A 57,671-nucleotide genomic window follows, 5' to 3' on the forward strand; every position below is an offset into this window, starting at 1 on the left:
TCCAGGGCTTCCTCCCCCCGGCCCCAGGACAGCTCGCCCACCCCCGGACCTGCCAGGAGCCCGTCATCACGGGTGAGCAGTACTGCCTCGTGCCCGGCCCCGGGACACCTCCGAGGGACTCGGCGGACAGCTCGTCGAGGCCGACCTGACCGTAGCCCTTCCTGGCTGAACCGCACTGTTCCGTCGGACCGGTGGCCTCCGCTTGTCCGGCTGTGGCAGCACACGCACCTCACGGCCCCGGGTCCGGTCACCTGCGCCCTTGACCGGAGCACATGATCAAGTCGGGGCCGCCCACACGTCCTGCGCAGTGCCAGGTCAGCGACCCACGTTCGAGCCCCCCTTCGGGCCGGAACCGTGAACGGCAGGCTCAGAGCTTCCCGGCCGTCTTGAGCGCCAGGTAGGCGTCCGCGACCGCCGGCGCGAGATCCTCGGGCGGTGCCTCGACCACCGTGACGTTCCGGTGCGCCTTGAGCCGGGCCACCGTGTGCTGTCGTTCCGCCTCGTACCGGGATGCCGAGGCCGCCTGATACACGGCCTCCACGCTGCCCCGCTTGCGGGCCATCTCCTCGATCCGGGGGTCGCCGACAGCAGCCACGATCACCGTGTGCCGGAGAGCGAGCCGGGGGAGCACCGGCAGCAGACCGGACTCGACAGCTCCGGTGTCCAGACCGGTGAAGAGCACGATCAGCGAGCGCCGGGGGGCACCGGCCAGCGTCGCCGCGGCCAGCGCCCCGGTGTCCGTCTCGATCAACGCCGGCTCCAGCGGAGCCATCGCCCGCACCACGGCCGGCAGGACCTCCGCCCCGGTACGTCCCCGTACCCGGGCCCGCACCTGACGGTCGTACGCGAGCAGGTCCACCCGGTCGCCGGCCTGCGAGGCGAGCGCGGTCAGCAGCAGCGCGGCGTCCATCGACGCGTCGAGCCGCGGCACATCACCGACCCGGCCGGCGGAGGTGCGCCCGGTGTCGAGCACCAGAAGCAGGTGACGGTCGCGCTCCGGCCGCCAGGTGCGGACGGCCACAGTGGTCTGCCGGGCAGTGGCCCGCCAGTCGATGGAACGGACATCGTCGCCCGGCACGTACTCCCGGAGACTGTCGAACTCGGTGCCCTCGCCACGGGTGAGGACCGAGGTCCGGCCGTCCAGCTCGCGCAGCCGCGCCAGCTTCGAGGGGAGATGCTTGCGGCTGCCGAAGCGCGGCAGCACCCGGACCGTCCAGGGAACCTCGTGGCTGCCCTGGCGGGCGGCCAGCCCCAGCGGCCCGTACGCGCGGACGGTGACCCGTACCGCCTCGTGGTCACCGCGACGGGTGGGACACAGAGTGGTGGTGACCCGGGTGCGCTCACCCCCGGGCACCCTGACGCGGTGCCGGGAGGCATCGAACGCCGTGCCCGGCTGCCAGCTGCTCGGAGGCCAGGCGTCGCGGAGATCGGCGACCAGCAGGCGGCCCGACGGGTTGCTGACGGTCAGTTCGACCGGCGCCTCCTCGTGGAGACGGACCGTGGTCGTGCCGCTGCGGGAGAACCGCAGCGTCCGCACCGGGGCCGCCAGCGCGAGGTCGAGAACAACCGCCGCGAGCAGGACCAGGGCGACGGTGAGCACGCCGTGCCAGCCGGGCAGCAGCGCGACGACAAGAGCTCCCAGCGCGGCGAGGAGAGCGGTGCGTCCGGTGAGTGCCATGAACGCCGGCTCTCAGCGGGGGACGGGAACGTGGGCCAGGATGCCGCTGATCACACTGTCCGCGGAGACGCCTTCCATCTCCGCCTCGGGCCGCAACCGGACCCGGTGCCGGAGCGTGGAAGGCGCCAGCGCCTTCACATCGTCCGGGGTGACGAAGTCCCGGCCGGAGAGCCAGGCCCAGGCTCGCGCGGTGCTGAGCAGGGCCTTCGCGCCGCGCGGGGAGGCCCCCAGCGAAAGCGAGGGGGATTCCCGGGTGGCGCGGCACACGTCCACCACATAGCCGGTGATCTCAGGGCTCACCGCGACCTTGGAGACGGCTTCCCGCGCGGCCTCCAGCTCGGCGGGCCCGGCCACGGGGCGGATCCCCGCAGCGGCCAGATCGCCGGGATTGAAGCCCTCGGCATGCCGCCGGAGCACGTCGAGCTCCTGCTCGCGGGAGGGCAGTGGCAGGTTCAGCTTGAGCAGGAACCGGTCCAGCTGGGCCTCGGGCAGCGGGTAGGTGCCCTCGTACTCGACCGGGTTCTGGGTGGCGGCGACCAGGAAGGGTTCGGGAAGTGGCCGGGCACTGCCCTCGACCGACACCTGATGCTCCTCCATGGCTTCCAGCAGGGAAGCCTGGGTCTTCGGCGGGGTGCGGTTGATCTCGTCGGCGAGCAGCAGGTTCGTGAACACCGGGCCCTGCTGGAAGGAGAACTGCGCGGTCCGCGTGTCGTAGATCAGCGAGCCGGTGATGTCGCTCGGCATCAGGTCAGGGGTGAACTGAACCCGCTTGGTGTCCAGGTTGAGCGAGGCGGCCAGGGCCCGGACCAGGAGCGTCTTGGCCACGCCCGGCACCCCTTCCAGCAGCACGTGGCCGCGGCAGAGCAGGGCGACGACCAGGCCGGTGACGGCGGCGTCCAGGCCGACGACAGCCTTGCCGATCTCGCCGCGCAGGGCCTCCAGGGCGGCGTGCGAGCTTCTGGCGGTGGGAGCGGTCACGAGCTGCTGTCCTTGTCTCGGAGGGGGAACGGGCCGGAGTCCGGGGAGTCCGGCAGGTTCCGGAGGCCGGTCTCTGCGGGTGATGCGGTGGGCGGGGGGCCGGCGGGTCGGAGGTGCAGCTCCAGGGCGTCGAGGCGGTCGGCGAGCCCGACGAGCGCGGTGTCGTCCGCGGGCGGTGGCCCGAAGAGGAGCGCGCGGACGTCGGTGGTGCTCCCGCCGGTCCGGGCGGCCACCGCGGCGGGCAGCACCTCGGGGTCGTGTGCGGCCTGCGCCAGACCCACCAGAGAGGCGAGACGGTCCCGGCTCGCGGTGCGCAGTGCTTCCGCGGCGCGGTCCCGGGCGCCGGCCCGGTGGTAGAGCCGGGCCCGGCCCTCGGTGGTCTCGGCGGCCCGCACGGTCACCGGAAGCCGTTCAGTGACCACGGGGCCGAGCCGCCGGGCCCGCCACAGGGCGGCGAGCACCGTGGCGATGACCAGCTGGAGCGCCCCCCATTTCCAACCGGGATCGAGGAGCTCGACGAAACTCTGTTCGTCCTCCGGCGCGGGCATGTCCTCCAGCGAGGGCAGGTACCAGCTCAGCTGTGAGCGCGTGCCGAGGAGCTGGAGAGCCAGGGAGGCGTTGCCGTGGTCGGCGAGGTTCTCGTTGTGGAGCAGGGTCGGGCTGCCGAGCAGCACGGTGTCGCCGTCACCGGCCGGGAGGGTCACCAAGGTCGGCAGACCGCCGGCCGGGTAGCAGGCCGTTCCGGTGTCCGGCAGCTGGTAGCGGAAGCCGCCCAGCTCGGCGCTGCCCGCCCGCCGGGCGTCCTCGGCCTCGCAGCCCGGTTCGCGCACTTCCGGCTCCACCGGGCTTTCCAGCCGGGCGGCCGGCGCGAACACATCGAGGGTCGCCTGGCCGGGAGTGACCAGCACGGTACGGCCGCCGCTGTCCGCAGTGGCCTCGTACAGGGCTTCCCGCTGGCCCGGAGTGAGGGCCTCCGGGAGGGCGACGAGCAGGGTCGTGTCGGGTCCGGCCGAAGCGGCGGCCTCCTCGACCCCGGTGGCCAGGGTGGTTTCCACCCCCCGGTCCGCGAGAAGCTCGGTGACGGCCCGGCTGCCGAGCGGAGTGGCCGCGTCCGGGTGCAGCCAGCCGTTCTCACCGCTGCGCAGCAGGGCGATCACGAAGCCGGCGAGGACGACGGCCACGGCTGCGAGGAGCAGACCACGGCTGCGCAGCCAGACGTCCCGGGCGCCGGGTGAGACGGCGCTGCTGTCGGAGCTCCCGGAAGAGGCCCCGGAAGAGGTCCCGGCGGTACTGTCCGCGCCGGCGGGTGCGGTGGTGTCCGGGCCGGTACCGGCGGGCGCGGTCACCGTGGGGCTCCCTGGGTTGCGTACGCGGGGTCCGGCCTGCTGCGCCGGGTCTGCTCGTCGAGATCACGCAGCCGATGGTGATCGGCCGCGGTGGCGTGCCGGCCGCCGTAGGTGACGGCGTCGAAGGTGCGAGCGGCGGCGCGCAGCCCGTCGGCCAGCGCGGGCAGGGACCGGGCGGCTTCGGTGGCCGCCTCATCGGCGGTGCGGCCAGGGCTGGGGTCCAGCAGGGTCCGCTCCTCCAGTCCGCGGACCAGGGCCCGCATACGTTCCTGTACGGCCTGGTCCCAGCGGCCGGCAGCAGCGTGCTCGTCGGCGTTTGCCCGGTGTCCGGCGGCGCTGCGTGGCTGCTCGGTGAAGATCCGTTCCTTCCCGCCGCGCCGTGCGGAGCGGGTGGAGCCCAGCCGCATGCGGAGCGCGATGAGCAGGCCGAGGACCGCGGCGACGATGAGGAGCAGCCCGAGCCAGCCCCCGGGGACCAGCACGACTGCGGAATCGAGCAGTTCGAGGACCCGGTCCCAGACCCAGTCGAAGATCCTGCGGAACAGCCCTGGCTCGTGCTGGGTGTACAGCTCCCGGGACAGTTCGCGCTCGGCTTCCTCCTGGGCGGGCCCCCGGTCGATGACGACCGGGGGCCCGGTGTCGTCCTGCACCAGGAGGACCGGGTCAGGTGGCGCCGGCAGCGGCTCCGCCACGGCGTCAGTATCCCGTGCGGGGCTCATCGATCCCGGCGGCCCGGGCGAGCTCGAGGTCGAGGGCCTCCCGCCTGATCCGCTGGTCCATGTAGAGGAGCGCGGTCACCCCGGCGCTGATGGGAAGGGTGATGGTGGAGGAGATGATCGAGCCGATGCCGATGATCGTCAGGTAGGACCAGCTCATGGAAGCCATGGTGGGGCCGAACATGCCGCCGTCGTCGGCCACCAGTCCGGCGATCACGCCGGCCGGGAACTCGATGATGCCGGCCACGATCACGACCAGCACCATGATCAGCAGCTGGATACCGAAGATGCGCCACCAGGAGCCGCCCACGAGCTTCCAGGAGCGTCCCATCGCGGCGAAGACTCCCTGGCGCTCGAGCATCAGGGCGGGCGCGGCGAGTGAGAACCGCACCCACACCCAGATCGCGAGCGGGATGCCGATCAGGAAGCCGACAGCGAGCAGAGCACCATTGCCGGTGGCGGCGCCGAGTATCGGTGGCAGTGCGAAGGCCGCGACGCCGACGAGCGGGACCAGCAGCACGAGACCGAGAAGCCGTAGCAGGCGGCCCTGCGAGTCGTTCCATGCCTCGCCGATGGTGACGCTGTGGCCGAGCACGGCCCGGCTGACGACGATGGTGAGCATTGCGGTGGCCAGGACGGTGCCGAGCAGGGTGATGATGCCGGTGACCGAGCCGAAGGCGAAGAGATCGCCCATGGCCGCCCGGAGTTCGGCGTTGGTCGGCTCCGGGTTGTTCTCCAGGGCCGCCATGCCGGAGCTGTCGCTGAGCCAGTAACGCATGGCGAGCAGTGAGATCACCTGAGTGACGACGGCGACGCCGAGGGAGATGCCCAGGACGGTGCGCCAGTGGGCGCGGGCGGTGGACACCGCGCCGTCCAGGATCTCGCCGACGGCCAGCGGCCGGAGCGGGATGACTCCCGGCTTCGCCGCATACGCCCCCCGTCCCCAGCCGGGCTGAGCGCCTCCCCAGCCGGGCTGCCCGCCGCTCCAGCCGGGCTGACCGTACTGGCCGGGCTGCCCGTACTGGCCGGGCTGACCGTACTGACCCGGCTGACCGTACTGACCCGGCTGACCGTACTGGCCTCCGCCGCTCCAGCCGGGCGGACCGGGCTGAGCCGGGTCACCACCGGGGGGCGGCGCGCTCCAGCCCTGCGGTGCCCGGTCCTGCGGAGCTCCGGCGTCCGGGGGAGCGTCCTTGTCCAGACGGGGGCGTTCGGGCGAGCCCGAGGCGTTCGGGTCGTTCTCCGGCTGGGGTGACCCGGGCGAGGCCCAGCCCGGTGAGTCGCTCATTCTCGCTCCTTCACGGCATCCTGGGGCCCATCGTGCCACGGCCCTGTCTTCTTCGTGTTCGGTGTGACGTCTGTGCCGACCGCGGGCGGAGAGGCAGACTGTTCGAATGGTTGATCAGAGTCTCCCAGCGTTGCGCTGGGCCGAATCTCCTGACGGCCCGGAAGTGGTGCTGCTCGATCAGACGCTGCTGCCGGCCCAGGAAGTGGAACTGGAGTGCCGGGACGTCCCCGCGCTGGTGGATGCCATCCGTCGGCTGGCAGTTCGCGGAGCACCGGTACTGGGTCTTGCGGGGGCCTACGGCGTTGCGCTGGCCGCGGCCCGCGGCGCGGACGTGGAGGAGGCGGCCCGGCAGCTGTCCGGTGCCCGCCCGACCGCGGTGAACCTGGGCTACGGCGTGCGTCGGGCCCTGGCCGCCTACCGGGCGGGCGGCGGCAACGCCGGGCCGGGAGCACGGGCAGCCCTGGACGAGGCGCGGGCTCTGCACCGGGAGGACGCACGGGCCAGCGAGCTGATGGCCGGGCACGGTGCCCGGCTGCTCGCCGATCTGCTGCCGCAGGCCGACGGCCACCGCCTCCTTACCCACTGCAACACCGGAACCCTGGTCTCGGGCGGCGGGGGCACCGCGCTGGCCGTGGTCCGGGCCGTGCACCGGGCCGGGGCGCTGCGCCGGCTGTGGGTGGACGAGACCCGGCCACTGCTGCAGGGCTCCCGGCTGACCGCTTACGAGGCCGCCCGGGAGGGGATGCCGCATACGCTGCTGCCGGACAGCGCCGCCGGTTCGCTGTTCGCGGCCGGGGAGGTGGACGCGGTCCTGATCGGGGCCGACAGGATCACCGCGGACGGATCGGTGGCGAACAAGGTGGGCAGCTACCCATTGGCGGTGCTGGCAGCACACCACCGGGTACCGTTCATCGTGGTGGCACCGGTGAGTACGGTCGATCCCGACACCCCGGACGCCTCGGGTATCGAGATCGAGCAGCGTGCGGCCCGGGAAGTGACAGAGTGGGCTCCCGGGGCGCCGGTGGCTCCGGAGGGGACACGGGTGTACAACCCGGCCTTCGATGTGACGCCCCCCGCCCTGCTGACGGCGGTGGTCACGGAACACGGAGTGGCCTCACCGGTGGACCGCGCAAGTCTCGCGCAGTTGTGTTCCAGGTCACGTTTGTCGGAGTCACGATCAGGTAATGGGATGATGAAGGCATGAAGGGACGCGTTCTCGTCGTCGATGACGACACCGCTCTGGCGGAAATGCTCGGCATCGTGCTGCGCGGCGAAGGCTTCGAGCCCTCGTTCGTCGCGGACGGTGACAAGGCGCTGGCTGCCTTCCGGGAGATCAAACCGGATCTCGTACTGCTTGATCTGATGCTGCCCGGCCGCGACGGCATCGATGTGTGCCGGCTGATCCGGGGGGAGTCCGGCGTACCGATCGTGATGCTCACCGCGAAGAGCGACACGGTGGACGTGGTGGTCGGCCTCGAGTCGGGTGCGGACGACTACATCGTGAAGCCGTTCAAGCCGAAGGAGCTCGTCGCCCGGGTCCGGGCACGGCTGCGCCGCTCCGAGGAGCCGGCGCCGGAGCAGCTGGCCATCGGTGACCTGGTCATCGATGTGGCGGGGCACTCCGTGAAGCGCGGCGGTCAGGCGATCTCACTGACTCCGCTGGAGTTCGACCTGCTGGTCGCGCTCGCCCGCAAGCCGTGGCAGGTCTTCACCCGTGAGGTGCTTCTGGAGCAGGTGTGGGGGTATCGCCACGCCGCTGACACCCGGCTGGTCAACGTGCACGTGCAGCGGCTGCGCTCCAAGGTGGAGAAGGACCCGGAGCGCCCGGAGATCGTGGTGACGGTCCGCGGCGTCGGGTACAAAGCAGGATCCGGCTGACGTGACCGAGCGGTCCTGGCGGAGCCCCCGGCTGCTGCCCGAAGGGGCGACGGGCAGCCGGGCCCAGCCCGCCATCCGGATATTCGGCCGCTGGTCCCGTGGCCCGCTGCTGCCGGTGCTGCGGCTCTGGCGGCGCAACCTGCAGCTGCGGGTGGTGGCCAGCACGCTGTTGCTGTCCTTCGCGGTGGTGCTGGTGCTGGGTGTGGTGGTCATCGGGCAGGTGCGCAACGGTCTGCTGGAGGCCAAGCTGCAGACTGCCCAGAGTCAGGCCGAGGGTGGCTTCGCGGTGGCCGCGGACCGGGCCGCCGTCGGGAACGACCCGGATGCGGTGGACAGTCTGACGGCGGACCCGAGCGTGTGGCTGACGGCCATGGTGGAGCAGCTGGCCAGTGGTGGCCAGGGGGTCTATTCGGTGGTCGCGCTCAGCTCCCAGCTTTCCGCGCCCTCACTCGGCGGCGACGGGGCAGTCGTGCCGCGCGGTCCTCGGGCCTCGCCGAACATCAGGCCCGAGGAGAGCATCTCCCGGGAGCTGCGGGAGGCCGTCGATCTCGATCCGGCGACCCACCGGCAGTACGGCACGGTCGTGCGGCCGGACGGCAGCTCCGAGGCCGCGCTCATCGTGGGCAAGCGGCTCAGTGACACCCACGGCAACCACTACCAGCTGTACTACCTCTTCCCGTTCACCCAGGAGGAGAAGTCTCTCAGCCTGGTCAAGGGCACCATCGCGACGGCCGGGGTGTTCCTGGTGGTGCTCCTGGGGGCCATTGCCTGGCTCGTCGTGCGGCAGGTCGTCACTCCGGTACGGATGGCGGCCCGGATCGCCGAGCGGCTGGCGGCAGGCCGGCTCCAGGAGCGGATGAAGGTGAGCGGGGAGGACGACATCGCCCGGCTGGGCGAGTCCTTCAACAAGATGGCCCGCAATCTCCAGCTGAAGATTCAGCAGCTGGAGGAGCTGTCCCGGATGCAGCGGCGGTTCGTGTCCGATGTCTCGCACGAGCTGCGGACCCCGCTGACCACGGTCCGGATGGCGGCCGACGTCATCCACGAGGCCCGGGACGAGTTCGATCCCGTCACCGCGCGCTCCGCGGAGCTGCTGCTCAGCCAGCTCGACCGGTTCGAGTCGTTGCTCGCCGATCTGCTGGAGATCAGCAGGTTCGATGCCGGGGCCGCGGCACTGGAGGCCGAGGCCACGGATCTGCGCGATGTGGTGCACCGCGTCATGGAGGGTGCCGAGCCGCTCGCCGAGCGCAAGGGGAGCCGCCTGCTGGTCCGCGGGGGAGAGCGGCCGGTGATCGCGGAGGCCGACCCGCGGCGTATCGAGCGGGTGCTGCGGAACCTCGTCGTCAATGCCATCGAGCACGGCGAGGGCCGGGACATCGTGGTGCGGCTGGCTGCCGCCCCGGGAGAGCACGGGGCGGTCGCGGTCGCCGTCCGGGACCACGGCATAGGGCTCGGGCCCGGCGAGGCCGAGCGGGTCTTCAACCGCTTCTGGCGCGCCGACCCGGCACGGGCCAGGACCACCGGTGGCACCGGGCTCGGGCTGTCCATCGCGGTCGAGGACGCCCGTCTGCACGGTGGTCGGCTGGAGGCGTGGGGGGAGCCGGGCGGCGGTGCCCAATTCCGGCTGACTCTGCCCCCCGCGGTCGGCACCCCGTTGTGGGACTCCCCGATCCCGCTGCAGCCGGAGGACGCGCGCAGCGGGCCCCGGCCCGGCCCTGCCCTTCCGGCCCGGCCCACCCCCGCCATGGCAGCCGGATCCGGTCCGTCGGAAGAGGACAGTCATGCGCAGCACTGACCGACCCCGCCGCGGGGTGCGGCACGCCGGCCGGGCGGGCCTGGCCGCACTCGCCCTCCTCCTGGCGGGCTGTGCGTCGATGCCGGCCGACGGGGATGCCCGGCGGGTCGACTCGGCGCAGCGCGCCGAGGGGGATTCGCAGATCCGGGTGTTCGGGGTCAGCCCTCAGGAAGAGGCACCGCCGCAGGAGATCGTCCGGGGCTTCCTGGAAGCCATCATCAGCGACGAGGCCGATTTCCAGACGGCCCGGGAGTACCTCACGCCGACCGCGCAGGGCTTCTGGGATCCGTTCGCCGGCACCACCGTGCTCGCGGAGGGGCCCACCTTCGCGGCGCTGGCCGGTGATCCGGAAGTGCAGGCGGAAGAAGGCCTGACGTACCAGGTCAGCGGGGTGCGGATGGCCCAGGTCGACCGGGATCACGGCTACGCCCCCGACTCCGGCGACTACCAGGAGCCGTTCACGCTGCGGCAGGTCGACGACGAGTGGCGCATCGACACGCTTCCCGACGGGCTGGTGGTGGGCGAGGCCGACTTCCGTCGCATCTACCGTTCGGTGAACACGTTCTACTACGCGGAGCCGGGCCCCGTACCCGTCACGCCGCGCGAGGCGCACGACGTCTTGGTCCCCGACCCGATCTACCTGCGTCAACGAGTGGACCTGGTCGGCGAGACGGTGGCCGCGCTGATCGCCGGTCCGAGTGACTGGCTGGCTCCCGTCACCCGGTCCGAGTTCCCGGCCGGGGCCCGTCCGGCCGGGGAACCGGCGGCCATTGACGACGCCGGGGTGCTCACGGTCCGGCTGAGCGGGGTATCGGTGGACACCACCACCGCGCGTTGTGAACGGATGGCTGCCCAGGTCCTGCACACCGTGAACGAACTCGGGTCCATCGAGCTGAACGAGGTGCGGCTGGCGACACCGGGCGGCCGGCAGCTGTGCGCGCAGACCCACCAGGAGAGCCGGTCGCGGGCTCCGGGACTCCTCGACGGCGAGCAGAGCCGGCAGTACTTCCTCGACGAGGACGCCCGGCTGGTCTCGGTCCGCGAGGACGGCGAGGAGGCACGGCCGGTGTCCGGGGCGCTGGGGCAGGGCGAGGCGGTGCTCCGGTCGGCCGCGGTCAGCCGTGACGAGCAGCTGGCCGCCGGTGTGACGGTGGACGGCCGGATGCTGTTGGTGAACTCGCTGGCCGGGCCCGAGCCGCTGTCGGAGCCGGTGTACGTCAGTGCGGAGGAGGAGCCGGCTGCCGGACTCAGCGCCCCGTCCTGGGACGGCCTCGGCGACCTCTGGTTCACCGACCGGGACCCCGACCGGCCGCGGCTGCTGCGCAGCCTGGGCGGCATCGCCGTCCCGCGGGAGGTCGAGGTCCGGGGGCTGAAGCCGGGGCAGCGGATCGAGTCGCTGCGGGTGGCCCCCGACGGGGTGCGGATCGCGATGCTGGTCAGCCGCGGAGAGAACACCACCCTGCAGCTGGGCCGTATCGAGCGCACCGGCCCGGAGCCGGAGGTCTCGGTCGACCAGTTGCGGGCCGTGGCTCCGCAGCTGGAGGAGGTGATGGCCGCCTCCTGGGCCGGCGGCAGCCGGCTGGTGGTGGTCGGCCGTCCGGTCGACGGCGTGGAGCGGATGCAGTACGTGTCGACGGACGGTTCCGCCGTCAACACGCCGAGCCTGCAAGGGCTGAGTGACGTGATCGGAGTGGCTGCCTCGGAGAAGGAGGAGCAGCCCTTGCTCGCCGAGGCGAAGGACGGCATCGCCCGGCTGCAGCACGATGCGAACTGGAAGATCCTCAGCCAGGGAGGCTCGGGACCTTTCTACCCCGGCTGAGCCCGTGCTCTTCCGGTCCGGGTCTGGTCACTTCCAGCTGGAAGTGACCAGACCCGGACCGGAAGAGCGCAGGGTCGGACCGGAAATGGCCGAATGCGACCGGGTGGCGCCTGCCCGGGCGGGGTGGCAGTGGTGCCGGGCCCTGGTGCGGTGAGGGTGGGGGCATGCGGAACTGGTGGCGGGAGATCTGCTCACTGCTGCTGCCCGCTGCCTGCGCGGGCTGCGGCAGCCCTGGTGACGTGCTGTGTGCCCGGTGCGGCGCAGCGCTGAGCAGTGGGCGGGCCCGCAGGGTCCGGCCGAGGCCGGAGCCGCCCGGGTTGCCGCCCGTGCACGCCTGCGCCGAGTACGCCGACCAGGTCCGGGCAGTGCTTCTCGCGCACAAGGAGAGAGGTGTCCTGCCGCTGGCCGCTCCCCTGGGGCAGGCGCTGTTCCCGGCGGTGCTGGCGGCCGCCGGCCCCGCCACGGGGGTGCTGCAGCTGGTCCCGGTGCCGTCGGGCCGGGCAGCGGCAGGACGTCGAGGGCACGATCCCGTCCGCCGGATCGCCCACGCCGCGGCGGTGGGGCTGCGCGGGGCCGGGCGGATGGCCCGGGTGCTTCCCGCTCTGCGCCGGCGCCGTCGGGTGAGTGACCAGGCGGGTCTGAGCGCCGGGGAGCGGTTCCGCAATGTCAGCGGGGCGTTCGTCGCGGACCGGGCCGAATGGCCCCTGGTCGGCCCGGTCGTGGTGATCGATGATCTGATCACAACAGGAGCTTCGCTGGCGGAGGCGGTAAGGGCACTGCGGGCGGCACGGTACGGGGTCCGGGGTGCCGCGGTCATCGCAGCTCCCCGGGAGACGGAAGGGTGGTGTACGTGGTGGTAGGGGTGCCAGGCGTCGGCTGATGGAGGTACTTTCGAAGGAAGGGCATCAGTAACCAGTGGAATCACCCCATACAACCCCCCATGTAGCGATTATGTGACTTTGTTCGGCATCTCTTTCTCAGGGGTGTCGTTCCTCCCGACCTGGGGGAGGAGGAGGTGAAAGTCGCAACCCGATGCGTCGGGGGACCGGCAAAGGCCGGCCCGCCGGCCCCTTGCACCAAAGGGATGCACTCCGCCGTCCGGCGGAGTGATCCGGGAACGGAGTTCTGCGTGGACATCGTCGTCAAAGGCCGCAAGACAGAGGTGCCGGAGCGCTTCCGGAAGCACGTGGCCGAGAAGCTGAAGCTCGACAAGATCCAGCGGATCGACGGCAAGGTCATCCGCGTCGACGTGGAGGTGTCCAGAGAACCCAACCCCCGGCAGGCCGAGCGGTCCGACCGCGTCGAGATCACCCTGCGGCACCGCGGCCCGGTGATCCGGGCGGAAGCCGCCGCCGCCGATCCGTACGGGGCGTTGGACCTCGCGGTCGAAAAGCTCGAGTCCAGCCTTCGGAGGCAGCACGACAAGCGGAAGTCGCGCCGGGGCAAGGGGCGTATCCCGGCCAGCGAGGTTTCCCTCGTGGTGCCCGACGCGGCGCAGCTGAACGGGAACGGCGAGTTGTCTCCCGGTCCCGCCGCCGAGGACTCCGCGGCCGGCAGCAGGGTGGGCCCGCTGGAGGTCGAGGGTGAGGGGCCGCTCGTCGTACGGGAGAAGACGCACACCGCCGCTCCCATGTCGCTGGACCAGGCGCTTTACGAGATGGAGCTGGTCGGCCACGACTTCTATCTGTACGTGGACAGCGAGACGAAGCAGCCCAGTGTGGTCTACCGCAGGCACGCCTACGACTACGGCGTGATTCACCTTGAGGCGGACCCGCTCGCCGAGGGGGCACCGCAGGGCGCGGGCGGGGCACTGGGCGGCTGAAACCGCCCGGAGCGCTTCCCCGCGCGGGTAACGTCCTTGGCCGGATCATGGATCCGGTCAAGGACGTTGTCATGGAATCATGAGGCGTGGCCGACCGCAGTCCTGTGCCCCTCCGGCCCGGCCGGGACCGGCCGTCAGGGGGAGGAACGATGATGGACAGCTTCGGACCCGCGATGTCCCGGGGAGCGCCGGGCGGCGACGACCGGGTGCCCTGCCGGGGGCGGGCGGAGCCGATCCGGGTGCTGGTGGTGGACGATCACGTGCTCTTCCGCCGCGGTCTGGAGATTGTCCTCGCCCAGGAGGCGGACATCGAGGTGGTCGGCGAGGCAGGAGACGGCGCGGAGGCCGTGGAGAAGGCCGCGGACCTGCTGCCCGACATCGTCCTGATGGACGTGCGGATGCCCCGGCGCGGCGGTATCGAGGCATGCACCTCGCTCAAGGAGGTCGCGCCGAGCGCGCGCATCATCATGCTGACCATCAGCGACGAGGAGGCCGACCTCTACGAGGCGATCAAAGCCGGGGCCACCGGCTATCTCCTGAAGGAGATCTCCACCGACGAGGTGACGGCCGCCATCCGGGCCGTGGCGGACGGGCAGTCCCAGATCAGCCCGTCCATGGCGGCGAAGCTGCTGACCGAGTTCAAGTCGATGATCCAGCGCACCGACGACCGACGGCTGGTGCCCGCGCCCCGGCTGACCCACCGCGAGCTGGAGGTACTGAAGCTGGTGGCCACGGGCAAGAACAACCGGGACATCGCCAAGGACCTCTACATCAGCGAGAACACCGTGAAGAACCACGTGCGCAACATCCTGGAGAAGCTCCAGCTGCACTCCCGGATGGAAGCGGTGGTCTACGCGATGCGGGAGAAGATCCTCGACCTGGGGGCCGGCTGACGGTGCCACCCGGCACCGTCAGCCGGCCCCGCGCGCCCGGGGACGCGGCTACCCGCGCCCTGGGCCCCGCTTGACCGCCTGGACCAGCTCCTCGTGGGTCTCCAACGGGAAGACCTGCTCCACCCGCACCTCGGTGCAGCCGACCCAGCCGGCTGCCTCGTGCAGTGCCTCGGCCATCGCCGGCACTGCTGCGGACGCTTTCCGGAGGTCTCCCTCGAAGGTGGTGCGCCGGGCCACCAGGGTGCTGCCCTCCCGGGCCGGGTCCACCCGGCCGAGCAGCCGGCCGCCGGAGAGCAGCGGCATCGCGAAGTAGCCGAAGCGGCGCCGCGCGCGGGGGGTGTACGCCTCCAGCCGGTGGCTCATGCCGAAGATCCGCTCGGTGCGGGCCCGGTCCCAGATGAGGGAGTCGAACGGGGAGAGCAAGGTGGTGCGGTGCCTGCCACGCGGGGGAGCGGCCAGCGCGGCGGGGTCGGCCCAGGCCGGCTTCCCCCAGCCCTCGACCTCCACCGGGACGAGGCCGGTCCCGGCGATGACCTCCTCCACCTGAGTGGCCTTGAGCCGGTGGTAGTCGGCGAGGTCGGCCCGGGTGGCGACCCCCAGCGCGGCCCCGGCCTGGGTGACGAGCTGCCGGGTGCACTCGGCGTCGCTCAGGTCGTCGTGCAGCAGGGCGCTCGGCACAGCCCGCTCCGCGAGGTCGTAGACCCGCTTCCAGCCGCGCCGCTCGGCGCACACCACCTCACCGGTGTCCAGCAGCCACTCGACCGCGACCTTTGTCTCCGACCAGTCCCACCAGAGGCCGCCCTTCTTCGCTCCGCCCAGCTCCGTGGCGGTCAGCGGGCCTTCGGCGGCCAGCCGCTCCCGCACCGCGGCGCACGCCCGGCCGGAGTCCGCCAGGACGTGCCAGCGGTGGCCCCTGGCCCGCCGGGCGCGGCGGCGGAAGGCGAACAGCGGCCACTCCTCGACGGGCAGTACGCAGGCCGCGTGCGACCAGTACTCGAACGCCCGCCCGCCCGACCAGTACGCGGACTCCACCGCCGCCCGGCCCACCGCGCCGAGCCGGGCGTACGGTACGAGCTCGTGGGACCGGGCCAGCACCGAGATCGTGTCGAGCTGCACCGCTCCCAGCCGCCGGAGGATCCCCGGGACCCCGGCCGGGCGGTCCGCTGCTCCCAGCAGCCCTTGGGCACGCAGGGCCAGACGGCGGGCCTCATCGGCGGACAGCGCCAACTCTGCGACATTCATGACGGCGATCGTAGGGCTGACCACTGACAGTGCCATCCGGCCTCGCATACGATGGCCGGTGCGGTGGGGCCCGCCCCGACGGGATGCCGCACCCGCGCAACCCGACCGTGCCAGGCCCGACCGGCAAGGAGACCAGCCCTCGTGTCCGTCTTCAACAAGCTCATGCGTGCAGGCGAAGGAAAAATCCTGCGCCGACTGCACCGCGTCGCCAACCAGGTGAATTCGATTGAAGAGGACTTCCTGGATCTGACCGACGCGGAACTGCGTGCGCTCACCGACGAGTACCGCGAGCGCCTCGCGGAGGGGGAGTCTCTCGACGACCTGCTGCCCGAAGCCTTCGCGACGGTCCGTGAGGCCGCCAAGCGGGTGCTCGGCCAGCGGCACTACGACGTGCAGCTGATGGGTGGCGCGGCCCTGCACATGGGGTACGTGGCGGAGATGAAGACCGGCGAGGGCAAGACTCTCGTCAGCACGCTCCCCATCTACCTGAACGCGCTGTCCGGCAAGGGCGTGCACCTGATCACGACCAACGACTACCTCGCCCAGCGTGACTCCGAGTGGATGGGCCGGGTGCACCGCTTCCTGGGCCTGGAGGTCGGCTGCATCACCGGTGGCATGCCGCCGGCCCAGCGCCGTGAGCAGTACCGCTGCGACATCACCTACGGCACCAACAACGAGTTCGGTTTCGACTACCTGCGCGACAACATGGCGTGGTCGAAGGACGAGCTGGTGCAGCGCGGACACAACTTCGCGGTGGTCGATGAGGTCGACTCCATCCTCATCGACGAGGCCCGCACCCCGCTGATCATCTCCGGCCCCGCCGACCAGGCGACCAAGTGGTATGCCGACTTCGCCAAGCTGGTCAAGCGCCTGGAGAAGGGCGAGGCCGCCGTGCCGACCAAGCAGCAGCCGGAGACCGGCGACTACGACATCGACGAGAAGAAGCGCACCGTCGCGATCCATGACGCCGGCGTGAGCAAGGTCGAGGACTGGCTGGGCATCGACAATCTCTACGAGTCGGTGAACACCCCGCTCGTCGGATACCTCAACAACGCGATCAAGGCCAAGGAGCTCTACAAGAAGGACAAGGACTACGTCGTGATCGACGGCGAGGTGGTGATCGTCGACGAGCACACCGGGCGCATCCTGGCCGGCCGCCGCTACAACGAGGGCATGCACCAGGCGATCGAGGCGAAGGAAGGGGTGAAGATCAAGGACGAGAACCAGACGCTCGCCAAGATCACCCTGCAGAACTACTTCCGCCTGTACGGCCGGCTCTCCGGCATGACCGGTACCGCCATGACCGAGGCCGCCGAGTTCCACCAGATCTACAAGCTCGGTGTGGTGCCGATCCCCACGCACCGGCCGCTGGCCCGCGTGGACCGGTCCGATCTCATCTTCCGCACCGAGGTTGCCAAGTTCAACGCGGTCGTCGAGGACATCGTCGAGAAGCACGAGCGGGGTCAGCCGGTCCTGGTCGGCACCACCTCGGTGGAGAAATCGGAGTACCTCTCCCAGCAGCTGAACAAGCGCGGGGTGCGGCACGAGGTGCTGAACGCCAAGAACCACGAGCGTGAGGCGTCGATCGTCGCCGCGGCCGGGCGCAAGAGCGCGGTCACCGTCGCCACCAACATGGCCGGCCGCGGCACCGACATCAAGCTCGGCGGGAACCCCGAGGAGATCGCCGAGGACGAGCTGCGGGCCAAGGGCCTCGACCCGGTCGAGCACGTGGAGGACTGGGCTGCCGCTCTGCCCTCGGCGCTGGAGCGTGCCGAGAAGGCTGTGGAGAGCGAGTTCCAGGAGGTCAAGGACCTCGGCGGGCTGTACGTGCTGGGTACCGAGCGCCATGAGTCGCGCCGGATCGACAACCAGCTGCGCGGCCGCTCCGGCCGGCAGGGCGACCCGGGCGCGACCAGGTTCTATCTGTCGCTGGGTGACGACCTGATGCGGCTGTTCAAGGCGCAGATGGTCGAGCGCGTGATGTCGATGGCCAGCGTCCCCGACGATGTCCCGATCGAGAACAAGATGGTCACCCGCGCCATCGCGTCCGCCCAGGGGCAGGTCGAACAGCAGAACTTCGAGATCCGCAAGAACGTCCTGAAGTACGACGAGGTCCTGAACCGGCAGCGTGAGGTCATCTACGGTGAGCGCCGCCGGGTGCTGGAGGGCGAGGACCTGCACGAGCAGATCCGGTTCTTCATGAACGACACCATCGACGCCTACGTGCAGGCCGAGACGGTGGAGGGCTTCGCCGAGGAGTGGGACATGGAGCGCCTGTGGGGCGCTTTCCGGCAGCTCTACCCGGTCGAGGTGACCGTGGAGCAGCTGGAGGAGGAGGTCGGCGGCGACCGGATGGGCCTGACGCCGGAGTTCATCGCGGAGGCCATCAAGGCGGACGTCGGCAGGCAGTACGACGCCCGGGAGGCCGAGCTCGGCCCCGATGTCATGCGGGAGCTGGAGCGCCGCGTGGTGCTGTCCGTGCTGGACCGCAAGTGGCGCGAGCACCTCTACGAGATGGACTACCTCCAGGAGGGCATCGGTCTGCGCGCGATGGCGCAGCGGGACCCGGTGGTGGAGTTCCAGCGCGAGGGCTTCGACATGTTCACCGCCATGATGGAGGGCATCAAGGAAGAGTCCGTCGGCTACCTGTTCAACCTGGAGGTGCAGGTCGACCGCAAGGTCGAGGAGGTCGAGGTCGAGGAGGGGGCCGAACGGCCGCAGCTGACGAAGCAGCCGCAGGACGCGGCGCCGGCAGGGGCGGGCGGACGGCCCGAGATCCACGCCAAGGGCCTGGATGCTCCCCAGCGCGCGGACCGGCTGCGGTTCTCCGCGCCGACGGTGGACGGTGAGGGCGGGGTCGTCGAGGGCGAGCTGGCCGGCTCCGACGGCGGGACCGGTACCCGCTCGGGGGCGGGCGCTTCCGGGATGAGCCGTGCGGAGCGCCGCAAGGCCGCGCAGAAGGGCGGCCGTCGCCGCAAGAAGTGAGGCAGCGGTGGCCCCCGGGCCCGGCCGGCGCATGCCGGCCGGGCCCGGGGTGCGTTCAGCGGGGGGACTGCGGCGCGACATCGAGCTCCACCGCGCAGCAGCGCCATCGTCCCTCCGGGCCGCGTTCGAGCCGGAAGGCGACCGCGCGCATGCGCCCCCCGGCGAGGATGCGGGCGAAAGCCTCGATGACGCCCGGATCCGGCCGGCATGCTCCGACCCGGTGCAGGACGGGGGCGGTGCGGTCGGGGCCGGTCGGACGCAGCGGGGCGAGCGGTGCCAGCCGGCCGAGCTGCTCGTACGCCCGTTCCCGGGCGTGCCCGAGAAGGGCGTGCACGGGTTTCTGGCCGCTGAGCACCAGCATGAGCTGCTGGGCGAACCACGCCTGCGGCCTCGCGGGGTCGAACCGGACGGTGCCCCGGTTTCTCGCTCCGGCGGTGCCGGGACGCCGGGGGTCCTGGCGGCGTGGTGGTGCGGTGTTGCGCGTTCCGCGCTGACCGGTTGTTCTCATGGCGCTGTCCCCGAGTAGGTCCTACTGACTAGTAACAAGCGCGGATTGTAGTCACCCGATCACTCACCGGCAAGACCGGCGCGGCGTATCCTGGCGGGCATGCGTGTCTACCTCCCCCTCACCCTGACCGGGCTCGAAGAGCTGCACCGGAGGGGGGAAACCGGATCGGCTCCGCTCAGCGCCTGTGCTGTCCCGCCCGCCCTGCGGGGACAGGGCGGTCCGGGCGATGAGGAGGAGCTGGAGTACGCGGCGCTCGGTCTGGCCGCCGGAATGTCGCTGCGGCTGCTCGTGGCCGAGCCGGAGGCCGTCCCCCGCCGGGTGGTCCTGGCCGCCGACGTCGCGGAGTCCGACGTGGCCGCCGACTCCGGCCGGGGCCCGGACGCCCATGCGGCAGGTGAGGTGCTCGTCACCCGGCCGGTGCCTCTGGCGAGGGTCGCGGCGGTGCACGTGGACGCCCCCGAGGCGGAGCCGGACATCACCGCGGCGGCGGATGCCCTGGAGGCTGCCGACCGGGGTGATGAGGACGCCCGGTTCGTGGTCGACCGGGCCACCGACCACGAGCTGCTGTGGTACGCCGTCCAGGAGATCGGGGAGCTTCTCCGGTGAGCCCCCGGCCCGGCGCGGACCGAGCCGCAAGGGCCCCGGTGTCCGGGCCGCAGGCTACGGTCCCGGCCATGGACACGCGCTCGGGGCACATCGTCTGGGACTGGAACGGCACCCTGCTGCACGACACCGACGTGGTGCTGGAGGCGACCAACGCCTCCTGTGCCGAGATCGGGCTGCCGCCGCTCACACTGGAGCAGTACCGGGAGCTCTACTGCGTTCCCGTACCGCGCTTCTACGGGAAACTGCTGGGACGGCAGCCGTCCGCCGAGGAATGGGAAGCGATGGACGCTGCCTTCCGGCGGCACTACGGGGCAGGGGCCGACCGCGCCGCGCTCGCCGAGGGAGCCGCGGAGCTGCTGCTCTCGTGGAAGACCGGGGGCGGCACCCAGTCGGTGTGCTCGCTCGCCCCGCACGAGCGGCTGGTCCCGTGGCTCGGCAGGCTGGGCCTCGACGGTCACTTCGAGCGGGTCGACGGTGACACCGGGGTGACCGGTCCGCTGCGCGGCAAGGCCCGGCAGATGGCCCGTCATCTGGCCGCGATGCCGCACGTGGACCGGCTCCGTACCGTCGTCATCGGCGACGCGGCGGACGACGCCGCCGCGGCGGCCCACGCGGGCGCGAAGGCGGTCCTCTACACCGGGGGATCCCACAGCCGTCAAGGCCTGAAACGAGTCGGGGTCCCGGTGGTCGACAGTCTCGCCGACGCCGTCGAGGCCGCCGCGGAGCTGGTGGCCCGAGCCGGCCCCCGGCCTCCGGCCCGCACCCCTGAAGACCCTGTCTGACCAGGTGTTTCGGTGTGCCCGGAGGAGGAGTGCCCGGCCCCGGGCGCATGCACCGCAGGGGGAACGGCGATAGGGTGGCCCGGTGATCCGTGTGCAGTCGCCGAGGCAGCGTCGCCTCTGTGCGGTGCTCCTGCCGGAGGCCGCGGCCTGCCGCTGATCACACCTGCCCAGGGGCCCGCGCACGACGGAACACGCGCTGCCCGACCCTTCCCGACGTCACGCAACGGCGCGCGACAGGAGCCAAGAGGACATGCACCGCAAGCTGGACGAAGACAAGGCCGAGCTGCTCGCCCAGGCCGCTCACGTGGCGGACCAGGGTTCGGCCGGGAGTCAGCCCTCGCACGGGATGGACGCGGCCACACTCGAGACGTACCTCCAGCGCTACTACCTGTACGTGGCCCCCGAGGACATCGTCGGCCGGGACCCGGTCGACGTGTACGGCGCGGCTCTCGCGCACTACCGGCTGGCCGGCAACCGGCCGCAGGGCACCGCGAACGTCCGCGTCTACACCCCGACCGTCGACGAGATGGGCTGGACGTGCAGCCACACAGTCGTCGAAGTCGTCACCGACGACATGCCCTTCCTGGTCGACTCCGTGACCAACGAGCTGTCCCGGAAGGAACGCGGCATCCACATCGTCATCCACCCGCAGGTGATCGTCCGCCGGGACGTCACGGGGCGGCTGCTGGAGGTCCTGGACGCCGGACGGGACCCGTACGGCGAGTCCGCGACCACGCACGACCCCGCCGACCTCCCGCCGGACGCCCTCACCGAATCCTGGATCCACGTCGAGATCGACCGGGAGACCGACCGGGCCGACCACGAGCGGATCGAGGCGGACCTGCGCCGGGTGCTCACCGACGTCCGGGAGTCCGTCGAGGACTGGCACAAGATGCGGGGTGCGGCTCTGCGGATCGCCGACGAACTGTCCAGCAACCCCACCCGCGACGCCGCACGTGACCAGGAGACCGAGGAGGCCCGGGAGCTGCTGCGCTGGCTGGCCGCGGACCACTTCACCTTCCTCGGATACCGCGAGTACCGGCTGACCCGGGAGGACAACGGCGGGGAGCGCGACCAGCTCACCGCGGTCCCGGGCAGCGGCCTGGGCATTCTGCGCTCCGATCCCACCCACTACCCCTACCCCGGCCACGAGGAGAGCGGCTCCACCGGCTCCTCCGCCTTCAGCCGGATGTCCCCCGCGGCCCGGGCCAAGGCCCGTGAGCCCAAGCTGCTGATCCTCACCAAGGCCAACAGCCGCGCCACCGTGCACCGCCCTTCCTACCTCGACTACATCGGGGTGAAGAAGTTCGACGCGGAAGGCAAGGTCATCGGGGAGCGCCGGTTCCTCGGGCTGTTCTCCTCCGCCGCCTACACCGAGTCGGTCCGCCGGGTCCCGGTCATCCGCCGCAAGGTCGCCCAGGTGCTGTCCGCCGCCGGGTTCGCGCCGGACAGCCACAGCGGCCGTGACCTGATGCAGATCCTGGAGACCTACCCCCGGGACGAGCTCTTCCAGACCTCGGTCGGCACACTGCGCTCGATCGTCACCGCCGTGCTGCACCTCCAGGAGCGGCGCCGGCTCAGGCTGTTCCTGCGGCAGGACGAGTACGGGCGGTACTACGCGGCGCTGGTCTACCTTCCGCGGGACCGGTACACCACGTCCGTACGGCTGCGGCTCATTGACATCCTCCGTGAGGAACTCAACGGCACCAGTGTGGACTTCACCGCATGGAACACCGAGTCGGTGCTGTCCCGCCTGCACTTCGTGGTGCGGGTCGAGCCCGGCACCGAGCTGGCCGAGCTGACCGACGCGGACGTGGAACGGATCGAGGCGCGGCTGGCGGAAGCCTCCCGCTCCTGGATCGACGGCTTCTCCGACGCGCTCCTCGCCGAGTACGGCGAGGAGCGGGCCGCCGAACTCGGCCGCCGCTTCCACCACGCCTTCCCCGAGGGGTACAAGGCCGACTTCCCGCCCCGGGCCGCGGTCGCCGACCTGCAGTACGTCCTGGGGCTCGAGCCCGACGAGGCGGGCCACGCCTTCGCCCTGAGCCTGTACGAGCCGGTGGGTGCCGGGCACGGCGAACGCCGCTTCAAGATCTACCGCACCGGTGAGCAGGTGTCGCTCTCCGCGGTGCTTCCCGTGCTGCACTGCCTGGGCGTCGAGGTGGTGGACGAGCGCCCCTACGAGCTGCGGCCCAGCGACGGAAGCAGTGCCTGGATCTACGACTTCGGCCTGCGCATCCCCGAGTCGCTGGCCGGAAACCTCGGTGGCGACGCGCGCGAGCGCTTCCAGGACGCCTTCTCCGCCGCCTGGACGGGGGCCGCGGAGAACGACGGCATCAACGCCCTGGTCCTGTCCTCCGGTCTCACCTGGCGGCAGGCCATGGTGCTCCGCGCCTATGCCAAGTACCTGTGGCAGGCGGGGGCCAGGTTCTCGCGCGAGAACATGGAGGCCACCCTCCGCAAGAACGTGCACACCACCCGGCTGCTCGTCAGGCTCTTCGAGGCGCGCCTCTCCCCGGAACTCGCTGGGGCCGGCCGGGAGCTGACCGACGGTCTGCTCGAGGAGCTCGACGGTGCCCTCGAGGAGGTTTCCAACCTGGACGAGGACCGCATCCTGCGGGCCTTCCTGACCGTTATCAAAGCCACGCTGAGGAGCAATTACTTCCAGAGCGAGAGGGAGGATCCCACCGAGGGAGGGGAGACCACCCCCGACTCCGGCAGCAGCCGGACCGGAGAGGTCCGCAGCCGGAGCACCGCGGAGCTCCGCAGCGGTACCAGGAGCCGGCGCGCGCTCGAGGGGAGCCGGGCCCGCGGGCAGGCCCCCGCCGGCCACCGCCCGCACCCGTACCTGTCGCTGAAGTTCGACCCGCAAGCGATCCCGGACCTTCCCGAACCCCGCCCCGCCTACGAGATCTGGGTGTACTCCCCGCGGGTCGAGGGCGTGCACCTGCGCTTCGGCAAAGTGGCCCGCGGCGGCCTGCGCTGGTCCGACCGGCGGGAGGACTTCCGCACCGAGATCCTCGGCCTGGTGAAGGCGCAGGAAGTGAAGAACACCGTCATCGTCCCCGTCGGCGCCAAGGGCGGCTTCATCGGCAAGCGGCTGCCCAACCCGGCAACAGAGCGGGACGCCTGGCTCGCCGAGGGCATCGCCTGCTACAAGACGTTCATCTCCGGCCTGCTCGACATCACCGACAATCTGGTGGACGGCGAGGTCGTCCCGCCGAGGGACGTCGTGCGGCACGACGGGGACGACACCTACCTGGTCGTCGCCGCGGACAAGGGCACAGCGACGTTCTCCGACATCGCCAACGAGGTCGCCGAGTCCTACGGCTACTGGATGCAGGACGCGTTCGCCTCCGGAGGTTCGGCCGGCTACGACCACAAGGGCATGGGCATCACCGCCCGGGGCGCGTGGGAATCCGTCAAACGGCATTTCCGGGAGCTCGGTCACGACACCCAGACCCAGGACTTCACCGTCGTCGGGGTCGGGGACATGTCGGGGGACGTATTCGGCAACGGAATGCTCCTGTCGGAGCACATCCGGCTGATCGCCGCCTTCGACCACCGGCACATCTTCCTCGACCCGGACCCGGATGCCGCCGTCTCCTACGCCGAGCGGAGACGGCTCTTCGAGCTGCCGCGTTCCTCCTGGGCGGACTACGACAGCTTGCTGCTCTCCCCGGGCGGCGGGGTCCACCTCCGCAGTGCCAAGTCCATCCCCCTCACCCCGCAGGTCCGCGCGGCCCTCGACATCCCCGGCGACATCCCGTCGATGACTCCGGCGGAGCTGATGCGCGCTGTCCTGAAGGCACCCGTGGACCTGCTGTGGAACGGCGGCATCGGTACCTACGTGAAGGCATCGGCCGAAACCGACCTCGACGTGGGGGACAAGGCCAACGACGCCATCCGGATCGACGGCCGGGACCTGCGGGCCCGGGTCATCGGGGAGGGCGGCAACCTGGGCATGACTCAGCTGGGCCGCATCGAGTACGCCGCGCAGGGCGGGCACTGCAACACCGACGCGATCGACAACAGCGCCGGGGTGGACACCTCCGACCACGAGGTGAACATCAAGATCCTGCTCAACTCGGCGGTGGCTTCCGGTGATCTGACGGTCAAGCAGCGGAACCTGCTGCTGGCGGACATGACCGACGAGGTCTCCGCGATCGTGCTGCGCAACAACTACGCGCAGAACGTGGTGCTGGCCAACTCGGTGGCCACCGCCCCCGGCCTGCTGCTGGCCCACCAGCGCCTGATCCAGCAGTTCGAGTCGGACGGACGGCTCAACCGCACCCTGGAGTTTCTCCCCGACGACGAGGAGATCCGGGAACGGCTGCACGACGGCGGAGGGCTGACCCAGCCCGAGCTCGCCGTACTGCTCGCCTACGCCAAGCTGGTGGTCACCGAGGAGCTGATCGACACGGACCTGCCCGACGACCCCTACGTCAGGCAGCTGCTGCACGTCTACTTCCCCAGTGCCCTGCGGGGGCGCTTCTCCGACCGGATCGACCAGCACGCCCTGCGCCGGGAGATCATCACCACGTTGCTCGTCAACGACACCATCAACGTGGCCGGTTCGTCCTTCGTGCACCGCATGAAGGAGGAATCCGGTGCCTCCACGGAGGAGATCCTCCGGGCGCACACGGCGGCACGGGCGATCTTCACCCTGCACACGGTCTGGGACACCGTGGAGCAGCTGGACAACCAGGTCAGCGCCTCGGTGCAGACCAGGATTCGGCTGCACTCCCGTCGGATGGTGGAGCGGGCGGCCCGCTGGCTGCTCAACAACCGTCCGCAGCCGCTGCAGCTCGCCGAGACCATCGAGCTCTTCTCCGACCGGGTGGCGCAGGTCTGGAACGAACTCCCGAAGCTGCTGCGCGGGCAGGACCTGGAATGGCACAGCAGGATCCACGACGAACTGGTGGGGGCCGGAGTACCTGCGGACCTCGCTCAGCAGGTGGCTGGGTTCTCGTCGGCGTTCCCCGCGCTGGACGTGGTCGCGGTCGCCGACCGGACCGGCCGCGACCTGCTCGACGTCGCCGAGGTGTACTACCACTTGGGCGATCAGCTGGGTATCTCGCGGCTCCAGGACCGGATCAGTGAGCTGCCGCGGGCCGACCGCTGGCAGTCGATGGCGCGCACCTCGATCCGGGAGGACCTGTACGCGGCCCACCAGCTGATCACCGCGGACGTGCTGTCCTCCGGGGACAGCGAGGCCAGCCCGGAGGACCGCTTCGCAGCCTGGGCCCAGCGGAACGCGGCGATCCTGGGCCGGGCCCGCGCCACCCTGCAGGAGATCCAGTCCTCGGACAGCTTCGACCTGGCGAACCTGTCGGTGGCGATGCGCACCATGCGCACCCTGCTGCGCAGCAACCGCTGAACGATCGTGCACCGCTTCCTTGCCCGGCTCCTTTCCCGGAGCACCGCGGAAGGAAGCGGTGCACGCTGCTGTGGTGTGACGGCCGCTCACCGGACCGGTCTCCTGATCGACCCTGTGCTGTGGGCTCCTGCGTGCGCTGCCGCAGCCGGGACGCCGCTGCCCCTCCCCCCCGCCCGGCCGGCCCGTGCGCCGAACCGCCGGTACGGGCCCGCATCCTTTCCGTGCCGTGATCGTTGGGTATACCAGCCGCGGTGGGTTCAGGCGTACGGAGGGAGGGGCGGCGGGGTATGCGTGCGAAACCACAGCTCACCCTTGCGCACCAGGGTGCGGTCACGCACACACGCCGGGGTCGGGCCACTGTCCGTTCGCTGATCGGCGACGATCCCGCTCTGCGTGCGGCGTACCGGCTGTGCCGGCGCACCGCACGACAGCATGATCCGGGGATCCACGCCCTCATCCAGCTGATGCCGGCCGTGTTGCGCCCGGCGTGCTGGGCCCTGTGGGCGGCTGCCAGCGTCGTCGACGATCTGGCAGACGCTCACGAGGGGGAGCCCGCGGAGCGTGCGGCCCGCGTCGAGGCGTGGGCCGAGGCACTGACGCACGACCTTGCGGCGGGCACGAGCACGGATCCGGTCCGGCACGCTCTGGTGGACACCGCCCGGCAGTGGCGTCTGGACCTGTCCGGCTTGCGGGGCGCGTTGGCCAGCACACGATCCGATGCCCACGGTCTGCGCTGCACCGACTGGGCCGCTTGGCGGGCCCGGTGCAACGAGGAACTGGTGCCCTGGGTCGACCAGGTACGACAGCTGTTCGAACAGGCTGGCGCCCCGATGACGCTCCGCCTGGACCGGGTAGCCGATTACGAACAGTTCATCGACGGTGCCCAGCTCACTGACGTCCTCACCGACCTGAGTGCCGACCTCGCCGAGGGGCACCTCATCCTGCCGCAGGAAGCCCTGGCGCGCTTCCCCGGCGCAGAGGCGGACCTGCTGCAGAGGCGTTGGAGCCCGGCGGTGGCAGCCTTGACCGCAGAGCTGACGGCCCTGGCCCGCAGGCGGCTGAGCAGGCCAGCCATGACGCGAGGAATGCACCCCGGCGCTGCCACCGTCCTCGACACGGCGGGAGCACTGATGCGCGCCCAACTCGACGCTGTCGAAGCGGCCGGCTGCACACTGCTGCAACGCGCTCCCCGCCTTTCCGTGGTGGCCCGCACCCGTGTGCTGGTGCCCGCCCGCCTCCGCGCAGCCATGGCCTGGAGCATGACCCGGGTGACCGTGCCGGGCCCCCGACCACCTGTGGTGGTCCCGCCATATCCGAGCCGGGCAGCCGACGACTCCGAGGGGTTGTGTCCGCCGCCACCGCACCCCGATGGATTCCGGCCACCGCAGGTGGCCGCCGACCGGATGCCTGCGCACGTGGCGGTCATCATGGACGGTAGCGGCCGCTGGGCCGAACAGCGCGGGCTGCCCCGCCCCGAGGGTCACCGCGCCGGCAACGCCGCCGTCCGGGAGATGGTTTACGGTGCCTTGGAAATCGGCCTGCGTCACCTGACTCTCTACGCGTTCTCCACCGAGAACTGGCAACGCGGCCCGGAGGAGGTCACCATGATTCTGGAGACGCTCCGACGTGAGCTCGACGGAGGTGTCTTCCGCAAGCTCGGTGTGCACCAGCGGTGGTCCGGCCGTTCCGACAGACTGCCCGAGGATCTCGTCCACGCCCTGCGGCGCGAAGAGCGCGACACCCGGGGCGCCGGGCTCACACTCACTCTGTGCGTCGACTACGGCGGCCGCGACGAGATCGTCCGGGCCGCCGCAGCACTCGCCCAGGCAGCCCGTGAAGGTGAAGTGAGCCCTCACCTCCTCGGGGAGGACGACTTCGCCCGGTACTTGCCCCACCCCGACATGCCGGACGTCGACCTGCTGTGGCGCACCGGCAACGAGCAGCGCACGTCCAACTTCCTGCCCTGGCAGGCCTCCTACGCGGAGCTGTACTTCACCCCGGGTTACTGGCCGGACAACGACCGGCGCGACCTGTGGCAGGCCGTCCTCGAGTACGGTCGCCGCCGACGCCGCCACGGTGCAGTCCCCGCCCCCCTCCCCTCTCCCGAGAACCACCGGCCGCCCTCGCGCGCCCAGCCGGACCACGGCCGCTGACGCGTGCCGGAGTGACCACCCGGAGCCGGGCCGGCCGGGGTTGCCCGCCCTTGACGGGCAACCCCGGCCGGCCCGGCACATGTCACTACGCGGCGGGGGGCGGTGAACCCTGCCCGGTTGCCGTCCCGGTGCGCTCGTAAGGGCTGGGGAACGGAAAGTACGCCCGCAGGAACGGGTCCATCACGGCCAGCTGAGTCTCCAGATCGGCCTCGTCCGAGACCGTGTCGTTCAGGCAGAACACCATCCGGTTCCGGGCGGCGAGCAGGCGTCCGAGCCTCGTCGGGGTGTGCGGGTGCGCCATGTCGAAGTAGTCGTAGCGGATGCCGCTCGACACCGCCCGGCCGGTCAGGAAGGAGTAGTAGTGGTGGAGTGAGGACGTGACGGAGAGGTCGTCCAGGTTACGGAAGCGGTTCGCCGCGGTGGCCCGGTGGCGGTCCTTGAACTCCTCCTCGATCTCGTGGAGGACGCTGCGCCGCAGGGCGTGCGGCACATGCTTCATCTTCTGCGTGATGACGGTGCCGAAACGCCGCTCCAGCAGGGCGCGGTTGTTCTTGCCCGCGACCGAGACCGGCACGTCGTCGGGTGAGGGCAGCCCGTGCGGGATGTGTGCGCGGGAGAGGAAGAACCGGGTGAGGCCGTTGCCGAGGAAGAAGTTCTGCGGCACCGTGAGCTGGCCGAAGAACACATCGTCGTTCAGGTAGAGAAAGTGCTCCGCCAGGCCGTCGATGTGGTGCAGCTGGCTCTCGATGGCGTGCGAGTTGAACGTGGGCAGCAGCGAGGCGTCCGAGAAGATGTCCTGGTGACTGACCACCGTGATCCCGGGGTGGGAGGTGTCCAGCCACTCCGGGGTCTGGTCGTCGGTCACCAGGTAGACGTGCCGGATCCAGGGCGCGTACTGGTGAAGTGAGCGCAGGGAGTAGCGCAGTTCGTCGCGGCTCAGGTAGCGGGCGGCGTTGGCCGCCTCCACGTGATACGTCTCGCCGGAGTACTCGGCGCGGCGCCGCAGCCAGGCCGGGTCCGACCCGTCCACCCAGGTGTAGACCGCGTCCACGGGGAACGACACGTCCTCCGTCAAGGGCTGGGCGAACTCGGGGAGGGTCTGCACCTGACCGGGGGAATCGGAGTCCACGGGCAGAAGCTGGGTGAGACGGGTCAGCGGCACCTGCACCCGGGGTGTGTCGGCGGCGACCTCCTCGGTGCACTTGTTCCGGCGGGGGGCTGCCAGCGTCCCTGCCGCGGTGGGCTGCCAGAACTCCAGGGTGCAGCCGTACCGTTCACCGACCGTCGCCTGGCCCCGGTGGTCGGTGAAGTACCAGCGCACATCGACGATGTCGGTGTGCGGCAGTTGGCGCTTGGCGGCTGCGGAGTTGCCGGGGACGGTGCGGCGCGGTCCCTTCCGCAGCCTGCGCCGGTGCACCGCGATGTAGCCGGCGGTTTCGGCGCAGAGCTTCACCAGGGCCCGCAGAGCGGCACGCCGGTCGGCCTCGGCAACGCCGACGGACGCGGTGCGCACGTCTGTGCCCCGCACACAGAAGTAGTCGATCCCCGCCTCCGCGAGGGTCGCGGTGACCAGGCGCAGGGCTTCGGTCTGTGCCTGCAGAGGCGAGGGGAACTCCCGGACATGGGCGGCCTTGGGGTGTCCCTTCACCTGTACCAGCCGACGCTCGTGGCCGGAAAAAAGGGCCGGGAACTGCCGCAGAGCGCGGTCCGCACGGCGGTCTGCGAGTCGTTCCGACAGCACCTGGCTGGAGGCGAGCGAGCGCTTTACCGATTCCCGCAGCTGTGGGGAGAGCCGCCCCGCGACGGCCCTGCGGGCCGAGGTCGGCACGGTCCGCCGGTACAGCGAGACCAGCAGGGACACTTCGGGATTGCGGTGGCCGGACTCGGCCGTGATGCGGTCGTGCTCGGAGCTTGCGGTCATTTCTCCGACTCTCCTCCTTGCCGTGGGGCAGCAGATGCCGGCCGGGCCGGGGCCGGGCCGGCGGTGTCGCGCGGGTCGCGCCGGGCCGCGTACTCCGGGGCCTCGCCGGCGGCGCGGGAGGCGCGTGGGGTGCCGGTCGGGCCGGAGCGGACGCGGAGGGTGGCAGTGCCCTGTGCCCGTGCGGGGGAAACGCGCCGGGGTGGCACGTTCTCGCCCCGTGGCCCGCCATCGGTGGCGCAAATTGCGGGGAACCCGGTGAGCCCGGGTCCGCCAGTGATCAAGTGGGGCATACCGCTACCTTACGATCTCCGGATCCCTGGGGTTCGCGGACGATGCCCTGCTGAGAACGATCAGTTGATGTTCTTCGTCACGCTCTTGGAGGCCGCACCGCCGTCGGGTCTGCTGTCCTCACGTCGGCAAGGTGACCTCCGGCGGTCTTCCGGGCTGCCGTCCATGACGACCGTACAGGCAGACCGCCTCCGGGTGGCGGAACCGGGCGGTGGCGCCCGGGAACGTCGGACAGAGCTGCCGTGCCGTCCCTGGCCGGGGGGTTCGCGGCTTGCTCAGGCGGTGGAGGACGGCCCGGCAGGGCCCGTCCGTGGGAAGCCGTCGAACGCGGGCAGGGGCTCCGTGGCAGAGGTGAGGTTGGTGCGTTCGTCACAGGCGAGCACGGCGATCAGCCACTGCCGCATGTCGCGGTACCAGGGCGGGGTCAGTTTGCGCGGCGCCAGCAGCCAGTCCCGGCACGGGTGGCCGACGAACTCCCGGTACTCCTCGGCCGAGCTGGGCAGCCACGGGGTGCCGGGCTCGATCTGGTAGAGGTGGTAGCCCAGCGCGAGGACAGTGGCCAGGGTGCTGCGCAGGGCTGTGTGGTCGGCCTTCGGCAGCAGTTCGCACACGATCCAGGGCCGGGCCTCACGGATGGTCCGCAGCGCGCCGTCCAGCACCTGCGCCTCGTAGGTCTCCACGTCGATCTTGACGAGATGCGGAGTCAGACCGTGTTCCGCGGTGAACAGGTCGAGGGTGGTGACCGGCACCCGCACGGACTCCCGGTAGTCGCGGTGTGCCGGGTTGAGCGAGTTGGAGCTCTCCGACTTCAGCGAACGGTGGAGCGTGGCGGTACCGGTCGTGTCCGCGACCGCGGACTCCACCACGCGGTAGTGGAGCCCGTTCACCTCACGGAGCCGCCGGGCGGTCTCGGCCACTTCGGGAGTCGGTTCGAAGGCGTACACCGACGGCCCCTCGTTTCCGGTGAGCGCGTCGATGAGAGCGGCGTACAGCCCGATGTTCGCCCCGACGTCGTACACCGCGGTGCCGGACGGAGCCCGGTGGGCAAGCGCGAGCAGAGTGGCCTGGGTCAGGGGTTCGTAACCGGCGAGGCCGGATCGCCGCAGTTGCCGCTGGACGGCGGTCTGCTGCCCGTTCAGCACGTCCAGGGTGCGGGGGTGGTGGCCGGCCGACCGCAGATCGGCCGGCTTCCTCGGCAAGGTGACGGAGAGAGCCATCGGCAGTGATCCTTCCGCGGACGCAGAAGTGGCAGGCAACCGCGCCGTGGGGGACAGGGGCCGACACGTTACCGCCACGGCGCGTGCGTGACGCGGACGCGACGCTCAGACCAGGGATGCGGCGGCAGCCGCGTCGGAGCGCCCGGCCCGGGCCGCGGCGCTCGCCAGCAGGGCCACATCCGTCGGCCCGTTGCCGAGCTCCCGGACCGGCCGCCGGGTCGGCGGGTCGCCCGCCCGGGACCAGTCGAGCGGCACCACAGTGGGGCGCAGCGTCGAGGTCCGGGGGATCCGGCCGGTCACCCGGCCGCTCTGCAGAGGAGTCGCGGTGCCGTCGGCGTGGCACAGCTCCGCGCGGCCGGCCGGCAGGCCGGACAGGACGACGCGTATCGCCGCGTCGGTTTCCGCGAGGGAGGTGGTGGTGATCAGGCGGACCCCCAGCCGGTGACCTTCCTCGGCCACCGCCTGCAGGACGCGCATCATGGAGCCGGCGGCCGGCCTGCCCGGCGCCCCGAGCGGCGGGTCGAGCAGGATGTCGAAGTCATCGACCAGGACCACCAGAAAGGGCAGCGGGCAACTGCCCGCGGTGCGCATCGGCGGTGGGTCGGCGGCCTCGCCGGAACCGATGTCGTGTGCCGCGGCCCGCGGGCCGATCACCCGCCCGTCGCCCGGCGCGGTGCCGCAGGGCTCGGTGCCCGCCGGATTCCCCGGGGCCACCGGGTCGGCCCCGGGGCCGGTGAGCCCACCGGCCGCCACGTGCTCCGCGAAGGATCCGCCCTCCAGCAACCGGGCCCGGCGTTGCAGTTCCTCCCGCAGCGCCCGGGCGAACGCCCGCATCCGTACCGGGTCCGTGGCCCGCAGCGAGGAGGCCACCTGCGGAAGCTCCTCGCACGGCCGCAGGCCGTCGCCCGCGCCGTCGACCAGGAGCAGGGACAGCTCCCGCGGCCCGCGGGCGGCGGCCAGCGAAGCCGCCAGGGAGCACAGCAGCTCGGTCTTTCCGGACTTCGGGCCGCCGGACACCCGCAAGGGCTCCTGCAGGGCCGTCAGGTCCGCGGTGACCGGACCGGCGGTCCCGGCGCCCAGGACGACGGGCAGCCCTTCCGAACGGGTCCAGCGCTCCCGCAGCGCCCCCGGGGTGACCCGGGGGAGGTCCAGGACGTCGAGCAGTCGGCAGCTGTCCGGAAGCACCGTGGCCACAGCCGGGGCCACGCCCTGAGCCGGTGATTCCTCGCGGAGTGGGGCGAGGGCCCGGGCGAACCGCTCGGCCCAGGCCGGCGAAACGGCATCCGTGGTCGCGGCGGGCCCCGGTGTGCCGTCGGGGAGGAGCAGCCGCACGGTGGTCGCGACCTCTCCGGTCAGCAGGCCCACGGTGCCGCAGGCCCCGAAGGCGGGGGAAGAGGACCGGGCGGCGGTCAGGGTCTCGGCGACCGGAGAGGCGGGGGTGGCTGCCGGGGCCTCCGCCAGGCAGAGCACGTGGATGCCGGCCCCGGGCCCGTCCGAGGCCAGCCGCGCGACTGCTGCTCGCAGGTCGGCGCCGCCCGGGTCGCCGTCGACCAGGACCACGGTGGTGCGGCCCGGCGTGGCGCTGTGCGCCGGGCGGTCCGTCAGCTCCCGGACCCGGGCCGCCGCCTGTGCCCTGTCGAACGCCATCAGCAGCCGGCAGTCCTGGCCGCGGGACGGCTGCAGATGCGGCAGCCAGCCCAGCCAGGACCAGTCCCGCACCCTGTCCCGGGCCAGCACCACCAGCTCCAGGGTGCTCGGCGGGTGCAGTGCGGCCAGTTGGGCGAGGACGGAACGGGCCAGCCCGGTGAGCCGGTCGCGTGGCCCGGCCAGGCCGAGTGAGCCGACCGCGGCGAAGCCGACCGTCATCGGGACCAGGGGGCCGGCGACGCGCTCCGCCGTCCCCAGCCGCACGGTGAAGGCATCGCGGTGGCTCGCGTCGCGTTCCCAGAGCCGGGGACCGGACTCCAGGGCGGTCAGCAGCAGGGTGGCCGGATCCGGCCAGGGAGACTGCTGTGCGGGTTCCGGGAGAATTGCCGCCGGGGCGGGCTCGGCGGGCACCGGACCGGCCGGCTGCCGGGGCCGCTCGCCGCCCGTGCCGAGCCGCCGCGCCCAGCCCGTCAGCTTTCCGCGGCCCGCGGCCCGGCCCCGCGCCCCGGGGGCCGTGGGCCCGGCCGCCGGCCGTGGTGGCAACCGGCGCGTGGTCACGGTCCCCTCGTCCTCGCCGACAGGCTGGGCACGGTCGGTGCCGACCACGGGAACGACCGCGTCACCGCTGCGGCCCTCGGTCTCGTCCCGGGTGCCGGAGCCGCCTTCGGCGCAGGCCGGGCCGCTCGTCGAGTCGCTGAGGAGCTGAAGGACCGATTCCCCCACCCGCAGCACGGATCCCGGCGGCAAGGGCACCGGACGGCCGCCGACCGGCACGCCGTTCACTGCCGTGCCGTTCGTGGAGTTCAGGTCGCGGACCGTCACGGCGCCGTCCCGGGTCATCGCCAGCACGCAGTGCAGCCGGGAAACGTCCGGGTCGTCGAGCGGGACCTCGGTGTCGGCCGAGCGGCCGATCCTCACCTCACCGCCGTGCAGCAGGTGGACACCGCCCGCGTCGGGGCCGGAGAGTACCAGCAGCCGTGCCGGGGCGCGGCCGGGCTCCGCGGTCTCCGAGGGCCGCTGGAACGACAGCACCGCGCCGTCCACCAAGGGCGGGTGTCCGAGGAGGCTGCGCTGCGGATCGACCCGCTGCAGGCCGCAGAACACAGCTCCGGGATGGCCCGAACCCGGCACCGCGGCGGTCGCCAGGGCCCCCACCACCGCGGCGAGCGGAGTGTCCGCGGGTGCGCTGACCGCCACGTCGGCCCCGTCACCGCCCTGCGGACCGAGAACGGTCAACCTGATCTGCATCGGCCCTCCCGGTCGCATCGGATGCTGATGCTGGGAGCATCCTCGCACCCGCGGCGGACAGTGCACCCCAGCCCCGGGTCGGGGTGATCATGATTGGTCACATCTGACCAGAACTGATCGGTGCCGCTAGCTGAATACCGACCCCGGAGGCCTCCCACCAGGGGTGCGCCCCCGTCGCCGGCCGTGGTCGCGACCGGAAGGCACCGGTCGGCAGCTCTACCGCATTAGAGTGAGACGACGGGGTCGTTGTCCGTGTCCGGAACCCGGTGCCTGTTCGGCACCCGTTCCGGAGCCGGCCCCGCCATGACGAAGCGACGATCCAGGGAGCGCACGTGCGGCCGGTCGGCAGCAAGTACCTGCTCGAAGAGCCGCTCGGCCGCGGAGCCACCGGCACCGTGTGGCGGGGGCGTCAGCGTGAGACAGCCGGCGCCGAGGCGTCCGTGGCCGGACAGCCGGGTGAGCAGGTCGCGATCAAGGTGCTCAAGGAGGAGCTCGCGCACGACCCGGATGTCGTGATGCGCTTCCTGCGCGAGCGGTCGGTCCTGTTGCGGCTCGCCGACGACAACATCGTGCGGACCCGGGACCTCGTCGTCGAGGGAGATCTGCTCGCCCTGGTGATGGACCTGGTCGACGGCCCCGACCTGCACCGGTACCTGCACGAGAACGGCCCCTTCGGCCCCGTCGGGGCCGCCCTGATCACGGCTGGTATCGCGGACGCGCTGGCCGCCGCGCACGCCAAGGGGGTCGTCCACCGCGACCTCAAACCGGCGAACGTCCTGCTCGCCGGTGACGGCCGGGACGAGCCGCTGCGCCCCATGCTCACCGACTTCGGCATCGCCCGACTGGCCGACTCCCCGGGTGTGACCCGGGCACACGAGTTCGTCGGCACGCCCTCCTATGTCGCCCCGGAGTCCGCGGAGGGCCGCCCGCAGACGTCCGCGGTCGACATCTACGGCACCGGCATTCTGCTCTACGAGCTGGTCACCGGGCGCCCGCCGTTCCGAGGCGGGAGCGCACTGGAAGTCCTCCAGCGGCACCTCAGCGAGCAGGTCCGGCAGCCCGAGGGTGTGCCGGACCCGCTGTGGACCGTCATCGAGTACTGCCTGCGGAAGCGCCCGGAGGAACGGCCCGGTGCCGTCAGCCTGGCGCGGGCGCTGCGCACCGTGGGTGCCGGGCTGAGCGACCGGGCCGACCCGGAGCAGCGTTCCGCCGCGGTCGGCGTCGCCGCTCTGCTGATCCCCGACGCACGCCCCGTCCGGGTCGCGGGCAGCGGTCTCGGGCCCGCCGGGTCGGCGGACCCGACCGAGGCCCTGCCCGGCGGCCCTTCCGGTGCAACGGACCCGAACGCGGCGACCAGCGTCCTGCCGCAGGCCGGTACCGGCCGGCCGGACTCCACCCGGGCGATGCCCGCCCATGGGCAGGCGGCAGCCGATGAGCCGCACCCCTGGGAGGACCAGATGCGGGCTGCCCGGGACCGCAACGAGCAGACCATGATCCAGCCCATGGACGCCGTCCAGGACCCGCTGTACCGCGCCCCGCAACGCCCGCAGCAGCCCGCTCCGCAACAGCAGCCGCGCCGGCCGCAGCGGCGCAGCGCCGCCGAACAGCAGGGCTACGGCGGACCGCAGCCGGCCCGGCGGGCGTACGGCCAGGAGGACTACGGCTACCCGCAGCAGCAGCAGTACGAGCGGCCGCAGCCCGGCCCCCGGCAGCCGCCGCCTCAGCAGCCTCCCGCCCCGCGGCAGCGCCGGGAGCCGAGGCCCCGCAACCCCAATCCCATGCGCATTCCCGGCCTCGGCTGCCTCAAGGGCTGCCTGTTCATGCTGCTGGTACTGGTGATCGTCGTCGTCCTGGTGTGGAACTTCACCCCGCTGGCCGACTGGATCGCTGAGGGGCAGGGCTTCTGGGAAGCGGCCAAGGGGTGGTTCGAAACGGTCAGGGAGTGGGCGGGGTCCGCCGACGCGGCCCGGTACAACGTGGAGCCTTTCCAGAACAGCTGATCTCGGGGATTTATCGACATCCAGGAGGGGTTTTTGCTGCGGCGATCCACCCGAACGGGGAGGAAACGGGCGGTGTGTCCCGTGCTCGCCCGGCAGGCGTCGTAGCCTCACGCCATGGCACGCAACATCGGCAGCCACTACACCGCTCACCGCGTCCTCGGTCGCGGCAGTGCCGGAACGGTGTGGCTCGGCGAGGGCCCCGAGGGTCCCGTCGCCATCAAGGTCCTGCGTGAGGACCTCGCCGCGGACACCGAGCTCGTCGAGCGCTTCGCTCATGAACGCCACACTCTCCTCGGGCTGGAGCATCCGCACATCGTGGCCGTGCGCGATCTGGTGATCACCGAAGGCGATGCCGGGAGCCTGGCCCTGGTCGTCGATCTTGTCCGTGGCCCCGACCTTCGGACCCATCTGGACCGGGAACGGCGGCTCGCTCCCCGGGATGCCGTGGCCCTGGTCGCCCAGGTGGCCGGCGCTCTCGCCGTCGCGCACGCGGCCGGCATCGTGCACCGGGACGTCAAGCCGGAGAACATCCTGCTCGACACCACGAGCCGGACCCCGTCGGCGCTGCTGACCGACTTCGGGGTCGCCCAGCTGATCGACGAGCCGCGGCACGGCGGCACCGGCGGCGTCGTCGGCACTCCCGACTACATGGCCCCCGAGATCATCGAAGGGCTGCCGTCCCGTGCCCCGGTGGACATCTACGCCCTGGCCACCGTGCTGTACGAGCTGCTGGCGGGCTTCACCCCGTTCGGCGGCGGCCACTTCGGCGCGGTGCTCCGCCGGCAGGTCACCGAGACCGCTGCCGAGCTTCCGGGGCTGCCGCGCGACCTGTGGGAGCTCATCCAGCAGTGTCTGGCGAAGTCCCCCGCGTCCCGGCTCCGCGCGCCGGAGCTGGCGTCCCGGCTGCGGGAACTGCTTCCGGCGCTGGAAGGACTGCCGTCGCTGAACATAGGCGACCCGGTGTCCGAGACGGACCGGACACCCGCGGAGGAGCCCGCACCGTCCACCGCCGGGCCCGGAGAGGGCCCGCGGGCCGCGGTCCCGCTGGTCCGTGGCGCCGCGCCGGACTCGGAGCGGGCCACCCACACCCGGATGCGCGTCCCGGACGCCGACGAGCTGGCCGGCGGCGCCCACGGCACCGCCCGCCTCCCGCGTTCCCCGGGCCAACGACGCGCGGGATCGGCCCGGCACAGTGCTTCGGAGCGCCGCCGCCGGCTGGCGACGACGATCACCACGGCGGTCCTCGCGGCCACCCTGGCAGGAGGGGGCTGGCTGATCCTCACCGGCGACGACGACCGCGGTGGCGGGCCCGACGGCCCGGTGACGGAGGAACCGGCGCAGCCGTAGCGCTGCGGGACGGAGTGCCGACGGGGCGAGGGCCTGAGGGGGCCGGTCAGCCGTTACGCTGGTGACGTGGCAGTCGTCGATGTATCCGAAGAGCTGAAGTCCCTCACCTCCACCCTCGAGTCGATCGGGGCCGTCCTCGATCTGGACAAGCTGAGGGCGGATATCGCCGTGCTCGAGGCGCAGGCGGCGTCCCCCTCACTGTGGGACGACGTGGAGAACGCCCAGCAGGTGACCAGCAGGCTGGCCCTGCTCCAGGGCCAGGTGCGCAAGGTCGAGGAGTTGCGGAGCCGGATCGACGACCTCGAGGTGATGTTCGAGCTGGCCGAGAGCGAGAACGACGCGGACACCCGTGGCGAGGCCGAGGCGGAGCTGCAGTCCATCAAGAAGTCCATGGGCGCTCTGGAGGTGCGCACCCTCCTCTCCGGGCCGTACGACGTGCGTGAGGCGATGGTCAGCATCCGGGCCGAGGCCGGTGGTGTGGACGCCGCCGACTTCGCTGAGCAGTTGCAGCGCATGTACCTGCGCTGGGCCGAGCGCAAGGGATACCCGACGGAGGTGCTCGACACTTCCTACGCGGAAGAGGCGGGGATCAAGTCGACCACGTTCACGGTCAAGACGCCGTACGCCTACGGCACGCTGTCCGTGGAGCAGGGCACCCACCGCATGGTGCGGATCTCTCCCTTCGACAACCAGGGACGGCGGCAGACGTCCTTCGCGGGCGTCGAGGTGCTTCCGGTGGTGGAGCAGACCGACCACATCGACATCCCGGAGAATGAGCTCCGCATCGATGTGTTCCGTTCCTCCGGTCCCGGCGGCCAGTCGGTCAACACCACCGACTCCGCGGTCCGGATGACGCACATTCCCACCGGCATCGTGGTTTCCTGCCAGAACGAGAAGTCGCAGATCCAGAACCGCGCCGCGGCGATGCGTGTCATGCAGTCCCGGCTGCTGGCCCACAAGCGGGCGCAGGAGCAGGCGAAGATGGACGCGCTCAAGGGGGACGGCGGCAACTCCTGGGGCAATCAGATGCGTTCCTACGTCCTGCAGCCATACCAGATGGTCAAGGACCTCCGCACGGATCACGAGGTCGGCAACCCGCAGGGTGTTCTCGACGGTGACATCGACGACTTCCTCGAGGCCGGTATCCGCTGGCGCATGCAGCAGGAGAAGTAGCCGTCCACGGCGCTCCGTAGGCTTTGTGGACTTCGCCACTCGCCGGTGAACACCGGGAGGTGTGCACGGCCTGTCCTTCCTGCGGGAGTCCGGTGAAGGAACGTCTGATGCCTTACGCACACGGGCTGTTGGCGCAAGTACCGACTTGACGGGTGTGTGCCGAAGGGGAAAGCTGCTCGCGTGGCATGCCTGTGCACTGGGGTGCGATGCGCGCGGGGGCGGGCGGACATCGCTCAGAAACCCGGCATCCGTCGCTGCCCTCAGGTGTGCCCCCCAATGACTTGTCGCCGACGTTCGGCCTCGGCGACAACACACAGCTACAGGGGGTAGTGAATACATGGCCAGTACCAGGATGCGCACCAACGTGGCGCGGGTCGCCGCGGGTGCGCTCTTCGCGGCCGGCGCCTCGCTCGCCGTCGCCGGCGTGGCTCAGGCGGACGGGGGCGCCGGGGACCCGACGCCTCCCGTGGAGGACTGCAACCCGCTTCTCGACGACTGTGACGACGAGGGTGACAACGACGGCACGACCGGCGGTGGCGACGACGGCACGACCGGCGGTGGCGATGAGGGTGCGACCGGCGGCGGTGACGAGGGTGCGACCGGCGGTGGCGATGAGGGTGCGACCGGCGGCGGTGACGAGGGTGCGACCGGCGGTGGCGACGAGGGTGCGACCGGCGGTGGCGACGAGGGTGCCACCGGCGGCGGCGACGAGGGTGCCACCGGCGGCGGGCCCGAGGGCGTGACCACCGAGGGTGGGACCGGCAACGGCTCCAACGGCAACAACGGTGACAACGGCGGGACTGCGGCTCAGGGGCAGTCCGTGGGCGGCAGCCTGCAGGGGATCGAGCAGGACACCCCGAGCGAGGAGCTGACCGAGGAGGTCGCTCCGCCGGCGGCGGAGGCCGGTGAGCCTCGCGAGGAGCTCGCCGAGACGGGTGCCGACGGCAACGGTCTGCTGCTGATCGGTGCCGCGACCATGGTTGCGGGCGGTGTGGCCTTCCGGTACCTGCCGAAGGTGATCAACAAGGGTGCCGCAGCCGCCTGACGGCAGTGCACACCCTCGGAGGGGCCGGGAGCGGCACGCTGCTCCCGGCCCCTCCGGCCGTCCGGTGGGACGGTGTGCTGCGGGTCAGGCGGGCCGCACGGCCAGGAAAGCCACCGCTGCCAGGGTCAGCAGCACAGCGACCAGACCTGCCGGGCCGGCCAGAAAGGCCCAGGGGCTGCGTTCCTGCCGCAGCCGGGCCAGCTGGGCCCGGCAGGAGGAGCACCGGCCCTCGCTCACCCGCCCCGCGCAGTTGGCGCACACCAGCCATTCGGCGGTCATGTGATCGCCTCCTCTCCTGTCCCCTCCCTGCCCACTGTGCCAGGCTCGGGGCCGGACCGCGGCAGAGGGCCGTGCGAAAAAGGACGAATGCGGGTGAGAAGGGACGCCGCCTGCGGGCTGTCCGCAGCTTCGCGTAAGGTCTGCCCCACCAAGGGGGAGGCGCACAGTGCTTCCGCCGCATCTACCCAGTCCCGGCGTGGTGTAACCGTGATCCGATTCGACAGTGTCTCCAAGACCTACCCCCGGCAGAACGCACCGGCTCTCCGCGAGGTGTCGCTGGAGATCGAGCGGGGCGAGTTCGTCTTCATGGTGGGCTCCTCAGGCTCCGGCAAGTCGACGTTCCTGCGGCTGGTCCTGCGGGAGGAGCGGGCCAGCCACGGTTCCGTGCACGTACTCGGCAAGGACCTCGCCCGGCTCTCCAACTGGAAGGTGCCGCAGATCCGCCGGCAGCTGGGCACCGTGTTCCAGGACTTCCGTCTGCTCCCCAACAAGACGGTGGGCGAGAACGTCGCCTTCGCCCTCGAGGTGATCGGGAAGTCCCGGGGGCAGATCCGCAAGACGGTGCCCGAGGTCCTGGACCTGGTGGGGCTGGGCGGCAAGGAGGACCGGATGCCCGGTGAGCTGTCGGGCGGTGAGCAGCAGCGGGTGGCGATTGCCCGGGCCTTCGTGAACCGCCCGATGCTGCTGATCGCCGACGAGCCGACCGGCAACCTCGACCCCCAGACCTCCGTGGGCATCATGAAGCTGCTGGACCGGATCAACCGCACGGGTACCACCGTGGTCATGGCCACCCACGACGCCCAGATCGTGGACCAGATGCGCAAGCGTGTGATCGAGCTCGAGAAGGGCCGCCTCGTGCGCGACCAGTCCCGCGGCGTCTACGGCTACCAGAATTGATCCTGGCCCTGAGCCTCGAGCACTGAAAGGACGCCATGCGCGCCCAGTTCGTCCTGTCGGAGATCGGGGTCGGTCTCCGCCGCAACGTCACCATGACCCTGGCGGTCATTGTCTCCGTCGCTCTGTCGCTCTCGCTGCTGGGCGGTTCGCTGCTGGCCCGTGAGCAGGTCAGCAGCATGAAGGACTTCTGGTACGACAGGGTCCAGGTGTCGATCTTCCTCTGCAACAGCAACGACGCGGAGAGCGACCCCGCTTGTGCGAAGGGGGCGGTCACCGACGAGCAGCGTGAGGAGATCGAGGCCGAGCTCAACGAGTACGCGATCGTCGACAAGGTCTGGCACGAGTCCGCCGAAGAGGCGTACGAGCATTACCAGGCGCAGCAGAGCGACTCCCCGATCGCCGCGGTCGTGACGCCGGACCAGATGCAGGAGTCCTTCCGGGTCAAGCTGACGGAGCCGGAGAAGTACGAGGTGGTGTCCGGGGCGTTCGCCGGACGGGACGGGGTGCAGTCCGTCCAGGACCAGCGCGCCCTGCTGGAGAATCTGTTCCAGCTGCTCAACGGCGTGAACATCGCGGCGCTCGGCCTGATGGCCCTGATGCTGGTGGTGGCGCTGCTGCTGATCGTCAACACCGTCCGGGTCTCCGCCTTCAGCCGACGGCGGGAGACGGGCATCATGCGCCTGGTGGGTGCCTCCAGTTTCTACATCCAGATGCCCTTCATCCTGGAGGCCGCGATCGCTGGGCTGATCGGCGGGCTGCTCGCCTGCCTGCTGCTGATCAGCGGCAAGTACTTCCTGGTGGACGGGTTCCTGGACGAACGCATCCTGGTCATCGACTTCGTCGGCTGGGACGCGGTGGTCTCGGTTCTGCCGTTCATCCTCGCGGTCGGTGCGCTGATGCCTTCCGTTGCAGCTCTATTCGCTCTGCGCAAGTACCTGAAGGTGTGACGCGGATGTGATGTATCACGTCCGCGAGCCTCCACCGCCCCTCGATGTGCCGCCTCTTGCTGTCCTACACTCCGCAGCATGTCGAGTCCGTCTCGTTCTGCAGTGGTCCCGCCGGCCCGACGGGCAACGGCCCTGGGGTGTGTTCTCGCCACCGTGCTGGCTGCCGGGGCCACGGTGGGGGTTTCCCGGAGCGCGGACGGGGACGACGGCAGCTCGGCCGCGGTCACGTCGGCCGGTGCCCCCGAGCGGGTGGACGTGGCCGAGGACGACCCGGCCGGTGACGCTGCCCGGCTGGTGAGCCGGAGCGGGGACCGGTGGTCGGCGGCCTACTCGGCGCAGGAGTACGAAGCGCTGCGGCTGTCCCTGGAGGGCGAGTACATCGGCACGGGGATTGCCGTGAACCGCACGCCCGACGGCCGGATAGAGGTCAGCCGGGTCAGGCCGGGAAGCCCCGCGGAGCGGGTGGGTATCCGGGCCGGGGACACGCTGCGCACCGTCGACGGCGTTCCGCTCGACGGCCGTCCGGTCACCGACGCGGTGGCCAAGCTGCGCGGCAGCGACAAGTCCGCCGGTCCCGGAAGTGCGGTGCTGCTCGGCCTGGAGCGCGAAGGACAGCACTGGGAGTCCGCGGTGGAGCGGGCCAGGATCGCCACCGAGTCGGTGTTCGTCAGTCGGGACCTGCCGGCGGTCACCCGGATCCGGGTGACCGCGTTCACCCAGGGAACGGCCGAGCTGCTGCGTGCGGCGGTGGAGAGCGCCCCGGCGGACGACGGGGTGCTGCTGGATCTGCGGGGCAACGCCGGCGGGCTGATCAGCGAGGCAGCTCTGGCGGCCTCGGTGTTCCTGGACGGCGGGGTGGTCGCCACCTACGACGTGCACGGCAGCCAGCGGGCGCTGCTCGCCGAGTCCGGGGGGAGAACCGGCACGCCCCTGGTGGTGCTGGTGGACGGCGGCACGATGAGCTCGGCCGAGCTGCTGGCCGGCACCCTGAAGGACCGGAACCGGGCCGTGGTGGTCGGCAGGCCGACCTTCGGGAAGGGCACGGTGCAGATGCCGGTGGAGCAGCCGGACGGTTCCGTCGCCGAGCTCACCGTGGGGCAGTTCGTCATGCCGTCGGGCGGGGTCGTCGAGGAGGGCCGAGGGATCGTGCCCGACGTGGTCGTCGAAGCCGGTGAGGATGCCGGGACCCGGGCCGCGGGCGTGCTCGCCGGTTTGCGCGTGGCCTCCTGATCCCCGGATGGCGGGCACGGGTGCGGAAAGCATTGGGGAAGATCGGTCCGCACCCGTAGGATGGGCTGGTCATGGCTAAAGAGACGGGTCGCAAACTGATCGCGCAGCACAAGAAGGCGCGGCACGATTACCACATCCTGGACACCTACGAGTGCGGCCTGGTGCTGACCGGCACCGAGGTGAAGTCGCTCCGGCAGGGCCGTGCGTCGCTGGTCGACGGCTTCGCGCAGCTCGATGGCGGGGAGGCGTGGCTGCACAACGTGCACATCCCGGAGTACACCCAGGGCACCTGGACGAATCACAGTGCCCGCCGTCGGCGCAAACTCCTCATGCACCGGGCGGAGATCGACAAGCTGGTCGGCAAGATGCAGGAGACCGGTTTCACCCTGGTTCCGCTCCAGCTGTACTTCGTCGACGGCCGGGTGAAGGTCGAGATCGCCCTGGCCAAGGGCAAGAAGGAGTACGACAAGCGGCAGACGCTGCGGGAGAAGCAGGACACCCGGGAGGCCCAGCGGGTCATCTCGGCGGTCCGTCGCCGGCAGCGGGCCTGAGGCGTGGCCGGGGACGGTCCGCCCGACCCGGCGCGGCCCGCCCATAAGGGTTGGCCCTGCGGGGGTCCCGTCCCGTATCATGGATCCTGGCGACGGCGACCGGGCGGGAATGGTCGCGTGGAGCCGCTTGTTAACTCAACATGGGGATGATCGGTTTCGACAGCGACTGTTGAAGCAGGGGAAGCGAGCCGAGGAAGGCGACAATGATCTCGTTAACCATGTGTCGCAAAAAAATAATCGCCAATCAAAAGCGCGATTCCTTCACCCTCGCTGCCTGAGCAGCGACTGGTGAGGTGTCAGTCCGGGGCTGTTCCCGACCCGGGTCCTGGCATCAGCTAGGGAACTCCACCGTCAGCTCCGGTCACGGGAGTCGGCGGAACATCAAACAGTGACTGAGCCCGTCGGAGACTCGTCCGTAAGATCTCCGGGGCCGAGAAAAGCGTAACGGACTGCGCTCGGAGAAGCCCTCCTTCTGCACCGCTGGACGCGGGTTCGATTCCCGCCATCTCCACGACGCCGCTCCGTGCCGGAGCGGTCCCCATGTGAGGCGAAAGGCCCCGCTGCCCAGGCAGCGGGGCCTTTCGCCGTTCTGCTGTCGGTACGCCTGTGTACTGTGTGGTGACTTGACACGTATGGGGCTGGGGGAGACGGCTGTGCGCAAGGTTCTGGTGATCACGGGGGCGGTGCTGCTGGCAGTGGCCGCAGGAGTGCTCTTCTGGCTGCTCCGCGGAGACGGGGAGGACGAGGACACCGCCCGTGCCAAGGCGCAGGAGTTCCTCGACGCCTGGACCCCCGAGGGTGAGGCCGCCGCCGCGCGGCACACCGACGACCCGGAGGCGGCGCAGTCGCTGCTGGAGTCGGTGAACCGGAACCTCGCCCCGGAGTCCCGCTCCTTCCAGGACCTGGGCGAGCCGGAGCCGGTGCCCGGAAGTGACGAGGTCACCATCGGGTTCACCACGGTCTACGAACTGGGGGACGGGCTGGGGGAGTGGCGGTTCGACTCCACCGCCACGCTGATCGCCACGGACGACGCCGACAGCCCCTGGACGGTGCGCTGGGACCCTGCCCTGCTGCATCCCGGTCTCGAGGAGGGGCAGACCCTGCTGCGGACCGTCCACCATCCCGAGCGTGCCGCCATCCTGGCCGCCGACGGCAGCGAGCTGGCCGCGACCGGCCGCGTCTGGAGCATCTCCCTCTGGCCCGCCCTCCTGGAGGACGCCGAGCAGGTCTACGGGACGATCGGGGCCATGGACGTGGGGGTCGATCTGGAGGCCCTCGCGGAACGGGTCGAGGAGGCCGATCCCGACCAGGCCGTACCGGTCATCACCGTGCGTGACGCGGTGTACGAGGAGCACCGGGAGGAGCTCTCCGCGGACGCGGGTATCCGGCTCGAGGAGAGTTCCCGGCCGCTTGCCCACCACGCCCGGTCCGTCATCGGCGGTGTCGACGCCGACACCGGCGAGGGCACCTCGGGCCTGCAGGCCCGCTACGACGAACAGCTGGCCGGTACCCCGGATGCCTCCGTGGTGATCGCCGACCGGGACACGGCCGAAGCGGTGGAAACTCTCGTGGAGGGTGAGGGCGGCGCGGACGGCACCCCGGTGGTCACCACGATCGACGTCCGGGTGCAGCAGGCCGCGGAGGAGGCCCTGGAGGACCTGGACCAGGGCGGTTCGATCGTCGCGGTGCAGCCCTCGACCGGTCACATCCTCGCGCTCGCGGACCACCCCGTCGGCCACGCCCGTTCCGCCGAGGGCCGCTACGCCCCGGGGTCCGGCTTCAAGGTGGTCACCACCGCCGCGCTGCTGGAGCAGGGCCTGTCCTCCGACGAGGTGCTGGGCTGTCCGAAGTACGCCGAGGTGAACGGGCAGCAGTTCCACAACCAGGACGAGTTCGAGCTCGGTCCGGACACCACCCTGCACGAGGTGTTCATCCGTTCCTGCAACACCGCGTACATCGAGAACCGGAACCTCTTCGACGACGACACCCTGCACCGCACCGCCGAGTCGTTCGGCATCGGTGGCGACTGGGACACCGGTGCCGCCGCGTTCTCCGGCAGTGTGCCGGTCGCGGACGGAGCGAATGATCTGGCCGCCTCACTGATCGGTCAGGCCCGGCTGGAAACCAGCCCGCTGGTGATGGCGGGGGCGATGGCCACCGTGTCAGCGGGCGAGTTCCACCCGCCCGTTCTGGTGCCCGGGGAGGCACGGGAGCCCTCGGCGGCAGCACCGTCGCTCAGTGAGCACACCCTCGGCCAGTTGCGCACCATGATGCGGGCGACCGTCACCGAGGGCACCGCCTCGGCACTGCGTGACGTGCCGGGAAGCCCGCACGCCAAGACCGGCACCGCGGAGTTCGCGGCGGACGAGGAGGGCGAGCTCTCCACCCATGCCTGGATGGTCGGCTTCCTCGGCGACGATGATCTCGCCTTCGCCGTCCTGCTCGAGGACGGTGGCTCCGGCGGCTCGCACGCCGGCCCGGTCGCAGCCGCGTTCCTGCGTGGGCTCGGCTGATCATCCGGTGCTGCCGGGCCGCTCACCGGGTGCCCGGCCGGGAGCGCGTCCGGTGAGCGCCACCACCGCGGGTGGATCAGCGTCATCCCGGCTGCTGCGCTGCTGAGCCCGGGGCAGGCCGACTCTCAGGAGAGCCAGCCGTGCACGGCGGCGCGCACGCCCGCCTGGAAGCGGCTGTCGGCGCCCAGACGGTCCATCAGGTTTGCCACGATCCGGCTGACCGAACGCGGTGACAGCCCCAGCTGATGGGCGATCGCCTCGTTCTTCTTGCCCACCGCCATCAGCAGCAGGACGTCACGCTCGACTCCGGTCGGGGCCGGCCCGGATTCCTGCTCCTCCTCCGAGAAGTCGAGAGCGCGCTCCCAGTAGTGCTCGAAGAGCCGGAGCACGAAGCCCAGTACGGCGGAGTCCCGGACGAGCGCGACGCCGGCGCCGGTGTTCTCCGGGTCGATGGGCAGCACGGCGCAGATCCGGTCGTAGATCAGCATCCGGGACGGCAGCACGCTGCTGCTGCGGATCTCGGCGCCGGCCGCGGTGATCTTCGAGGTGTACTGCACGGTGGGCCAGTGCTTCCGGGCGCTGTGCTGGAACAGCGTGCGGATCCTGACGCCCCGGGCGAGGGTCTCCAGATCGAGCGGTGCCGCGGCGTGGATGGCGGCCTCGCTCAGCCCTCCCGCGGGGTGCATGGTGTCCAGGGACTGCGAACAGGTGCGGGCCAGATCGTCGATGACGGCCCGGACGTTCTCGATCCCCTTGATGACCTCGATGTTGCTCGTGGAGGACCGCAGGCTGCGGGCCTCGAGGTAGTCGCCGGACAGGGCGTGCAGGCGGGCTCTGGTGGCTGCCATGGCGATGCGGCGCTGGAGGATGTCCTGCTCGGCAGGGGCCAGGAGCTCATCGGCCGCACTCTCCGGGCTGATGGCCACCCAGCCGCCACCGGGTGAAGGACGCAGCAGCCCCAGTGCTGTGAGGCGGGCCTCCGCCGAGACCACCTGCTCGACTGCGAGCCCGGCCCGGCCGGCTATATGCTCCACCGAGTCAGTGGGGTGCAGCACGCGGAGTCGGTAGACCTGGGTGGCTGCCTCATCTATTTCGCCGGATTCGCGCACGCTCTTCTTCCTCGAACGGCGTCGAACCACCCTTGGCGCGAATCCGCCAGGCATGATGACGCCACAGCCATTCTATCGACTTCCCCGCGAATGCTCGTGAACATCGACAGCATCAGCATGCCATCCCGGCTGGCTCGTATGGAGATGGAAGAGGGAACTCGTGAGGAAGATAGCTATCACCGCAGCTGCGGCGTTGGTCATCTCGGTAGCCGCCGCCGGCGCTGCACATGCCGGCAACGCGTGGGACAGCGCCGCACCGGACAGCAATGCGTGGGACAGCGCGCCACTGGTGACCAACCAGGACGGCAACGCCTGGGACAGCGTCGCACCGGACGGCAACGCCTGGGACAACGTCACCCCCTACAGCAACGCCTGGGACAACGCCGACTCCGACGGCAACGCCTGGGACACCATCACGCCGGACAGCAACGCCTGGGACTGACCTCCCGGCGCCACAGGCCGGTTTCGGGGCTCCTCGTGAGTCGTCCCCCCCATCAGCACCTCAGTCGAAGGAGGCGGTCCGGTGACACCCCACACACCCACCGCCGTCCTGCTCAGTCCACGGCCCTCGGATGTCCGAGCCGCACGCGAAGTCGGAGCCCGCAGCCTCGTGCTGGCATCCGACCTCTCGTCCCCCCACGTGCGGGAGGCCGCGCTTGCCGCGGACGAGGCCCTCGCCGTGGACTGGCGCGATCACCCTCGACTGCTGGACGCGATCAGCCATTTCGCGGACAGTCCGCTGAGGTCCCCGGCACTGGCACCGCGCGCCTCGGTGTTCGGATTCGGCGAAGCCGCCGCCCTGGTGGCGGCCCGGGCCAACGAGGCCCTGGGTCTCCCCGGCAATCCGCACGCGGCGGTCGCGTATCTCACGGACAAGGCCGCCCTGCGGGACCGGGTCAACCAGCTCACCGCGACCCCCGTGCGGTTCGAGCGGTGCGACCGGGCCGCGGACCTGGTGCCGGCTGCCTCACGAGTCGGCTTCCCCTGCGTGGTCAAGCCTCGCACCGGCTCAGGTGGCGAGGGGGTGCACCGGCTGCACGGCGTGGCTGATGCAGAAGCCCTCGCCAGGCAGCTGGCACCGGAGTCCGCTCTGATCATCGAGGAGGACCTGCAAGGACCGGAGTACACCGCGGAAGCACACAGCCGGGCCGGCCGGCACACCGTGCTGGCCGTGACGCGGAGGTACACCACCGGTGTCCCCGACTGCGTCGACACCGGCTACGACCTGCCGGCCGGACTGGGCAAGCGCACGCTGTCCAAAGTGCACAAGCTGGTCGCCGCCACCCTCGACGCGGCCGGACACCGCACCGGACCCTCACACACCGAGATCATCATCACCTCCAGCGGGCCCAGGCTCGTGGAGTCCCATGCCCACCCCGGCAGCGACCACCTCAGCGACCTGCTGCAGTTGGCGACCGGGACCGACCGCATCGCGTTGACCTTCGCGACTGTGCTCGGGCTGCCGGAACCGGCCCCCCAACCCCGGGACCGGTACGCGGGAGTGCGCTTCCTGCCGCTCTCGGTGGCAGAGATGCGCCACAGCATGCACAGCGCGCAAGAGGCGCGGAACCTGCCCGGGGTCGCCGGAATCGAGATCATCGGGTACAGCGACAGCCATGCGCCGGCGGCCACCAGCCGGGCCGCCGGGCATGGCGTCCTCACCGCGATCGGCTCCAGCCCGCAGGAGCTGGCCGAGGTGTTCCACTCGGCCGTCGACACCCTCTGCCCCGCCCTGGGGCCGGCTCACCGGGCCACCCCGGCCCCCGAAGCCACCATGGAAGAGGAACTCAGTGCTGTCTGACGTGCTCTCCCCACAGGCTCTGCCGAGCACACCCGAACCGCGCACCGATCTGCTCATCCCGCACTACATCCTGGAACGCCGCGACCCCTTCGACGCGGTGCAGCAGCGTGGCGTGATCGGTTCCCTCGACCTGCAGGCCACGCAGTCGGGCCATGTGCTCCGCCACCAGCAGGTGGGGGAGTCGGAGGTCCGGCTGCAGACCCAGTTGCTGCGGGAGCGCGGCGGCAGCAGCGACCCACTGTTGCTGGCCGCCCCCGACCTGGGCGGATTCCACGAGTGCGTCCGGACGGCAACGGAACTGCAGCCCGACTCGGTGCTGGAGACACCGGAAGGGGGAGAGCTGCGGCTGTGGACCGCCGACCCCCGCTGGACCGCCAGCCCACCCGCCCTCGGGCCGCTGCTGCTCGCCGCCGGCCACCACCGCCTGGAGGCCGCGCGCCGGCTGCACCGGACTCACCAGGGGCCGGACGGCGGCCGGGTACCGGCCCTCGTCGTCGACCACGCCCGGCACCCCCTGACCCTGTCGGCCACCCACCGTGCCCTGCCCGGTCTGGACCTCGCCCGGGCCGTCCGCTCCGCCTCCCGGTTCGCCCGGGTCCGCAGGCGCCCGCGCGGCAGCTGCCCGCCGCCTTCGCGGGGCAGCTTCCTGCTCACCGGCGAGGGACAGACCTGGGAAGTGTCGGCCATCTCCGGCGCCACCATGGCCAGCAGGCTCCGCCGCCTCCCCTCGGAATGGGTGGAGCTGGACGCGGCTGTCAGTGACCACGTGCTGATACCGGCCCTGTGCGAGGACCAGGGCATCCTGCCCAAACCCCGCTACCTCACGGACTACCCTTCCACCGGTGAGGTCGGGCTGATTCTGCCCTCCCCCACCTGGAACCAGGTGTGGGCGGGCGCAGCCAGTGGCGCGGGCATGCCCCGTAAGAGCACCTGTGTGGGGCCCAAGCCCCTCCCGGACCTGCTCGCCCGCCTGGCCTGAGCGTTCCGGCCGGGCCCCGGCCCGCTTCTCACCGGCCGCTCCCTCACCGGGTGAGTGCAAGGTTTCGTCGGCGTCACCTCTCCGGCCACGGACCGGAAACGCGGCCTCCCTACCTTCGGATCAGCAAGCAATCACGCGCAGACGCAGCTGACCGAGGACCGCGGAGGCACCATGCCAGCCACCACCACCCCTGCCGGCCGCCGAGGCGGACGCTGGATCAACGAGTGGGATCCCGAGGACGAGACGTTCTGGAAGACCCGCGGTGAGCCGATCGCCCGGCGCAACCTGGGCTTCTCGATCCTCTCCGAGCACATCGGCTTCTCGATCTGGAGCCTGTGGTCCGTCCTGGTGCTTTTCATGGGGCCGGAGTACGGCATCGACGCGGCGGGGAAGTTCTTCCTCGTGGCGGTGGCCACTCTGGTCGGAGCCGTGGTGCGGGTGCCCTACACCTTCGCCGTGGCCCGGTTCGGCGGCCGCAACTGGACGGTGATCGCTGCCTCTCTGCTGCTCCTGCCGACCCTCGCCGCCTGGTTCGTGATGGAGCCCGGCACCTCGTACACCACCTTCCTGCTGGTGGCGGTCCTGACCGGGGTCGGAGGCGGGAACTTCGCCTCCTCGATGACCAACATCAACTCCTTCTTCCCGCTGCGCAGGAAGGGCTGGGCCCTCGGTCTCAACGCCGGTGGTGGCAACATCGGAGTGCCCGCCGTGCAACTGGCCGGGCTCCTGGTCATCGCCACCGTCGGTGACGGTTCGCCCCGGGTGCTCCTGGGCGCCTACATCCCACTGATCATCCTGGCCACCTACTGCGCCTGGCGCTGGATGGACAACCTCGCCCCGGTGACCAACGACACCGGAGCGGCCCGGGAATCCGTCCGGGACGCCCACACCTGGATCATGTCGTTCCTGTACATCGGGACCTTCGGCTCCTTCATCGGCTACAGCTTCGCCTTCGGACTGGTGCTGCAGACGCAGTTCGACCGGACACCGCTGGAGGCCGCCTCGCTCACCTTCATCGGCCCTCTGCTCGGTTCGCTGATCCGGCCCGTCGGCGGTTCGCTCGCCGACCGGTTCGGGGGCGCCCGCATCACCCTGTGGACGTTCGCCGCGATGACGGCTGCCACCGGACTGGTGATCATCGCCTCGATCCAGGAGTCCCTGCCGGTCTTCCTGGCGGGCTTCGTCACCCTGTTCGTCCTGACCGGGCTCGGGAACGGCTCGACCTACAAGATGATTCCGGGGATCTATCACGCCAAGGCCGTGGCACTGGGCCTCACCGGGGAGGCTGCCGCCGCTTACGGCCGCCGGCTCTCCGGCGCGGCCATCGGGCTGATCGGCGCCGTCGGGGCCCTCGGCGGGCTGGGCATCAACCTCGCGTTCCGGCAGTCCTTCCTCACCCAGGGGACCGGCACCTCGGCGTTCGTGGCCTTCCTCGGCTTCTACGTGCTGTGTTTCGCCGTCACCTGGTACGTATACCTGCGGCAGGGCAAGCGGCGCACCCGGGCCGCGGACCCGCAGGAGTCCGCGGACGCGGACGCACCGCAGCGGCAGGCCGCGTTTGTGGGAGTCTGAACACGAAGCAGCCTCTCCGCTGCCGCAGCGGACGTAACACGCACGACATCACGCGGATCCGGGCCTGTCACGAGGGGTTGACAGGCTCGGATCCCGTGTACCGGACGGGCGGAGCGATCACCACCATGCACCACACGAACGACACGAAGAATCCGCAGGGCCCTGCCCGCGGGGCCGGCACCCGCGGTGACCCGGCGGCCCAGCCGGTCCGGCCGCTCGACGGCTTCACCGTCGGGGTCACCGCCGCCCGCCGGGCGGAGGAGCTCGGCGCACTGCTGGAGCGGCGCGGTGCCGAGGTGCAGCACGCACCGGCGCTGCGGATCGTCCCGCTGGCCGACGACCGCCGTCTGCTGGACGCCACCCGGCAGCTCGTCGTGACCACCCCGGACGTGGTGGTCGCCACCACCGCCATCGGCTTCCGCGGCTGGGTCGCCGCGGCCGAGGGATGGGGAATCGGGGAGGACTTGCTGCGCATCCTCGGAGCGGCCGAGGTGCTGGCTCGCGGGCCCAAAGTGCGCGGGGCCATCCGGGCGGCCGGCCTGACCGAGAAATGGTCGCCCGCCTCCGAGTCGATGGCCGAGGTCCTGGACCGGCTGCTGGAGGAGGGGGTGGACGGCCGGCGGATCGCCCTCCAGCTCCACGGAGAGCCGCTCCCCGGCTTCATCGAGTCCTTGCGCGCCGCCGGTGCCGAAGTCATCGATGTGCCCGTCTACCGGTGGCTGCCACCCGAGGACCTCACCCCCGTCGACCGCCTCATCGACGCGACAGTGGCGCGGGGCCTGGACGCCGTGACGTTCACCAGCGCCCCCGCGGCCGCTTCGCTGCTGGACCGGGCCGCCCGGCGCGGTCAGCTCGACGAGCTGCTGGACGCCCTGCGCGGCGATGTGCTGACCGTCTGCGTCGGCCCGGTCACCGCTCTCCCACTGGAGGCGCACGCCGTCCCGCTCCGGTACCCCGAACGCTTCCGGCTCGGCCCGCTGGTCCAGCTGCTGTGCGCGGAGCTTCCCGCCCGGGCCCGCACGCATCCGGTGGCGGGCCGGGAGCTGGAGATCCGGGGGCGCGCGGTCGTCGTGGACGGTGAGCTGCGTCCCGTGCCGCCCGCCGGGATGGCGCTGCTGCGCGCGCTGGCCCGCCGGCCGGGCTGGGTGGTGCCGCGTGCGGAGTTGCTGCGGGCCCTGCCCGGCTCCAGCCGGGACGAGCACGCCGTGGAGACGGCGATGGCCCGGCTGCGGAGCGCGCTGGGCGCCCCCCGGCTGATCCAGACCGTTGTCAAACGCGGCTACCGGCTCGCCGTGGACCCGGCAGCCGTGAGCGACAAGTACACCGGCTGACGGGGCCGGCCGGAAGGCGGCGCAGGGTGGGATCCACCGGGCCGAAACCCATGTACGGTGGACGGCTGCCTAGCCCAGTGGATGAAGGGGGCCGTTGCGTTGGACGTCCGGGAGAGGGAGATCCAAGGCGAACAGCGGCACTTGGACGCCGTGTACAAACGGCTCGAGGAGAAGATCCACGAGGCCGAGTTCCTCATGGACGACGCGGCCAAACGGGTGCAGGTCGGCACGCCCGGGGCACTGGTGGAGCGGGACGCCCAGGTCTTCCGCGCGGGCGTGCACCTCAATCGGCTGAACAGTGAGTTCGAGGACTTCCTGTTCGGTCGTATCGACCTGCTCGCGGGCAAGGACGGGGTGCGCGGCCCCGACGGGGCCCAGACCTCAGTGGAGCCTGCCGACGACGCCGTCCGTGAGGACCGCGGGGTGAGCACCGCGGACATCGCGGAGACCCTGCACATCGGCAGGCTCGGCGTGCTCGACGCCGACTACGTTCCGCTGGTCGTCGACTGGCGCGCGCCCGCGGCCGCGCCCTTCTACCGGGCCACCCCGGTGGCCCCGGGGCGGGTGGTCCGCCGCCGGGTGATCCGCAGCAAGGGCCGCCGGGTGGTCAGCGTGGAGGACGACCTGCTGCAGCCGGGGGTGCGCGCGCTCCTTGACGGTGCCGAGCTGCCGGTCGTCGGAGACGGTGCGCTGATGGCCGCTCTGGGGCGGGCCCGCGAGCACACCATGCGCGACATCGTCGCCTCCATCCAGTCCGAGCAGGACGAGGTGATCCGAGCGCCCGCGGTGTCCGTCACCGAGGTGAGCGGCGGCCCGGGCACGGGGAAGACCGCCGTCGCCCTGCACCGCGCGGCTTACCTGCTGTACCAGGACCGGCGGCGCTACGCGGGCGGCATCCTGATCGTCAGCCCCACCCCGCTGCTGGTCTCCTACACCGAGGGGGTGCTGCCGTCCCTCGGTGAGGAGGGGCAGGTGGCCATCCGGGCACTCGGCTCCCTGCTGGACGGGGCCGAGGCGGACGCCTACGACGACCAGGCGGTGGCCCGGATCAAGGGCTCCGCCCGGATGGCCCGGATCCTCCACCGTGCGGCACGCGGCACGCTCCAGCACGGTGACCAGCCCGCCCGGCTGCGCGTCGTGGCGTTCAACGCCCGGGTGGAGCTGGACGCCGAGGAGCTGAGCGGGGTGCGGGCCGCCGCCCTTGCCGGCACCGCACCAGTCAACCTGCTGCGACCGCGGGCCCGGCGCCTGCTGCTGGACGCGCTGTGGGAGAAGTCCGGCGGCCCGCACCGCTACACCGAGGCAGCGCTCGCCGCCGAGGCCAAGGAGGCGTTCAACGAGGACGTCGGCGACGAGGACGTGTTCCAGGAGTTCCTGGACGCCTGGTGGCCCGAGATCACCCCGCTGCAGGTGCTCCGGGCGATGGCCGACCCGCGGCGGCTGGACCGCTGGGCGCGGCGGGTGTTCCCGCAGCGCGAGGTGCGGCAGCTGGCCCGCTCGCTGCGCCGGATCAGCCCCGAGGGCACCGGTCTTTCGGTGCACGACGTGGCGCTGCTGGACGAGCTGCGGGTCATGCTCGGCACGCCGGCCCGCCCGAAGCAGCCGACCGAGGAGGACCTGCTCGCCGAGCTCGAGGTGCGCGAGGTGACCACCTTCGCAGACCGGACCGCCCGCCGCCGCAGCCCGGCCGGGCGGGATCAGCAGGAGCGCACCGATTACGCGCACATCATCGTCGATGAAGCCCAGGACCTCACCCCGATGCAGTGGCGCATGGTCGGCCGGCGCGGTCGGCAAGCCACCTGGACGGTGGTCGGGGATCCGGCACAGAGCTCCTGGTCGGACCCGGCGGAAGCCGCCGAGGAACGGTCGGCGGCGCTCGGGCGCAGGCCGCGGCGGCAGTTCGAGCTGACGGTCAACTACCGGAACCCGGCGGAGATCGCCGCCGTGGCCTCCCGCGTGCTGGCCCTGGCCATGCCCGGCTCCCGCCCGCCCCGGGCGGTGCGGGCCACCGGGACCGAGCCCGGCTTCGCAGTCGTGGGGGAGGACTTTCCCGGGGCGGTGCGGGAGGCGGCCGGGCGGCTGCTGGCCGAGGTGGAGGGCACCGTCGGAGTGGTCGTGGCGATGGCGCGTCGCGAAGAAGCACGGGGGTGGCTCGCCGGCCTGGGGGACCGGCTGGTGACTCTGGGCAGCCTGGAGGCCAAGGGCCTGGAGTACGACGCGACGCTGGTGGTGTCGCCGGCGGAGATCGCCGACGAGTCCCCGGCCGGGTTGCGGGTGCTGTACGTCGCGCTGACCCGGGCGACACAGCGGCTTGTGGTGCTGTCCGGCCCGGAGGATCTTCCCGACGCCGACGGGGTCCCCGACCTGCTGCGGGAGTTCGCCGACTGAGCCCGCACACCGGCTTTCCGGAATCCTGGAGTCCGGCCGCCGGGGTTTGTTAGCCTGGAAGCGGCACCGGCCCGATCCATGCCCCCGGGCCCAACCATAGCCGCTACGAGCGGCCACTTGCCGCGAGGCGAGCTGGCGGGCCGGTGTCACCGAACCGTGTCGACGACGGCGGGTGTTCCCTTCGCGAGGGACACCCGCCGTCGTGGTGTCCGGGTGCGCGCGCACCGTCCCTGGGCGCCGCCGGTGCTGTTTCCGGGGCTCTCGTAGGGTGGAGCTCTCTTTTTCGCGGCCGATCGCCCGTTACCTCGTACCCGTGGGTAGGTGGGACGATTCCGGGGCGTTACCCGAACACAGGGAAAGTGAAGGCAGTCCATGGCAACGGCGCCAAGCGTCTCCTACTCGATGACCGTCCGGCTGGAGGTTCCGGCCAGTGGTACGGCGGTCAGCCAGCTCACCACGGTCGTGGAATCCTCCGGCGGGCACGTCACGGGTCTGGACGTCACCGCATCCGGGCACGAGATGCTGCGGATCGACGTCACGGTCGCCGCGACGTCCACGGCGCACGCCGACGAGATTGTGCAAAGGCTGCGCCGGATCGACGGCGTCACCCTGGGCAAGGTGTCCGACCGGACCTTTCTCATGCACCTCGGCGGCAAGATCGAGATGCAGTCCAAGCACCCCATTCGCAATCGCGACGACCTGTCGATGATTTACACCCCGGGGGTGGCCCGGGTCTGCACGCAGATCGCGCAGAACCCGGAGGATGCCCGCCGGCTCACCATCAAACGGAACAGTGTGGCCGTCGTCACCGACGGGTCCGCCGTGCTCGGGCTCGGCAACATCGGCCCCCGGGCCGCGCTGCCCGTCATGGAGGGCAAGGCGGCGCTGTTCAAGCGCTTCGCAGGCATCGACGCCTGGCCGATCTGCCTGGACACCCAGGACCCCGACACCATCGTCGAGGTGGTCAAGGCCATCGCGCCGGGGTTCGCAGGCATCAACCTCGAGGACATCTCCGCACCACGCTGCTTCGAGATCGAGGCCAGGCTCCGGCAGGCCCTCGACATCCCCGTCTTCCACGACGACCAGCACGGCACCGCCATCGTCGTACTGGCCGCCCTGCACAACGCGTTGCGGGTGGTCGGCAAGCAACTGGAGGACGTACGGGTCGTCATGTCCGGTGCCGGAGCGGCCGGTACGGCGATCCTCAAGCTGCTCCTCGCGGCCGGGGTCAAGCACGCGGTGGTGGCGGACATCCACGGGGTGGTGCACTGCGGCCGGCCGGACCTGGTATCCGCGGACGCGGACGCCCCGCTGCGGTGGATCGCGGACAACACCAACCCGCAGGCCGTCACCGGCACTCTGCGGCAGGCCGTCGTCGGTGCCGACGTCTTCATCGGGGTCTCGGCGCCCGACGTGCTGACCGCCGAGGACGTGGCGGGGATGGCCGAGGGCGCGGTCGTCTTCGCGCTCGCCAACCCGGATCCGGAGATCGACCCGGCCGTGGCGCGGCAGACCGCCGCCGTGGTGGCCACCGGGCGTTCGGACTTCCCCAACCAGATCAACAACGTCCTGGTGTTCCCCGGGGTGTTCCGCGGGCTGCTGGACGCGCACTCGCGCAAGGTCACCGAGCGGATGATGCTGGCCGCGGCCCGGGCGCTGGCCGACGTGGTGCTCGAGGACGAGCTCAACGCCAACTACATCGTTCCGAGCGTTTTTCACGACAAAGTGGCCGGTGCGGTGGCCGACGCGGTGCGGGAAGCGGCCCAGGAGCCCTGACACGCTTGCGGCGCGTCGGCGGCCGACGCTTGACAGCCGCCCTTTAGGGTTACCGACAGGCCAGAGCGGATGCCGGATTGGCCTTCGTGCCACTCGTGGGGGCAGGATGCGTATCCGGGCGCGAGGGTCTGAAGGCAGACCCGGGTCCGGGCACTGTCCGAGGGCCCTGGCAGCATCGGCTTCGATCTCACGCCTCATCGGCAAGAAGAACACGGGAGTACGTAATTATGAACCGCAGTGAGCTGGTGGCCGCTCTGTCCGAGCGCGCCGAGGTGACCCGCAAGGACGCCGACGCAGTGCTGGCAGCGCTGGCCGAGGTGGCCGGCGAGGTCGTCGCCAAGGGTGACGAAAAGGTCACCATCCCCGGCTTCTTGACCTTCGAGCGCACCCACCGGGCCGCTCGCACCGCGCGGAACCCGCAGACCGGCGAGCCCATCCAGATCCCGGCCGGCTACAGCGTCAAGGTCTCCGCCGGCTCCAAGCTCAAGGAAGCTGCCAAGGGCAAGTAAGGGCAAGGTGGCGCCCGTAGCGGGGCGCCACGGA

The 57,671-nt window shown here is 71.4% G+C and carries 41 protein-coding genes and 1 other RNA gene; 30 read left to right on the forward strand and 12 right to left on the reverse strand.

Annotated elements, in window-relative coordinates; translation table 11 throughout:
- Positions 1–367: 367 nt before the first annotated feature.
- Genes PJ985_RS17970 through PJ985_RS17990 form a run of 5 tightly spaced genes read right to left on the reverse strand, consistent with a single transcriptional unit; the run spans position 368 to position 6,006 of the window.
- Entirely contained in the window at positions 368–1,678 is a 1,311-nt protein-coding gene (locus tag PJ985_RS17970) for a DUF58 domain-containing protein (RefSeq protein WP_271684835.1), read from the reverse strand.
- 12 nt (positions 1,679–1,690) lie between these two features.
- Positions 1,691–2,656, reverse strand: coding sequence for an AAA family ATPase (locus PJ985_RS17975; RefSeq protein ID WP_271684836.1), 966 nt, complete (start codon positions 2,654–2,656; stop codon positions 1,691–1,693).
- Positions 2,653–4,002, reverse strand: a complete 1,350-nt coding sequence (locus tag PJ985_RS17980) for a DUF4350 domain-containing protein (RefSeq protein ID WP_271684837.1) — start codon at positions 4,000–4,002, stop codon at positions 2,653–2,655. The genes PJ985_RS17975 and PJ985_RS17980 overlap by 4 nt, the downstream gene beginning before the upstream one ends.
- Entirely contained in the window at positions 3,999–4,694 is a 696-nt protein-coding gene (locus PJ985_RS17985; RefSeq protein ID WP_271684838.1) for a DUF4129 domain-containing protein, read from the reverse strand. Before PJ985_RS17985 ends, PJ985_RS17980 begins: the two co-directional genes overlap by 4 nt.
- A gap of 4 nt (positions 4,695–4,698) precedes the next feature.
- The gene (locus PJ985_RS17990; protein ID WP_271684839.1) at positions 4,699–6,006 is read right to left on the reverse strand and encodes a glycerophosphoryl diester phosphodiesterase membrane domain-containing protein; all 1,308 of its coding nucleotides are present in this window, start codon (positions 6,004–6,006) and stop codon (positions 4,699–4,701) included.
- Between the two features lie 106 nt (positions 6,007–6,112).
- Here PJ985_RS17990 and mtnA point away from each other — a divergent pair, with 106 nt between their 5' ends.
- From mtnA to PJ985_RS18025, 7 genes are all read left to right on the forward strand, one after another.
- On the forward strand, positions 6,113–7,210 hold the full coding sequence (mtnA, locus tag PJ985_RS17995; RefSeq protein WP_271684840.1) for an S-methyl-5-thioribose-1-phosphate isomerase: 1,098 nt from the start codon (positions 6,113–6,115) through the stop codon (positions 7,208–7,210).
- Positions 7,207–7,884, forward strand: a complete 678-nt coding sequence (gene mtrA, locus PJ985_RS18000; RefSeq protein ID WP_271684841.1) for a two-component system response regulator MtrA — start codon at positions 7,207–7,209, stop codon at positions 7,882–7,884. Before mtnA ends, mtrA begins: the two co-directional genes overlap by 4 nt.
- A gap of 1 nt (position 7,885) precedes the next feature.
- Entirely contained in the window at positions 7,886–9,679 is a 1,794-nt protein-coding gene (gene mtrB, locus PJ985_RS18005) for an MtrAB system histidine kinase MtrB (protein WP_271684842.1), read from the forward strand.
- Positions 9,666–11,498 (forward strand): LpqB family beta-propeller domain-containing protein, encoded by a 1,833-nt coding sequence (locus PJ985_RS18010; RefSeq protein ID WP_271684843.1) that lies wholly within the window; start codon positions 9,666–9,668, stop codon positions 11,496–11,498. Before mtrB ends, PJ985_RS18010 begins: the two co-directional genes overlap by 14 nt.
- A gap of 164 nt (positions 11,499–11,662) precedes the next feature.
- Positions 11,663–12,358 (forward strand): ComF family protein, encoded by a 696-nt coding sequence (locus PJ985_RS18015; protein WP_271684844.1) that lies wholly within the window; start codon positions 11,663–11,665, stop codon positions 12,356–12,358.
- Between the two features lie 269 nt (positions 12,359–12,627).
- On the forward strand, positions 12,628–13,320 hold the full coding sequence (gene hpf, locus PJ985_RS18020) for a ribosome hibernation-promoting factor, HPF/YfiA family (RefSeq protein WP_443033514.1): 693 nt from the start codon (positions 12,628–12,630) through the stop codon (positions 13,318–13,320).
- Between the two features lie 149 nt (positions 13,321–13,469).
- Positions 13,470–14,213: a response regulator gene (locus PJ985_RS18025; protein ID WP_443033515.1), complete on the forward strand. Its 744-nt coding sequence runs from the start codon at positions 13,470–13,472 to the stop codon at positions 14,211–14,213.
- A 48-nt stretch (positions 14,214–14,261) separates the two neighbouring features.
- Here PJ985_RS18025 and PJ985_RS18030 read toward each other — a convergent pair whose 3' ends face one another.
- Positions 14,262–15,455, reverse strand: a complete 1,194-nt coding sequence (locus tag PJ985_RS18030; protein ID WP_271684846.1) for a winged helix-turn-helix domain-containing protein — start codon at positions 15,453–15,455, stop codon at positions 14,262–14,264.
- A 141-nt stretch (positions 15,456–15,596) separates the two neighbouring features.
- On the opposite strand from PJ985_RS18030, the gene secA reads away from it, so the two are divergent.
- Positions 15,597–18,440, forward strand: a complete 2,844-nt coding sequence (secA, locus tag PJ985_RS18035; RefSeq protein WP_271684847.1) for a preprotein translocase subunit SecA — start codon at positions 15,597–15,599, stop codon at positions 18,438–18,440.
- A 55-nt stretch (positions 18,441–18,495) separates the two neighbouring features.
- Here the strand turns inward: secA and PJ985_RS18040 are convergent, their stop codons facing one another.
- Positions 18,496–18,948, reverse strand: coding sequence for an Rv3235 family protein (locus PJ985_RS18040; RefSeq protein WP_271684848.1), 453 nt, complete (start codon positions 18,946–18,948; stop codon positions 18,496–18,498).
- A gap of 99 nt (positions 18,949–19,047) precedes the next feature.
- Here PJ985_RS18040 and PJ985_RS18045 point away from each other — a divergent pair, with 99 nt between their 5' ends.
- From PJ985_RS18045 to uppS, 4 genes are all read left to right on the forward strand, one after another.
- Positions 19,048–19,554: a DUF6912 family protein gene (locus PJ985_RS18045; RefSeq protein WP_271684849.1), complete on the forward strand. Its 507-nt coding sequence runs from the start codon at positions 19,048–19,050 to the stop codon at positions 19,552–19,554.
- Positions 19,555–19,622: 68 nt separating this feature from the next.
- Entirely contained in the window at positions 19,623–20,336 is a 714-nt protein-coding gene (locus tag PJ985_RS18050; RefSeq protein ID WP_271684850.1) for an HAD family hydrolase, read from the forward strand.
- Positions 20,337–20,586: 250 nt separating this feature from the next.
- Positions 20,587–25,716, forward strand: a complete 5,130-nt coding sequence (locus PJ985_RS18055; RefSeq protein WP_271684851.1) for an NAD-glutamate dehydrogenase — start codon at positions 20,587–20,589, stop codon at positions 25,714–25,716.
- 287 nt (positions 25,717–26,003) lie between these two features.
- Positions 26,004–27,869: a polyprenyl diphosphate synthase gene (gene uppS / locus PJ985_RS18060; protein WP_271684852.1), complete on the forward strand. Its 1,866-nt coding sequence runs from the start codon at positions 26,004–26,006 to the stop codon at positions 27,867–27,869.
- Positions 27,870–27,954: 85 nt separating this feature from the next.
- Here uppS and PJ985_RS18065 read toward each other — a convergent pair whose 3' ends face one another.
- From PJ985_RS18065 to PJ985_RS18075, 3 genes are all read right to left on the reverse strand, one after another.
- Positions 27,955–29,790 (reverse strand): stealth family protein, encoded by a 1,836-nt coding sequence (locus PJ985_RS18065; RefSeq protein ID WP_271684853.1) that lies wholly within the window; start codon positions 29,788–29,790, stop codon positions 27,955–27,957.
- 563 nt (positions 29,791–30,353) lie between these two features.
- On the reverse strand, positions 30,354–31,295 hold the full coding sequence (locus tag PJ985_RS18070; protein WP_271684854.1) for an FkbM family methyltransferase: 942 nt from the start codon (positions 31,293–31,295) through the stop codon (positions 30,354–30,356).
- A gap of 105 nt (positions 31,296–31,400) precedes the next feature.
- A complete protein-coding gene (locus PJ985_RS18075; protein ID WP_271684855.1) occupies positions 31,401–34,190 on the reverse strand; it encodes an FHA domain-containing protein in 2,790 nt (929 codons plus the stop codon).
- Between the two features lie 332 nt (positions 34,191–34,522).
- Between PJ985_RS18075 and PJ985_RS18080 the strand changes: the two genes are divergently transcribed.
- The 4 genes from PJ985_RS18080 (at position 34,523) to PJ985_RS18095 (ending at position 39,755) form a co-directional block, all read left to right on the forward strand.
- Complete coding sequence (locus tag PJ985_RS18080) at positions 34,523–36,190, forward strand: serine/threonine-protein kinase (protein ID WP_271684856.1); 1,668 nt, start codon at positions 34,523–34,525, stop codon at positions 36,188–36,190.
- Between the two features lie 114 nt (positions 36,191–36,304).
- Positions 36,305–37,537 carry a serine/threonine-protein kinase gene (locus PJ985_RS18085; RefSeq protein ID WP_271684857.1) on the forward strand — a complete coding sequence of 411 codons (1,233 nt, stop codon included), beginning with the start codon at positions 36,305–36,307 and terminating at the stop codon, positions 37,535–37,537.
- Between the two features lie 66 nt (positions 37,538–37,603).
- Positions 37,604–38,710: a peptide chain release factor 2 gene (gene prfB / locus PJ985_RS18090; RefSeq protein WP_271684858.1), complete on the forward strand. Its 1,107-nt coding sequence runs from the start codon at positions 37,604–37,606 to the stop codon at positions 38,708–38,710.
- Between the two features lie 337 nt (positions 38,711–39,047).
- Complete coding sequence (locus PJ985_RS18095) at positions 39,048–39,755, forward strand: hypothetical protein (protein WP_271684859.1); 708 nt, start codon at positions 39,048–39,050, stop codon at positions 39,753–39,755.
- A gap of 84 nt (positions 39,756–39,839) precedes the next feature.
- Here the strand turns inward: PJ985_RS18095 and PJ985_RS18100 are convergent, their stop codons facing one another.
- Positions 39,840–40,034 carry a hypothetical protein gene (locus tag PJ985_RS18100; RefSeq protein ID WP_271684860.1) on the reverse strand — a complete coding sequence of 65 codons (195 nt, stop codon included), beginning with the start codon at positions 40,032–40,034 and terminating at the stop codon, positions 39,840–39,842.
- A gap of 207 nt (positions 40,035–40,241) precedes the next feature.
- Between PJ985_RS18100 and ftsE the strand changes: the two genes are divergently transcribed.
- The 6 genes from ftsE (at position 40,242) to PJ985_RS18130 (ending at position 46,172) form a co-directional block, all read left to right on the forward strand.
- Complete coding sequence (ftsE, locus tag PJ985_RS18105) at positions 40,242–40,931, forward strand: cell division ATP-binding protein FtsE (protein WP_271684861.1); 690 nt, start codon at positions 40,242–40,244, stop codon at positions 40,929–40,931.
- Positions 40,932–40,966: 35 nt separating this feature from the next.
- A complete protein-coding gene (gene ftsX / locus PJ985_RS18110) occupies positions 40,967–41,878 on the forward strand; it encodes a permease-like cell division protein FtsX (RefSeq protein ID WP_271684862.1) in 912 nt (303 codons plus the stop codon).
- 78 nt (positions 41,879–41,956) lie between these two features.
- On the forward strand, positions 41,957–43,108 hold the full coding sequence (locus PJ985_RS18115; protein WP_271684863.1) for a S41 family peptidase: 1,152 nt from the start codon (positions 41,957–41,959) through the stop codon (positions 43,106–43,108).
- 71 nt (positions 43,109–43,179) lie between these two features.
- Positions 43,180–43,659 carry an SsrA-binding protein SmpB gene (gene smpB / locus PJ985_RS18120; RefSeq protein WP_271684864.1) on the forward strand — a complete coding sequence of 160 codons (480 nt, stop codon included), beginning with the start codon at positions 43,180–43,182 and terminating at the stop codon, positions 43,657–43,659.
- Between the two features lie 142 nt (positions 43,660–43,801).
- Positions 43,802–44,173, forward strand: a transfer-messenger RNA (tmRNA) gene (gene ssrA, locus PJ985_RS18125).
- Positions 44,174–44,291: 118 nt separating this feature from the next.
- Complete coding sequence (locus tag PJ985_RS18130; RefSeq protein ID WP_271684991.1) at positions 44,292–46,172, forward strand: penicillin-binding transpeptidase domain-containing protein; 1,881 nt, start codon at positions 44,292–44,294, stop codon at positions 46,170–46,172.
- 125 nt (positions 46,173–46,297) lie between these two features.
- Here the strand turns inward: PJ985_RS18130 and PJ985_RS18135 are convergent, their stop codons facing one another.
- The gene (locus PJ985_RS18135; protein ID WP_271684865.1) at positions 46,298–47,281 is read right to left on the reverse strand and encodes a helix-turn-helix transcriptional regulator; all 984 of its coding nucleotides are present in this window, start codon (positions 47,279–47,281) and stop codon (positions 46,298–46,300) included.
- Between the two features lie 160 nt (positions 47,282–47,441).
- Here PJ985_RS18135 and PJ985_RS18140 point away from each other — a divergent pair, with 160 nt between their 5' ends.
- The 8 genes from PJ985_RS18140 (at position 47,442) to PJ985_RS18175 (ending at position 57,637) form a co-directional block, all read left to right on the forward strand.
- Complete coding sequence (locus PJ985_RS18140; RefSeq protein ID WP_271684866.1) at positions 47,442–47,723, forward strand: hypothetical protein; 282 nt, start codon at positions 47,442–47,444, stop codon at positions 47,721–47,723.
- 81 nt (positions 47,724–47,804) lie between these two features.
- Positions 47,805–49,082: an ATP-grasp domain-containing protein gene (locus PJ985_RS18145; RefSeq protein ID WP_271684867.1), complete on the forward strand. Its 1,278-nt coding sequence runs from the start codon at positions 47,805–47,807 to the stop codon at positions 49,080–49,082.
- Complete coding sequence (locus PJ985_RS18150) at positions 49,072–50,061, forward strand: DUF1015 family protein (RefSeq protein WP_271684868.1); 990 nt, start codon at positions 49,072–49,074, stop codon at positions 50,059–50,061. Before PJ985_RS18145 ends, PJ985_RS18150 begins: the two co-directional genes overlap by 11 nt.
- A 171-nt stretch (positions 50,062–50,232) precedes the next feature.
- Positions 50,233–51,633, forward strand: a complete 1,401-nt coding sequence (locus PJ985_RS18155) for a nitrate/nitrite transporter (RefSeq protein WP_271684869.1) — start codon at positions 50,233–50,235, stop codon at positions 51,631–51,633.
- 125 nt (positions 51,634–51,758) lie between these two features.
- Positions 51,759–52,964 (forward strand): uroporphyrinogen-III synthase, encoded by a 1,206-nt coding sequence (locus tag PJ985_RS18160; protein ID WP_271684870.1) that lies wholly within the window; start codon positions 51,759–51,761, stop codon positions 52,962–52,964.
- An 81-nt stretch (positions 52,965–53,045) separates the two neighbouring features.
- A complete protein-coding gene (locus PJ985_RS18165) occupies positions 53,046–55,352 on the forward strand; it encodes a HelD family protein (protein ID WP_271684871.1) in 2,307 nt (768 codons plus the stop codon).
- A gap of 372 nt (positions 55,353–55,724) precedes the next feature.
- A complete protein-coding gene (locus PJ985_RS18170) occupies positions 55,725–57,128 on the forward strand; it encodes an NAD-dependent malic enzyme (RefSeq protein WP_271684872.1) in 1,404 nt (467 codons plus the stop codon).
- A gap of 227 nt (positions 57,129–57,355) precedes the next feature.
- A complete protein-coding gene (locus tag PJ985_RS18175; protein ID WP_271684873.1) occupies positions 57,356–57,637 on the forward strand; it encodes an HU family DNA-binding protein in 282 nt (93 codons plus the stop codon).
- Positions 57,638–57,671 lie beyond the last annotated feature (34 nt).

The organism is Streptomyces sp. ACA25 (assembly GCF_028200735.1).
In the GTDB taxonomy this organism is placed as follows: domain Bacteria; phylum Actinomycetota; class Actinomycetes; order Streptomycetales; family Streptomycetaceae; genus Streptomyces.

Coding starts and splice junctions, on each gene's coding strand:
- PJ985_RS17970 (WP_271684835.1), bottom strand. CDS start 1,678: ATGGCACTCACCGGACGCACCGCTCTCCTCGCCGCGCTGGGAGCTCTT.
- PJ985_RS17990 (WP_271684839.1), bottom strand. CDS start 6,006: ATGAGCGACTCACCGGGCTGGGCCTCGCCCGGGTCACCCCAGCCGGAG.
- mtnA (WP_271684840.1), top strand. CDS start 6,113: ATGGTTGATCAGAGTCTCCCAGCGTTGCGCTGGGCCGAATCTCCTGAC.
- mtrA (WP_271684841.1), top strand. CDS start 7,207: ATGAAGGGACGCGTTCTCGTCGTCGATGACGACACCGCTCTGGCGGAA.
- PJ985_RS18010 (WP_271684843.1), top strand. CDS start 9,666: ATGCGCAGCACTGACCGACCCCGCCGCGGGGTGCGGCACGCCGGCCGG.
- PJ985_RS18015 (WP_271684844.1), top strand. CDS start 11,663: ATGCGGAACTGGTGGCGGGAGATCTGCTCACTGCTGCTGCCCGCTGCC.
- PJ985_RS18025 (WP_443033515.1), top strand. CDS start 13,470: ATGATGGACAGCTTCGGACCCGCGATGTCCCGGGGAGCGCCGGGCGGC.
- PJ985_RS18030 (WP_271684846.1), bottom strand. CDS start 15,455: ATGAATGTCGCAGAGTTGGCGCTGTCCGCCGATGAGGCCCGCCGTCTG.
- PJ985_RS18040 (WP_271684848.1), bottom strand. CDS start 18,948: ATGAGAACAACCGGTCAGCGCGGAACGCGCAACACCGCACCACCACGC.
- PJ985_RS18045 (WP_271684849.1), top strand. CDS start 19,048: ATGCGTGTCTACCTCCCCCTCACCCTGACCGGGCTCGAAGAGCTGCAC.
- PJ985_RS18050 (WP_271684850.1), top strand. CDS start 19,623: ATGGACACGCGCTCGGGGCACATCGTCTGGGACTGGAACGGCACCCTG.
- PJ985_RS18055 (WP_271684851.1), top strand. CDS start 20,587: ATGCACCGCAAGCTGGACGAAGACAAGGCCGAGCTGCTCGCCCAGGCC.
- uppS (WP_271684852.1), top strand. CDS start 26,004: ATGCGTGCGAAACCACAGCTCACCCTTGCGCACCAGGGTGCGGTCACG.
- PJ985_RS18065 (WP_271684853.1), bottom strand. CDS start 29,790: ATGACCGCAAGCTCCGAGCACGACCGCATCACGGCCGAGTCCGGCCAC.
- PJ985_RS18070 (WP_271684854.1), bottom strand. CDS start 31,295: ATGGCTCTCTCCGTCACCTTGCCGAGGAAGCCGGCCGATCTGCGGTCG.
- PJ985_RS18075 (WP_271684855.1), bottom strand. CDS start 34,190: ATGCAGATCAGGTTGACCGTTCTCGGTCCGCAGGGCGGTGACGGGGCC.
- PJ985_RS18085 (WP_271684857.1), top strand. CDS start 36,305: ATGGCACGCAACATCGGCAGCCACTACACCGCTCACCGCGTCCTCGGT.
- PJ985_RS18095 (WP_271684859.1), top strand. CDS start 39,048: ATGGCCAGTACCAGGATGCGCACCAACGTGGCGCGGGTCGCCGCGGGT.
- PJ985_RS18100 (WP_271684860.1), bottom strand. CDS start 40,034: ATGACCGCCGAATGGCTGGTGTGCGCCAACTGCGCGGGGCGGGTGAGC.
- ftsX (WP_271684862.1), top strand. CDS start 40,967: ATGCGCGCCCAGTTCGTCCTGTCGGAGATCGGGGTCGGTCTCCGCCGC.
- PJ985_RS18115 (WP_271684863.1), top strand. CDS start 41,957: ATGTCGAGTCCGTCTCGTTCTGCAGTGGTCCCGCCGGCCCGACGGGCA.
- smpB (WP_271684864.1), top strand. CDS start 43,180: ATGGCTAAAGAGACGGGTCGCAAACTGATCGCGCAGCACAAGAAGGCG.
- PJ985_RS18130 (WP_271684991.1), top strand. CDS start 44,292: ATGGGGCTGGGGGAGACGGCTGTGCGCAAGGTTCTGGTGATCACGGGG.
- PJ985_RS18155 (WP_271684869.1), top strand. CDS start 50,233: ATGCCAGCCACCACCACCCCTGCCGGCCGCCGAGGCGGACGCTGGATC.
- PJ985_RS18160 (WP_271684870.1), top strand. CDS start 51,759: ATGCACCACACGAACGACACGAAGAATCCGCAGGGCCCTGCCCGCGGG.
- PJ985_RS18165 (WP_271684871.1), top strand. CDS start 53,046: ATGAAGGGGGCCGTTGCGTTGGACGTCCGGGAGAGGGAGATCCAAGGC.
- PJ985_RS18170 (WP_271684872.1), top strand. CDS start 55,725: ATGGCAACGGCGCCAAGCGTCTCCTACTCGATGACCGTCCGGCTGGAG.
- PJ985_RS18175 (WP_271684873.1), top strand. CDS start 57,356: ATGAACCGCAGTGAGCTGGTGGCCGCTCTGTCCGAGCGCGCCGAGGTG.